The 55959-nt window shown below is 72.3% G+C and carries 54 protein-coding genes, 1 other RNA gene and 1 pseudogene (2 of these 56 cut by a window edge); 30 read left to right on the forward strand and 26 right to left on the reverse strand.

Annotation, left to right across the window (positions count from 1 at the left end):
• On the reverse strand, positions 1 to 1363 hold the 5' portion of the coding sequence (gene proP / locus ABZ079_RS04405) for a glycine betaine/L-proline transporter ProP (RefSeq protein ID WP_356937882.1). 11 nt of this gene lie to the left of the window's left edge; the window shows 1363 of its 1374 coding nt (coding positions 1-1363); its start codon is at positions 1361 to 1363; its stop codon lies beyond the left edge, outside the window.
• 387 nt (positions 1364 to 1750) lie between these two features.
• Here proP and ABZ079_RS04410 point away from each other — a divergent pair.
• Both ABZ079_RS04410 and ABZ079_RS04415 read left to right on the forward strand, forming a co-directional pair.
• Positions 1751 to 2000 (forward strand): annotated as a pseudogene (locus tag ABZ079_RS04410) (Scr1 family TA system antitoxin-like transcriptional regulator); the annotation flags it as partial.
• A complete protein-coding gene (locus ABZ079_RS04415) occupies positions 1981 to 2166 on the forward strand; it encodes a DUF397 domain-containing protein (RefSeq protein WP_356937883.1) in 186 nt (61 codons plus the stop codon). The pseudogene ABZ079_RS04410 and the gene ABZ079_RS04415, both read left to right, overlap by 20 nt.
• Here ABZ079_RS04415 and ABZ079_RS04420 read toward each other — a convergent pair.
• Positions 2150 to 3319 carry a steroid 3-ketoacyl-CoA thiolase gene (locus ABZ079_RS04420; RefSeq protein ID WP_356937884.1) on the reverse strand — a complete coding sequence of 390 codons (1170 nt, stop codon included), beginning with the start codon at positions 3317 to 3319 and terminating at the stop codon, positions 2150 to 2152. The genes ABZ079_RS04415 and ABZ079_RS04420 overlap by 17 nt on opposite strands.
• 232 nt (positions 3320 to 3551) lie before the next feature.
• On the opposite strand from ABZ079_RS04420, the gene ABZ079_RS04425 reads away from it, so the two are divergent.
• Positions 3552 to 4787, forward strand: coding sequence for a cytochrome P450 (locus tag ABZ079_RS04425; protein ID WP_356937885.1), 1236 nt, complete (start codon positions 3552 to 3554; stop codon positions 4785 to 4787).
• Positions 4788 to 4820: 33 nt separating this feature from the next.
• On the opposite strand, the gene ABZ079_RS04430 is transcribed toward ABZ079_RS04425, so the two are convergent.
• The 7 genes from ABZ079_RS04430 to ABZ079_RS04460 form a co-directional block, all read right to left on the reverse strand.
• Positions 4821 to 5501 (reverse strand): YoaK family protein, encoded by a 681-nt coding sequence (locus ABZ079_RS04430; RefSeq protein ID WP_356937886.1) that lies wholly within the window; start codon positions 5499 to 5501, stop codon positions 4821 to 4823.
• Between the two features lie 240 nt (positions 5502 to 5741).
• On the reverse strand, positions 5742 to 6155 hold the full coding sequence (locus ABZ079_RS04435) for a transglycosylase SLT domain-containing protein (RefSeq protein ID WP_356937887.1): 414 nt from the start codon (positions 6153 to 6155) through the stop codon (positions 5742 to 5744).
• Between the two features lie 365 nt (positions 6156 to 6520).
• Positions 6521 to 7384, reverse strand: a complete 864-nt coding sequence (locus ABZ079_RS04440) for an ECF transporter S component (protein ID WP_356937888.1) — start codon at positions 7382 to 7384, stop codon at positions 6521 to 6523.
• On the reverse strand, positions 7381 to 9180 hold the full coding sequence (locus ABZ079_RS04445; RefSeq protein WP_356937889.1) for an ATP-binding cassette domain-containing protein: 1800 nt from the start codon (positions 9178 to 9180) through the stop codon (positions 7381 to 7383). Before ABZ079_RS04445 ends, ABZ079_RS04440 begins: the two co-directional genes overlap by 4 nt.
• Positions 9177 to 10487: an energy-coupling factor transporter transmembrane component T gene (locus ABZ079_RS04450; RefSeq protein WP_356937890.1), complete on the reverse strand. Its 1311-nt coding sequence runs from the start codon at positions 10485 to 10487 to the stop codon at positions 9177 to 9179. The genes ABZ079_RS04445 and ABZ079_RS04450 overlap by 4 nt, the downstream gene beginning before the upstream one ends.
• Before the next feature lie 25 nt (positions 10488 to 10512).
• Entirely contained in the window at positions 10513 to 11184 is a 672-nt protein-coding gene (locus ABZ079_RS04455) for an SCO2322 family protein (RefSeq protein ID WP_356937891.1), read from the reverse strand.
• The gene (locus ABZ079_RS04460; RefSeq protein ID WP_356937892.1) at positions 11181 to 12398 is read right to left on the reverse strand and encodes a prenyltransferase/squalene oxidase repeat-containing protein; all 1218 of its coding nucleotides are present in this window, start codon (positions 12396 to 12398) and stop codon (positions 11181 to 11183) included. The genes ABZ079_RS04455 and ABZ079_RS04460 overlap by 4 nt, the downstream gene beginning before the upstream one ends.
• 623 nt (positions 12399 to 13021) lie before the next feature.
• On the opposite strand from ABZ079_RS04460, the gene ABZ079_RS04465 reads away from it, so the two are divergent.
• Genes ABZ079_RS04465 through ABZ079_RS04480 form a run of 4 tightly spaced genes read left to right on the forward strand, consistent with a single transcriptional unit; the run spans position 13022 to position 17380 of the window.
• Positions 13022 to 13570, forward strand: coding sequence for a toxin (locus ABZ079_RS04465; RefSeq protein WP_356938121.1), 549 nt, complete (start codon positions 13022 to 13024; stop codon positions 13568 to 13570).
• Positions 13567 to 14718 (forward strand): DUF6545 domain-containing protein, encoded by a 1152-nt coding sequence (locus ABZ079_RS04470; RefSeq protein ID WP_356937893.1) that lies wholly within the window; start codon positions 13567 to 13569, stop codon positions 14716 to 14718. The genes ABZ079_RS04465 and ABZ079_RS04470 overlap by 4 nt, the downstream gene beginning before the upstream one ends.
• A 16-nt stretch (positions 14719 to 14734) precedes the next feature.
• Positions 14735 to 15916, forward strand: coding sequence for an MAB_1171c family putative transporter (locus ABZ079_RS04475; protein ID WP_356937894.1), 1182 nt, complete (start codon positions 14735 to 14737; stop codon positions 15914 to 15916).
• A 15-nt stretch (positions 15917 to 15931) separates the two neighbouring features.
• A complete protein-coding gene (locus ABZ079_RS04480; protein ID WP_356937895.1) occupies positions 15932 to 17380 on the forward strand; it encodes an FAD-dependent monooxygenase in 1449 nt (482 codons plus the stop codon).
• 383 nt (positions 17381 to 17763) lie between these two features.
• On the opposite strand, the gene ABZ079_RS04485 is transcribed toward ABZ079_RS04480, so the two are convergent.
• The gene (locus ABZ079_RS04485; protein ID WP_356937896.1) at positions 17764 to 18792 is read right to left on the reverse strand and encodes an MBL fold metallo-hydrolase; all 1029 of its coding nucleotides are present in this window, start codon (positions 18790 to 18792) and stop codon (positions 17764 to 17766) included.
• A gap of 251 nt (positions 18793 to 19043) precedes the next feature.
• Here ABZ079_RS04485 and ABZ079_RS04490 point away from each other — a divergent pair, with 251 nt between their 5' ends.
• The 3 genes from ABZ079_RS04490 to ABZ079_RS04500 all read left to right on the forward strand — a co-directional run bounded on the left by ABZ079_RS04490 (position 19044) and on the right by ABZ079_RS04500 (position 21496).
• Positions 19044 to 20495, forward strand: coding sequence for an aldehyde dehydrogenase (locus tag ABZ079_RS04490; protein ID WP_356937897.1), 1452 nt, complete (start codon positions 19044 to 19046; stop codon positions 20493 to 20495).
• A 2-nt stretch (positions 20496 to 20497) separates the two neighbouring features.
• Entirely contained in the window at positions 20498 to 20731 is a 234-nt protein-coding gene (locus ABZ079_RS04495) for a ferredoxin (RefSeq protein ID WP_356937898.1), read from the forward strand.
• 576 nt (positions 20732 to 21307) lie between these two features.
• Complete coding sequence (locus ABZ079_RS04500; protein ID WP_356937899.1) at positions 21308 to 21496, forward strand: hypothetical protein; 189 nt, start codon at positions 21308 to 21310, stop codon at positions 21494 to 21496.
• A gap of 85 nt (positions 21497 to 21581) precedes the next feature.
• Here ABZ079_RS04500 and ABZ079_RS04505 read toward each other — a convergent pair whose 3' ends face one another.
• Positions 21582 to 22214: a TetR family transcriptional regulator gene (locus tag ABZ079_RS04505; RefSeq protein ID WP_356937900.1), complete on the reverse strand. Its 633-nt coding sequence runs from the start codon at positions 22212 to 22214 to the stop codon at positions 21582 to 21584.
• Positions 22215 to 22434: 220 nt separating this feature from the next.
• Between ABZ079_RS04505 and ABZ079_RS04510 the strand changes: the two genes are divergently transcribed.
• The 3 genes from ABZ079_RS04510 to ABZ079_RS04520 are packed head-to-tail and all read left to right on the forward strand — an operon-like array spanning position 22435 to position 25606.
• Entirely contained in the window at positions 22435 to 23811 is a 1377-nt protein-coding gene (locus ABZ079_RS04510; RefSeq protein ID WP_356937901.1) for a glycosyltransferase family 4 protein, read from the forward strand.
• Positions 23805 to 24539: a class I SAM-dependent methyltransferase gene (locus tag ABZ079_RS04515; RefSeq protein ID WP_356937902.1), complete on the forward strand. Its 735-nt coding sequence runs from the start codon at positions 23805 to 23807 to the stop codon at positions 24537 to 24539. Before ABZ079_RS04510 ends, ABZ079_RS04515 begins: the two co-directional genes overlap by 7 nt.
• Positions 24536 to 25606 carry a prenyltransferase gene (locus ABZ079_RS04520; RefSeq protein WP_356937903.1) on the forward strand — a complete coding sequence of 357 codons (1071 nt, stop codon included), beginning with the start codon at positions 24536 to 24538 and terminating at the stop codon, positions 25604 to 25606. Before ABZ079_RS04515 ends, ABZ079_RS04520 begins: the two co-directional genes overlap by 4 nt.
• Positions 25607 to 25838: 232 nt before the next feature.
• Here the strand turns inward: ABZ079_RS04520 and ABZ079_RS04525 are convergent, their stop codons facing one another.
• Positions 25839 to 26132 carry a hypothetical protein gene (locus ABZ079_RS04525; RefSeq protein WP_356937904.1) on the reverse strand — a complete coding sequence of 98 codons (294 nt, stop codon included), beginning with the start codon at positions 26130 to 26132 and terminating at the stop codon, positions 25839 to 25841.
• Between the two features lie 128 nt (positions 26133 to 26260).
• On the opposite strand from ABZ079_RS04525, the gene ABZ079_RS04530 reads away from it, so the two are divergent.
• The gene (locus ABZ079_RS04530) at positions 26261 to 26830 is read left to right on the forward strand and encodes a hypothetical protein (protein WP_356937905.1); all 570 of its coding nucleotides are present in this window, start codon (positions 26261 to 26263) and stop codon (positions 26828 to 26830) included.
• Here the strand turns inward: ABZ079_RS04530 and ABZ079_RS04535 are convergent.
• The 5 genes from ABZ079_RS04535 to ABZ079_RS04555 all read right to left on the reverse strand — a co-directional run bounded on the left by ABZ079_RS04535 (position 26827) and on the right by ABZ079_RS04555 (position 32470).
• The gene (locus ABZ079_RS04535; RefSeq protein WP_356937906.1) at positions 26827 to 27837 is read right to left on the reverse strand and encodes an LLM class F420-dependent oxidoreductase; all 1011 of its coding nucleotides are present in this window, start codon (positions 27835 to 27837) and stop codon (positions 26827 to 26829) included. The genes ABZ079_RS04530 and ABZ079_RS04535 overlap by 4 nt on opposite strands.
• A gap of 107 nt (positions 27838 to 27944) precedes the next feature.
• The gene (locus tag ABZ079_RS04540) at positions 27945 to 28763 is read right to left on the reverse strand and encodes a DUF5336 domain-containing protein (RefSeq protein WP_356937907.1); all 819 of its coding nucleotides are present in this window, start codon (positions 28761 to 28763) and stop codon (positions 27945 to 27947) included.
• Positions 28764 to 28846: 83 nt separating this feature from the next.
• Positions 28847 to 29803, reverse strand: coding sequence for an N-acetylmuramoyl-L-alanine amidase (locus ABZ079_RS04545; RefSeq protein ID WP_356937908.1), 957 nt, complete (start codon positions 29801 to 29803; stop codon positions 28847 to 28849).
• Positions 29804 to 29843: 40 nt separating this feature from the next.
• Positions 29844 to 30494 carry a class I SAM-dependent methyltransferase gene (locus ABZ079_RS04550; RefSeq protein ID WP_356937909.1) on the reverse strand — a complete coding sequence of 217 codons (651 nt, stop codon included), beginning with the start codon at positions 30492 to 30494 and terminating at the stop codon, positions 29844 to 29846.
• A 233-nt stretch (positions 30495 to 30727) separates the two neighbouring features.
• Positions 30728 to 32470, reverse strand: coding sequence for an MFS transporter (locus ABZ079_RS04555; RefSeq protein WP_356937910.1), 1743 nt, complete (start codon positions 32468 to 32470; stop codon positions 30728 to 30730).
• 164 nt (positions 32471 to 32634) lie between these two features.
• On the opposite strand from ABZ079_RS04555, the gene ABZ079_RS04560 reads away from it, so the two are divergent.
• From ABZ079_RS04560 to ABZ079_RS04570, 3 genes are all read left to right on the forward strand, one after another.
• Positions 32635 to 33822, forward strand: coding sequence for a beta-ketoacyl synthase N-terminal-like domain-containing protein (locus tag ABZ079_RS04560; RefSeq protein WP_356937911.1), 1188 nt, complete (start codon positions 32635 to 32637; stop codon positions 33820 to 33822).
• Positions 33823 to 33943: 121 nt separating this feature from the next.
• Positions 33944 to 34483 (forward strand): SigE family RNA polymerase sigma factor, encoded by a 540-nt coding sequence (locus ABZ079_RS04565; protein ID WP_356937912.1) that lies wholly within the window; start codon positions 33944 to 33946, stop codon positions 34481 to 34483.
• Positions 34483 to 35331 (forward strand): hypothetical protein, encoded by an 849-nt coding sequence (locus ABZ079_RS04570; RefSeq protein ID WP_356937913.1) that lies wholly within the window; start codon positions 34483 to 34485, stop codon positions 35329 to 35331. Before ABZ079_RS04565 ends, ABZ079_RS04570 begins: the two co-directional genes overlap by 1 nt.
• 21 nt (positions 35332 to 35352) lie before the next feature.
• On the opposite strand, the gene ABZ079_RS04575 is transcribed toward ABZ079_RS04570, so the two are convergent.
• Complete coding sequence (locus ABZ079_RS04575) at positions 35353 to 35994, reverse strand: response regulator transcription factor (RefSeq protein ID WP_356937914.1); 642 nt, start codon at positions 35992 to 35994, stop codon at positions 35353 to 35355.
• 123 nt (positions 35995 to 36117) lie between these two features.
• Here ABZ079_RS04575 and ABZ079_RS04580 point away from each other — a divergent pair, with 123 nt between their 5' ends.
• Complete coding sequence (locus ABZ079_RS04580; protein WP_356937915.1) at positions 36118 to 37002, forward strand: alpha/beta hydrolase; 885 nt, start codon at positions 36118 to 36120, stop codon at positions 37000 to 37002.
• An 18-nt stretch (positions 37003 to 37020) separates the two neighbouring features.
• On the opposite strand, the gene ABZ079_RS04585 is transcribed toward ABZ079_RS04580, so the two are convergent.
• Together ABZ079_RS04585 and ABZ079_RS04590 are read right to left on the reverse strand one after the other, a co-directional pair.
• Positions 37021 to 37554: a putative immunity protein gene (locus tag ABZ079_RS04585; protein WP_356937916.1), complete on the reverse strand. Its 534-nt coding sequence runs from the start codon at positions 37552 to 37554 to the stop codon at positions 37021 to 37023.
• Positions 37555 to 37688: 134 nt separating this feature from the next.
• A complete protein-coding gene (locus ABZ079_RS04590; RefSeq protein ID WP_356937917.1) occupies positions 37689 to 38945 on the reverse strand; it encodes a sensor histidine kinase in 1257 nt (418 codons plus the stop codon).
• Positions 38946 to 39303: 358 nt separating this feature from the next.
• Here ABZ079_RS04590 and ABZ079_RS04595 point away from each other — a divergent pair, with 358 nt between their 5' ends.
• From ABZ079_RS04595 to ABZ079_RS04605, 3 genes are read left to right on the forward strand one after another with little or no spacing between them, the layout of a single operon-like run.
• Complete coding sequence (locus tag ABZ079_RS04595; RefSeq protein WP_356937918.1) at positions 39304 to 40167, forward strand: MaoC/PaaZ C-terminal domain-containing protein; 864 nt, start codon at positions 39304 to 39306, stop codon at positions 40165 to 40167.
• Between the two features lie 29 nt (positions 40168 to 40196).
• Complete coding sequence (locus ABZ079_RS04600; RefSeq protein ID WP_356937919.1) at positions 40197 to 41273, forward strand: Zn-dependent alcohol dehydrogenase; 1077 nt, start codon at positions 40197 to 40199, stop codon at positions 41271 to 41273.
• An 11-nt stretch (positions 41274 to 41284) separates the two neighbouring features.
• Entirely contained in the window at positions 41285 to 42223 is a 939-nt protein-coding gene (locus ABZ079_RS04605) for a 3-oxoacyl-ACP reductase (protein WP_356937920.1), read from the forward strand.
• 42 nt (positions 42224 to 42265) lie between these two features.
• On the opposite strand, the gene ABZ079_RS04610 is transcribed toward ABZ079_RS04605, so the two are convergent.
• Positions 42266 to 42433, reverse strand: coding sequence for a hypothetical protein (locus ABZ079_RS04610; RefSeq protein ID WP_356937921.1), 168 nt, complete (start codon positions 42431 to 42433; stop codon positions 42266 to 42268).
• A 96-nt stretch (positions 42434 to 42529) separates the two neighbouring features.
• Entirely contained in the window at positions 42530 to 43792 is a 1263-nt protein-coding gene (locus tag ABZ079_RS04615) for a hypothetical protein (protein WP_356937922.1), read from the reverse strand.
• Between the two features lie 221 nt (positions 43793 to 44013).
• On the opposite strand from ABZ079_RS04615, the gene ABZ079_RS04620 reads away from it, so the two are divergent.
• Genes ABZ079_RS04620 through ABZ079_RS04630 form a run of 3 tightly spaced genes read left to right on the forward strand, consistent with a single transcriptional unit; the run spans position 44014 to position 46983 of the window.
• Positions 44014 to 44853 carry a Nif3-like dinuclear metal center hexameric protein gene (locus tag ABZ079_RS04620; RefSeq protein ID WP_356937923.1) on the forward strand — a complete coding sequence of 280 codons (840 nt, stop codon included), beginning with the start codon at positions 44014 to 44016 and terminating at the stop codon, positions 44851 to 44853.
• Positions 44850 to 45593 (forward strand): C4-type zinc ribbon domain-containing protein, encoded by a 744-nt coding sequence (locus tag ABZ079_RS04625; protein ID WP_356938122.1) that lies wholly within the window; start codon positions 44850 to 44852, stop codon positions 45591 to 45593. The genes ABZ079_RS04620 and ABZ079_RS04625 overlap by 4 nt, the downstream gene beginning before the upstream one ends.
• A gap of 19 nt (positions 45594 to 45612) precedes the next feature.
• Positions 45613 to 46983, forward strand: a complete 1371-nt coding sequence (locus ABZ079_RS04630; RefSeq protein WP_356937924.1) for a bifunctional RNase H/acid phosphatase — start codon at positions 45613 to 45615, stop codon at positions 46981 to 46983.
• Here the strand turns inward: ABZ079_RS04630 and eda are convergent.
• Together eda and yaaA are read right to left on the reverse strand one after the other, a co-directional pair.
• Positions 46955 to 47617, reverse strand: coding sequence for a bifunctional 4-hydroxy-2-oxoglutarate aldolase/2-dehydro-3-deoxy-phosphogluconate aldolase (eda, locus tag ABZ079_RS04635; RefSeq protein ID WP_356937925.1), 663 nt, complete (start codon positions 47615 to 47617; stop codon positions 46955 to 46957). The genes ABZ079_RS04630 and eda overlap by 29 nt on opposite strands.
• 82 nt (positions 47618 to 47699) lie before the next feature.
• A complete protein-coding gene (gene yaaA / locus ABZ079_RS04640; protein ID WP_356937926.1) occupies positions 47700 to 48494 on the reverse strand; it encodes a peroxide stress protein YaaA in 795 nt (264 codons plus the stop codon).
• Positions 48495 to 48568: 74 nt separating this feature from the next.
• On the opposite strand from yaaA, the gene ABZ079_RS04645 reads away from it, so the two are divergent.
• Positions 48569 to 50002: an RNB domain-containing ribonuclease gene (locus tag ABZ079_RS04645; RefSeq protein WP_356937927.1), complete on the forward strand. Its 1434-nt coding sequence runs from the start codon at positions 48569 to 48571 to the stop codon at positions 50000 to 50002.
• A 157-nt stretch (positions 50003 to 50159) separates the two neighbouring features.
• Positions 50160 to 50564: RNase P RNA component class A (gene rnpB / locus ABZ079_RS04650), an RNA gene on the forward strand.
• A 275-nt stretch (positions 50565 to 50839) separates the two neighbouring features.
• Here the strand turns inward: rnpB and ABZ079_RS04655 are convergent.
• Complete coding sequence (locus ABZ079_RS04655; RefSeq protein WP_356937928.1) at positions 50840 to 51361, reverse strand: NUDIX hydrolase; 522 nt, start codon at positions 51359 to 51361, stop codon at positions 50840 to 50842.
• Positions 51358 to 52623, reverse strand: a complete 1266-nt coding sequence (locus ABZ079_RS04660; RefSeq protein WP_356937929.1) for a tetratricopeptide repeat protein — start codon at positions 52621 to 52623, stop codon at positions 51358 to 51360. The genes ABZ079_RS04655 and ABZ079_RS04660 overlap by 4 nt, the downstream gene beginning before the upstream one ends.
• Positions 52624 to 52858: 235 nt before the next feature.
• On the opposite strand from ABZ079_RS04660, the gene ABZ079_RS04665 reads away from it, so the two are divergent.
• The 4 genes from ABZ079_RS04665 to ABZ079_RS04680 form a co-directional block, all read left to right on the forward strand.
• Positions 52859 to 53287, forward strand: coding sequence for an ATP-binding protein (locus ABZ079_RS04665; protein WP_356937930.1), 429 nt, complete (start codon positions 52859 to 52861; stop codon positions 53285 to 53287).
• 519 nt (positions 53288 to 53806) lie between these two features.
• Entirely contained in the window at positions 53807 to 54073 is a 267-nt protein-coding gene (tgmA, locus tag ABZ079_RS04670) for a putative ATP-grasp-modified RiPP (RefSeq protein WP_356937931.1), read from the forward strand.
• On the forward strand, positions 54073 to 55038 hold the full coding sequence (gene tgmB / locus ABZ079_RS04675) for an ATP-grasp ribosomal peptide maturase (RefSeq protein WP_356937932.1): 966 nt from the start codon (positions 54073 to 54075) through the stop codon (positions 55036 to 55038). The genes tgmA and tgmB overlap by 1 nt, the downstream gene beginning before the upstream one ends.
• 289 nt (positions 55039 to 55327) lie before the next feature.
• A protein-coding gene (locus ABZ079_RS04680) for a methyltransferase domain-containing protein (RefSeq protein ID WP_356938123.1) crosses the window boundary here: on the forward strand, positions 55328 to 55959 show its 5' portion. 199 nt of this gene lie beyond the right edge of the window; the window shows 632 of its 831 coding nt (coding positions 1-632); it begins with the start codon at positions 55328 to 55330; its stop codon lies beyond the right edge, outside the window.

Consider the following 55959-nt stretch of genomic DNA (forward strand, 5'->3'; position numbering starts at 1 on the left):
CCACTGCCGGGGCGGAACCCGGCAACGGCCGTCCCGCGGACTCGGTCATCCGCCACACCGCGAACCCGCCCACGACGGCCGCGGCCATCATGTAGTACGCGGGCATCATCATGTTCCCGGTCGCCCCGATCAGCGCGGTCACGACCAGCGGAGTCGTACCGCCGAACAGCGACACGGACACGTTGAAGCCGATGGACAGGGAGCCGTGGCGCACCCGGGTCGGGAAGAGCGCCGGAAGAGCGGCCGGCATGGCCGCGGTGAAGCAGACCAGGAGCAGACCCAGCGCACCCATGCCCAGCGCGACAGCGACCAGGCTGCCCTGCCGGATCAGCAGCAGAGCGGGGACGGAGAGGAGGAGGAAACCCGCGCAGCCCGCCGCGATCACCGGGCGGCGGCCGACCCGGTCGGTCAGGGCGCCCGCGAACGGCTGGACGATCATCATCAGGGCCATCACGCCGAGCACGACCAGCAGACCGTGCGTCTCGTCGTACTCCAGCTCGCTGGTGAGGTAGCTCGGCATGTACGACGGCAGCATGTAGTCGGTGACGTTGAAGACGAGGACCAGGGCCATGCAGAGGAACAGGGCCCTCCACTGGCCCGCGATCATCTCGCGCAGCGGTACCTTCGGCCGGGCCGACTCCGCCTTCTCGACCTCCGCCGCGAACGCCGGGGTCTCCTCCAGCCGCATCCGCAGATACAGGCCGATGACGCCCATCGGGCCCGCGATCAGGAACGGGACGCGCCAGCCCCACGAGAGCAGGTCGTCCGAGGAGAGCAGGGCCGTCATCAGGGTGACCAGGCCCGCACCGCCGATGTAACCGGCGAGCGTGCCGAACTCCAGCCAGCTGCCGAAGAAGCCGCGCTTCTTGTCCGGCGCGTACTCGGCTATGAACGTCGACGCGCCCGCGTACTCACCACCGGTCGAGAACCCCTGCACCAGCCGGGCGGCCAGCAGGAGCAGCGGCGCACCCACGCCGATCGTGGCGTACGACGGGATCAGGCCGATCGCGAACGTACCCACCGCCATCATGATCATCGTGACGGCGAGGACCTTCTGCCGGCCCACGCGGTCGCCCAGCGGACCGAAGACCATGCCGCCCAGGGGGCGGACCAGGAAGGCCGCGGCGAAGGCGCCGAACGTCGACAGCAGCTGCGCGGTCGGGTCGCCGGACGGGAAGAAGACCTTGCCCAGGGTGACGGCGATGTAGCTGTAGACACCGAAGTCGAACCACTCCATCGCGTTGCCGAGCGCCGCCGCCTTCACGGCGCGCTTGACGTGCGCGGGGTCGATGACGGTGACGCCGCGGGCCTTGGTGGCGTGGTGCGTCTTCAGGTGCGGGGTGACGGCTGTGGCGGTCGCCAAAACGAGGCTCGCCTACCTTTCGACGGGGACGGGTACGCGGCCCGGACGGCGGCGCTGCCGGGAAACGGGCCGAAAAACGACCATAGGGGGACGTCGGCCCCTTACGTCCCGTAGGCGAGTCGATGCATGGTGCAGCTAAACGGTGTGTACGCAGGTACGTCTGTCCGCTCACGTAGCGCCGTTCCTGCTGCCCACTGTGATCCTTCTCGCGCCTGGGCTCCGGAACCGGGCCCTCCCGGGACCGTGGTCTTTCGGACAAAGGCGGGCGGACGTCAGGGGAAACAGGGCTTTTCCGCGTCCTCCTCCGGGGGGACCGCGAGCCCCAGAGTGTTGCGCAAGGGAACCCGGCGCGCGTCGCGCCCGGAAGGGACGGGGCGGGGGGTGCCTCAAATCCTGCAGTTCTCGGCGGGGGCGCATGCCGGTATGCAAGGCCCGTACGACGTCTACCCCTTCGCCGCTGATCCGAGCATTGTCTCCACAGAGGGGTACGGCAGCGGGCATCCAACTGCCCATCCGGACACCGTCAAGGACTGTTCGCCGTTACGAACACCTACGGGCCGCCGCACTCTCCCTCAAGGCCTCGGCGGATTTGATCCGGCGTGTGATGGAGGACCGCTATGGAGAGCAAGTGGCGTAAGTCCGGTTACAGCAGCGACCAGGGCGGCCAATGCGTTGAGATGGCCGAACTGCCCGGCGCTACCGTGGGGGTACGCGACTGCAAGACCCCGGCGGGACCGATCCTCACCATCGACCCCGCCGCGTTCACCATGTTCCTGTCCTGGGCGTCTACAGCCGCTGAATGATCGTCCCGGTGGCCAGGCCGCCGCCCGCGCACATGGTGATGAGCGCGAACTCCTTCTCCGTTCGCTCCAGTTCGTGCAGGGCGGTGGTGATCAGGCGGGCCCCCGTCGCCCCGACCGGGTGCCCCAGGGCGATCGCACCGCCGTTCACGTTGACCTTGTCCAGGTCCTGCCCGAAGACCTGGGCCCAGCTCAACACCACCGACGCGAACGCCTCGTTGATCTCCACGAGGTCGATGTCCCGCAGAGTCATCCCCGCCTTGCCCAGCACCGCGTGTGTGGCGTCGATGGGCCCGTCCAGGTGGAAGTGCGGATCCGCGCCGACCAGGGCCTGGGCCACGATCCGCGCCCTCGGCTTCAGCTTCAGGGCGCGCGCCATCCGCTTCGACGCCCACATGATCGCCGCCGCGCCGTCCGAGATCTGGGAGGAGTTGCCGGCCGTGTGAACCGCCGTGGGCATCACCGGCTTCAGCCCCGCCAGCGCGTCCATCGAGGTGTCGCGCAGCCCCTCGTCCCTGTCGACCAGTCGCCACATGCCCTGCCCGGCGTGCTGCTCCTCCTCGGTGGTGGGCACCTGCACGGCGAAGGTCTCCCGCTTGAAACGTTCCTCCGCCCAGGCGTGGGCCGCCCGTTCCTGGGAGCGCAGGCCGAGGGAGTCGACGTTCTCGCGGGTCAGGCCCCGGTGCCGGGCGATCCGCTCGGCCGCCTCGAACTGGTTGGGCAGGTCGACGTTCCACTCGTCGGGGAACGGCTTGCCGGGGCCGTGCTTCGAGCCCGAGCCCAGCGGTACGCGCGACATGGCCTCGACGCCGCAGCTGACCCCTACGTCGATGGCACCCGAGGCGATCATGTTGGCCACCATGTGCGAGGCCTGCTGCGAGGAACCGCACTGGCAGTCGACCGTCGTCGCCGCCGTCTCGTACGGCAGCCCCATGGCCAGCCAGGCCGTGCGCGCGGGGTTCATGGACTGCTCGCCGGCGTGCGTCACCGTGCCGCCGACGATCTGCTCGACCGCGTCGGCGGGAATGCCGGTGCGGCCGAGGAGTTCACGGTAGGTCTCGCCCAGGAGATAGGCGGGATGCAGGTTGGCGAGCGCGCCGCCGCGCTTGCCGATCGGGGTGCGTACGGCTTCGACGATCACGGGTTCGGCGGCCATGGGTGCGGGTCCTCTCTGAGAGGGCTCTCCTCCAGAACTAGTACGTGTTCTAGTTCTATGGGTGCAGTCTGCTGACGTGACGTCCATCACCGCAAGGGTCTTGCAGGCGCCGAAGCCGTGATCTGCACGTACTGGGCGCGGATTGGGGATGCCGTACCTCTTGCCAGTTCTAGAACTCGTTACTACGTTCACGGCACTTGCTGATGGACCGTCAGATGGCTGGGAGTCGCCCATGCACTGCCCCGCGCTGCCCGACGGGTTCGACTTCACCGACCCCGACCTGCTGCACCACCGTGTGCCCTTCCCGGAGTTCGCCGAGCTGCGCCGCACCGAGCCGGTCCGCTGGATCCCGCAGCCGCACGGCGTCGCGGGCTTCGCCGACACCGGCTACTGGGCCGTGACCCGGCACGCCGACGTCAAGTACGTCTCCACGCACCCGGAACTCTTCTCCTCCACCCTCAACACCGCGATCATCCGCTTCAACGAGCACATCGAACGCGACGCGATCGACGCGCAACGGCTGATCCTGCTCAACATGGACCCACCGGAACATACGCGCGTGCGCCAGATCGTGCAGCGGGGCTTCACGCCACGCTCCATCCGCGCCCTGGAGGACCGCCTGCGCGCCCGCGCCGAGGCGATCGTCGCCGGTGCCCGCACCCGCTCCGGGCCGTTCGACTTCGTCACCGAGGTCGCCTGCGAACTGCCCCTCCAGGCCATCGCCGAACTGATCGGCGTCCCCCAGGGGGACCGCTCCAAGATCTTCGACTGGTCCAACCGGATGATCGCCTACGACGACCCCGAGTACGCCATCACGGAGGAGGTCGGCAGGCAGTCGGCCGCCGAGATCATCGCCTACGCGATGAACATGGCCGCCGAGCGCAAGCGGTGCCCCGCGCACGACATCGTGACGGCGCTGGTGGCGGCGGAGGACGAGGGCAACCTCACCTCCGACGAGTTCGGCTTCTTCGTGCTGATGCTGGCGGTGGCCGGCAACGAGACCACCCGCAACGCCATCACCCACGGCATGCACGCCTTCCTCACCCACCCCGACCAGTGGGACCTCTTCACACGCGAGCGCCCGTCCACCGCGGCCGAGGAGATCGTCCGCTGGGCGACCCCGGTCAACTCCTTCCAGCGCACGGCGACCCAGGACACGGAGCTGGGCGGCGTGCCGATCAGGAAGGGCGACCGGGTCGGCCTCTTCTACGCCTCCGCCAACCACGACCCCGAGGTCTTCACCGACCCCGACGCCTTCGACATCACCCGCGACCCCAACCCCCATCTCGGCTTCGGTGGCGGCGGCCCCCACTACTGCCTCGGCAAGTCCCTCGCGATCCTGGAGATCGACCTGATCTTCAACGCGATCGCCGACGCGATGCCGGACCTCCGCCTGGCCGGCGCCCCCCGCCGGCTGCGCTCGGCCTGGATCAACGGCGTCAAGGAACTCCGGGTCATGGCCGGCTGAGCCGCCCCCGAGGCGGCCGGGCCCGCCGGCGCCTCACTCCCGCCCCGAAGCCACCACCGCCAGCACCCCCGACGCCAGGGCCGCGAACAGCAGCGGGATACCCAGACCGTGGTGGAGGACCAGCCAGGCCCCCAGGCAGGCGCCGCCGAACATCGCGATCACGGAGGCCGTGCGGCGTGGGGAGCGGTGGCCGGTGGCGTCGCCGAGCCGGGATTCGGCGGCCAGGCCGGTCAGGGTCATCGTCAGGACGGTGGTCGTCAGGTCGGGGACGCCGAGTTTGCGGACCGTCGCGTTGCGCAGACCCATGCCGAAGGCCGTGAGCGCGATGAGCGCGTACCGGGTGCCCGGGGCGTCCGGCCAGGCGAAGGCCAGCGCCGCCGACACGCCTACCAGGACCGCCTCGGCCGCCAGTGTCAGCCGGGCCCACCGGCGCCGGGAGCGGCCTTGCCAGCGTGCCGCCACCCGGCCGCCCGCCACCGCACCCAGCAGGAAGAAGGTCAGGGAGGCGGCCGTGTGCGGGACGGAGAAGCCCGGGGCGCCGGCCGCCGCGAAGCCCAGGACGACCACGTTGCCGGTCATGTTGGCGGTGAAGACCCGGCCCAGGCCCAGATAGCTGACGGCGTCGATCAGGCCGCTCACCACGGTCAGGATCAGGAGCACGGCCACCAGCCGGACCCCGCGTTCCTCGGCGTCCGGTGTCGTCGGGGTCGTCATCGTTCCTCCGGTCGGCCGGACGGGCAACGTGGTGACAACTCCACCATGGGTACCGCCCGGCTGCCCGGACATGCGCGCGCACCCTCGCCGGACGGGGGGCGAGGGTGCGGTGCTGGATATGAGGGCCGTCGACCATGGTGGGTCGTACCGGGCGGTCCGGGCCCGGATCGCGCGCTGGTTCAGCGGCGGGGCGGTCCGGCGCCGAGCGGCTCTGGGGGAGCGGCTCAGGGGGGGAGCGGCTCAGTACCAGCCGTTGGCCTGCCAGAAGCTCCAGGCCTTGGCCGGGCTGCCGTAGCGGGAGTTCATGTAGTCCAGACCCCACTTGATCTGGGTGGCCGGATTGGTCTTCCAGTCGGCACCGGCCGAGGCCATCTTCGAAGCCGGCAGGGCCTGGACCAGGCCGTAGGCGCCGGAGGAGCTGTTGGTGGCGGTCGGGTTCCAGCCACTCTCGTGCTCGACGATCTTGCTGAACGCGTTGTACTGCGCGGCGTCCGGGATCATCTTGTGCGCGATCGCCTGGGCGGAGGAGGCCGAGGTGGGGGCGGCCTGGGCGGGCGCCGCGGTCAGTGCCATACCCGCGGTGGCGGCGGCCAGGGCGGCGGCGGTGAGGGCCTTCTTCGGGGAAGCGATGCGGCGGATGAACGAGACGGACACGGAGAACCTCTTACGTCGGGGACGGGGAATCGCCCACATGGGATGGGCCACGCGCTGTGGCCGCATGTGTCGGCGCCGCGACCCCTGGGGGTTCGTGGCGCCTGGCGACGTCGTCCAGATAAGCAGGCCCGAAATCTGCCCGCAATGACCCCTTTTACTAGTTGTGGCCGGATGGAGGGGAAACGTGGGTGCTGTGGCGTGGGTCTCAAACCGCAGGTCAGTGGGGGTGTCGGAAGGGATGTATCGGACAAACGGGACTACGGCCCCTGATCGTAGGTGACCTGCGTCATGTGGGGTGCTTCACCGTCTCGCTCACGGCACGCGTGCGGCACGTCACCCGGCGGGACGGCCGCGTGTGCCGCCCGTCACGCGGCGGGACCGTCGAATGTGACCGCGGTCTCGAACGCCGCCCGCCGTGTGGCCCGGCGCAGCGCCCGCAGCACCGCCGGGCCGAGCGCCAGGGTCAGCAGCACCGTGCAGACGGCCCGGCCCAGATCCCAGCCGAGGGAAGTGGCCAGGCAGTACGCGACGAAGCGGGCCAGGTTCGCGGGGACCGGCGCATGCGGGTCGAAGGAGATGTTCGAGGCCGCGGCACCCAGGAAGGGCCAGCCGGCCAGATTCATGAGCGTGCCGTAGGCGAAGGCCGCCAGGAAGCCGTACCCGGCGAGCATCAGCAGCTCGCCCCGGCCGCGCAGCCTCCCGCGAGCCCCGGGCCTTCTCCGGGCAGGGGAGACCCCCCTCGGGCCCGGAAGCAGACCGGCGCCCATCGTGAACCAGCCCATCGACAGCATCTGGAACGGCAGCCACGGGCCCACCCCGCCCGTGAGCAGCGCGGACGCGAACATCGTCACCGAGCCCAGCGCGAAGCCGAAGCCGGGGCCGAGCACCCGCCCGCTGAGCACCATCAGGAAGAACATCGGCTCGATCCCGGCCGTGCCCGCGCCGATCGGGCGCAGCGCCGCCCCGGTCGCGGCCAGCACGCCCAGCATGGCCACCGCCTTCGGCCCGAGATCCGACTCGGAGATCGTCGCCGCCACGACCGCGACCAACAGCACCAGCAGGCCCGCGAAGAGCCACGGCGCGTCCTGGGCGTGGGCGCTCAGCTGCGCGGTGGGCGGAGCGAGGAAGGGCCAGCCGAAGGCGACCACGCCGACCGCGCTGGCCAGCACGAGGGCGGCGAGGGAGCGGGGGCCGAGGCGGATGGCCCGGACCCGTGGTGCGGGAGTCACCTCAGCGCCTCCCGCACCTCGGCCACCGTCAGCCACTGCTGCGGGGCCAGGATCTTCGTCACCTGCGGCGCGAACGAGGGAGAGGACACCACGATCTCGGCCGTCGGGCCGTCGGCGATCACCTCGCCCTCGGCCAGCAGCACCACCCGGTGGGCGATCTCGGCGGCCAGCTCCACGTCGTGCGTGGCCAGCACGATCGCGTGCCCCTCGGCGGCCAGCCGGCGCAGTACGGCCGCCAGGCGGGCCTTGGCGGCGTAGTCGAGGCCGCGCGTCGGCTCGTCCAGCAGGAGCAGAGGAGGGCGGGCGGTCAGCACGACGGCGAGGGCCAGCGCCAGGCACTGGCCCTCGGACAGATCGCGGGGATGCGTGTCGTCCGTGATGCCCGGCAGCAGCTCGGACACCAGCGCCCGGCAGGTGCCGGGCTCGGCGTCCGCGTCCCGGTCGGCCGCCGCGCACTCGGCGGCCACCGTGTCCGCGTACAGCAGATCCCGCGGGTCCTGCGGGACGAGACCGACGCGGCGCACGAGCTCGCCCGCCGGGGTGCGGTGCGGGACGGCTCCGCCGACGTGGACCGTGCCGGAGCTGGGCTCCACCAGCCCGACGAACGAGCCGAGCAGGGTCGACTTCCCGGCTCCGTTGCGCCCCATGAGCGCGACCGTCTCGCCCGGGGCCACGGTCAGGTCCACGTGGTGCAGGGCCTCGATCCGGCCGCGGCGCACGGCGAGGGCGTGGACCTCGGCGATGTGCGTCCGCGGGGGTTCCGGGGCGGCGGAGGGCCGGCGACGGAAGAGGGCGCGGAGGCGGGCGGCTTTCGGGGGCGCGGGTGCGGGCTCGGGGATGGGTGGGGTCGCTTGTGCGGGCTCGGGGATGGGCGGGGTCGCCTGCCCGGGCCGGCGGGGTGCCGTTCTCGTCGGGACGGGCGCCGCCCCAGCCGCGCGGGCGCCCGCTGCCGCGGTGGTGTCGCTGCCTGCGGCTGTCGAAGTGGCGAGGCGGTCGCGCAGGTCGGCGGCGCGGCGGCGGGCGTCCCGGACGGTCAGCGGCAGGGGGGACCATCCCGCGAGTCGGCCGAGGTCCACGACCGGCGGGAACACCGGGGACACGGCCATCACCTCGGCCGGGGAGCCGACGACCGGGGCGGCGCCGGGGGCGGGCAGCAGCACGACCCGGTCCGCGTACTGGATCACGCGTTCCAGCCGGTGCTCGGCCAGCAGAACCGTCGTCCCCAGGTCGTGCACCAGCCGCTGCAGCACGGCCAGCACCTCCTCCGCCGCGGCCGGGTCCAGCGCCGAGGTCGGCTCGTCCAGCACGAGCACCCGGGGGTGCGGGGTGAGGACCGAGCCGATCGCGACCCGCTGCCGCTGCCCGCCCGACAGCGTGGCGATCGGGCGGTCCCGCAGTCCCGCCAGGCCCAGCAGGTCCAGGGTCTCCTCCACCCGGCGCCGCATCACCTCGGGAGCGATCCCCAACGACTCCATGCCGTAGGCCAGTTCGTCCTCCACGGTGTCCGTCACGAAATGGGCGAGCGTATCCTGGCCCACCGTGCCGACCACGTCGGCGAGTTCACGTGGCTTGTGTGTACGGGTGTCCCGGCCGGCCACCGTGACCCGTCCGCTCAGGGTGCCGCCCGTGAAGTGCGGGACCAGCCCGCTGACCGCCCCGAGCACGGTCGACTTGCCGACCCCGGACGGGCCGACGAGCAGCACCAGTTCGCCCTCCGGCACCTCGAAGTCGACGCCCCGGACAGTGGGTCCGGCGGCACCGTCGTACGTCACGCCGACCTCCTCGAAGCGGATCACGACGGCTCCTCGGAGCGTTCGGGCGCCTTGGTGGTCCGGGGCGGCTCAGGTGGCCGGGGGACGACGAAGGCGGGCAGCAGGGCGAGCAGGACGGCGGCGGCGGGCCACAGGGGGAGCGTGGGCGCGACCAGGGGTACGACACCCGGGTGCAGCGCGTCCGGATCGCGGGCGGAGGCGAGCGCGAGGAGCGCGGCGACCGCGGCACCCGAGCCCGCCACCAGCCAGGCCCGCGCGCCCCACGGATCGGGGCGGTACCGGGTACGAAGGGAACGGCGGCCGCCCAGCCGCAGGCCCGCGAGCGCGGCGGCCACCCCGGCGAGCAGCACCGGCAGCCCGTACGTGCCGCCCTCCGCGGTGAGCAGCCCGTACGTGCCCGCGCACACGCCGAGCAGGCCGCCGAGGGTGAGCGCGGCCGTTGTACGGCGGACGCGGGCGGGGACGTCGGCGGTACGGCCGTAGCCGCGGGACTCCATTGCGGCGGCGAGCGCGACCGAGCGTTCCAACGCGCCCTCCAGGACCGGCAGTCCGACCTGGAGCAGACCCCGCACGCCCCGGTCGGGGCGGCCGCGCAGCCGGCGGGCGGCACGCAGTCGCTGCACGTCGGCGATGAGGTGGGGCGCGAAGGTGAGGGCGACGACGACGGCCACACCCGTCTCGTACAGCGCGCCGGGCAGGGACTTCAGGAGGCGGGAGGGGCTGGCGAGGGCGTTCGCGGCGCCTACGCAGATCAGGAGGGTGGCCAGTTTCAGGCCGTCGTAGGCGGCGAAGACGAGCGCCTCGGCGGTGACCTTGCCGCCCAGGCGGATGCCCTGCGCCCAGTGGGGGAGCGGGACTTCGGGGAGCGTGAGGAGGGTGTGGGTGCCGGGGATGGGGGAGCCGAGGGCCACCGCGAAGAGGAGGCGGATGAGGAGGACGGCGAGCGCGAGTTTCGCGAAGGCGGTGGAGGAACGCGACCAGGGGGCGGGGGAGCGGTGTGTTGCCACGACGTAGGCGGAGGCGGCGATGAGGAGGGCGAGGAGGAGGGGGTTGGTGGTGCGGGTGGCCGCGGTACCGACGCTCAGGGACCAGAGCCACCAGGCACCGGAGTGCAGGGTGGCCCGGCGCCGGTCCGGTCCACTTGCCGGTGCCTGCGGGGTGGGCGGTGCTGTGGCCGGGCGGGGGTGCGTCTCGCTCGTCCCCGCTTGCCGGGTGCCGCTCTCCTGGGGACGGGTGCCGCCCCAGCCGCACGACCGCCCGCAGCTACGGTGCCTCCGCGAGGGCGGCGACTGCGGTTTCCCAGGGGCGCGGGGCACTGCGCGATCGGCCATGGCGCACCCGCACGACTGCCGGCACTCACACGGTGTCATCGCGCCGCCGTCGCGCCTGCCACACCGCAGCGCCCGCCAGCACGGCCACCACTCCCGCCCCGATCGGCAGACCGAGCGAGGGGCCGTCGCCGGACTCCTCGCTCTCCTTGTTCCCCTTGCCGGCGCCGCCCCCCGCCGCTACCTGCTCCCCGCACCCCTTCTCCGGATACCCGGAGATCGCGCACAACAGGGCGTTCGTGTCGTAGCGGAGGGGTTTGGCGACCGTGGCGAGGGCCTCGGCCGTCGTCGCGTCGGCGGGCACGCGGGCGCAGACCGTGCGGCGGGCGGGCGGGGTCTCACCCGAGGGGGCGTCGGCCGGGGTGCCGAAGTCGAGGACCAGCGCCACCCGCTTCGTGTCCGGCTTCGCCGCCGTGTCCGCGCAGATCGTGGTGAAGTCCGCCGTGCCGCGTGGCCGGCGCGCGTCCGCGGAGTCCGCGCTCACCGCGAAGCGGAAACCCTGGACCGCGCCGTCGTCCGGACGGACGGTCGACGGGCCCTGGGTGGCGTACGTCCAGTGCCCGCCGGTGTGCTCCCAGAACGACCAGTAGCGGTAGCCGGTGGCGTGCGCCCGGGTGGCGGCGTGCAGAAGGAGGAACGCGGTGAGCAGGAGGGCGAACGCTGCCGGCAGCAGGGGCGCGGCACGGCGGACGGCGGTCACGGCTGCCGCTTCTTCCGGCCGCTGAGCAGGAAACCGATGCCGATGCCCGCGACGAGGAAGACGCCGACGATCCACCACACGCCGGTGTTCGAGTCGTCGTCGGACTCCTCGGACCTGTGCTCGGCGGACTTCTCCAGCCGCGGGGCCGGGCCCTGGGCGTTGAGGGAGCGGACCAGACTGGTGCCGCCGAAGTCGCCCGGCTGCTCGCCGACCGCGTGCGCGGCGAGGATCAACTGGGCGCTGGCGGCCGGGCCGTTCTGCGCCGCCCACTGGGTGGCGTTCTTCTCCAGCCAGGCGTACACCTTGCCGGCCTGCTCGGTCCGGCCGTCCGCGGCGAGGGCGACGACCGCGTCCGCCGTGTTGCCGAAGTCCGGCTGGGCCGTCGCCCCGGGCAGAGTGGACTGCAGGTGGCCGGTCTTGGCGACGGCCGCCGCCAGGTAGGCGCCGGCGTTGTCCGCCACCTGGGCCGGGGTGAGGTGGCCGGCCTTGGTGCAGGCATCCTTCGCGGGAGCCTTGCCGGCCTCCGCCACAAAGCCCTTGCCGAGCGCGCCCAGTACGCCCGCGGCCGTCGCGTCCGCGTTGGCGAGCAGCTTGCCCTTCTTGTCCGGCTGGTAGGCGAGGGCGCCACCGCCGTCCTGGTCGCAGGGGATTGACCAGCCAGGCAGCGCGTCGTAGGGGGACCTGCCCGCCTTGCGGACGTCCGCCGGGTCCGTCCCGACCGCGGACAGCGCGCCGATGACGACGGAGGTGGAGTTGGTGTCGCTGGGGCTGCCCGGGTAGTAGCCCCAGCCGCCGTCCTTGTTCTGCACGGACTTCAGCCAGTCCACCGCCTTGCCGACCGCGCCGCCGCGCCCGCCGACCGCCTGCAGGGCCTGGACGGCGGCGGCCGTGCTGTTGGTGTCCGGCTTGACCGTGCTGTCGCAGGCCTTGGCGGGGGTGGCGCGGAAGGCGGTGAAGGCACCGTTCGCGCACTGCTGCCCGGTGAGCCAGTCCACGGCCTCGGTGGCCGGGCGGTAGCCGAGCGTGCGCTGGGCGAGCAGTGTCAGCGACTGGCGCCACACGCCGTCGTAGGTCGGGTCGCCCTTGCCGTACAGGCCGGAGGGGATCGTCACCTTCGGGGACGCCGACGGGGATGGATCGGCGGCCGTGGCGGGCGCTGCGGCGGCCAGCACGCCTACGGCGGCGAGCGCCGCGGCGCTGCGGCGTACGTTCATGGTCGGCGACTGCCTCTCCTGCGGGGAACCGGCGGCGCACGGGAGACACCCCCGGGCGGCTCGGCTCCGTGAACCTCGACGGTGCCGTGCGCGGCGGGTCGCCGGCGCACGTGAGCCGGTCAACGTCCCGTCCGGGGCGATCCGGCTCACCGTGCGGGACGGCTTACGGCGGGGGTCCCCCCGCTCGAGCGAAGCCGACAGCCTCGGGGAGGGGCAGCGCCGCGATGACACCGGCTTCCCCCCGTACGGGTGTGATGACGACCCCGCCACTTTACCGGCAGCCTTCCGCGGTCTGACGGGTGGCCGTGGGCACACCGGGCCGGTGACCAGGGGCACGGCCGTGACCGGCGGCCCGCGCACGGATCCGGTGCCGGAGCGGCCTTCGGCACGGGCGGCCGGGGCCGCCGCCCCGCGGGCGTGGGTTTCGGTCACCCACCGGACCGTGCCGCACCCCGTTTCCGTTGAACGTCCCTTTCCTCCCGCGCACGGGCCACGGGGGAAGCTGGCCGAAGCGGCGGCGAGTTGGCATATTGGCGATCAGACGTGACCTTCTGGTCGTGTCGAGCAGCGGCACGCCGACCCGACCGCCGCTCCCATGTCAGCCGAAGGCCCTCGGGGGAATGGTGCGCACAACCAGGAAGATGCGCCGGTTCGCCAACGCGCTCATCGACCCCCTCAGGGTTCCGATCCCCGCGGACCCCGGTGATCTTCTCGCGGCCCTGGTCGAATCCGCCTCTCGCTGGCGAGGACGCCCCATCGTCCTCCACCTGGCCAATTTTCCGCCGCACACCTCCGCCACCGGACTCTGGATCGAGCGCAGTACGTGCGACGACATCGTCATCGAGGCGGACGCACCGCCCTGGATGAAACTGGTCATCCTGGGGCACGAGTTGTGGCACATGGCGGATGACGACCCGTCCCACCCGGCCGGGCACGCCGAGCACGCGTTTCCGTCGGCGGCCGGTGACGCCTCCCAACCGACCGCCGCGCGCACCCGGTTCCTGGCAGCCGCGGAGCAGCGAGCCGATCTGTTCGGCATGCTGATCGGCGACAGACTGCGCCCCTGGCTGAAAGCGGCCCCCGACTCCGTCTACGCGGCACAGACCGCCTACAACGACGACCTCGCCGGACGCATAGGGGCGGCCCTGAACTACCGCGGGGCCCAAAGGTGAGTGACTTGATCAACTATGTGAGCTGCGGGCTGCTGTGGCTGGGCCTGCTGGCCAAGGCGCCCGACCTCGTCCGCAGATGGCGTGACCCGTTCCTGCTGGCCATCAGCTGCGTTCTGGCCTTCGCCTCGCTGTGTTTCCTGTTCGGCGCCCCGCACACGGTGGGGTTCATCAACGACGTCAGCGGCGTGCCCAATCTCGCCGCTCCGTTGACCTACGGGGCCATCACCGCCTACGGCGCCGCGTCCCTGGTTCTCGTCGTGAGCTGGCGCGGCGGTCCGGGCACGACCCGCGCCATCCGGCGCTGGGTACTCGGCTACTGGGGCGTCCTCGCCTGTATCGGGGGCCTGTTCGTCCTGGGTGACGCGTCGGTGGAACGCCGGACGGACTTCGACACCTATTACGCCACGACGCCGTACATCGCCGAGATGATCGTCCTGTACCTCGTCGGGCACTTCACCGCCGTGGTCGTCACCGCGCACCGCTCGCTCACCTGGGCCCGGCAGCTGCGCGGCGCCCTGCGGGCGGGGCTGGTGACCATGGGGGCGGGGACCGTCGTCGGCGCGGGTTACAGCGCTTCGAAGCTCGTGGCCGTGGTCGCCCGCTGGTGCGGACGCGACTGGTCCGTTCTCGGTACGACGCTCTCGCCGGCCTGCGCCGGGCTGGGGGCGGCGCTGACCGTCGTGGGCACCGTGATCCCTCTGGTCGGCCCCTTCGTGGCGACGCGTGCGCGATGCTGGCGGGCGTACGCGCGGCTGGGCCCACTGGAGCAGGAGCTGATGGAGCTTCTGCGGCGCGAGTACCTGAGTGTCCCGCGTCCCTTCTGGCCCTCGCCCACCCGCTGGCTGACCTGGCGCCAGAGCACCATCTACAACGGACTGCACTACCTCGAGCGGTACTTCGACCAAGGGCTGTACCGGCAGGCGTATGCCGATCGTCTGCGCGTGACCGGCGACCGGCACCAGGCGGAGGCCGCCGCCTGGGCCACGGCCATCACCGCCGCGACCCGGACCGTGAGCGACAGCGGGCCCAGGCCGGCGGTGGCGGGCGAAGCGGCACCGCTACCGCAACGCCCCGACCTTTCGGCTCTCCTCCGCATCGCCGACGCACTCGCCGAGAGCCATGGCGAGCGCGCCCTGGCCATGTGCTGAACGGAGCACTCGACCCATGAGCCTTGTCGTGTACTCGGCGGCGTGTCTGTTCGCCATGACCGCCCTGCTCCTCTTCCGCAGGCCGCGTGTCGCCCTGAGGGATCCCCTGACCGCTTCCACCTGCGTCTCGATCTTTCTCGGCGGACTCTGCTTCTTCTGCTCGGCCCCCGTCACCCTGGCCGCGGTGAACGGGCTCACCGGCACTCCCAACTTCGGCGCCCCGATGACCTACAGCGTGATCTCGGCGTACAGCGCCTCCCTGCTGATCCTGCTGATCAACTGGCGCGGTGGCCCCGCCGACCAGGTCAGGCGCTGGGTCGTGCGGGTGGCCACGGTGTACAGCCTGCTGATCGCCGCCATCATCACGCTGTTCGCCCTGTCGAGCGCGCAGGTCGAGCGACTCCGGGACCTGGACACCTACTACGCGAACACGCCGTACATGCGCGAGATGATCGTGCTCTATCTCTTCGGGCACGGTGCCTGCGTGCTGATCACGTGCTACGTGTGCCTGAGATGGTCACGTGAGGTGACCGGCATGCTCCGCGTGGGCCTGCGGCTCATCATGGCGGGACTGGCCGTCGACGTGATCGGCTTCGAAAGCGCGAAGATCACCGCGGTCATCGCCAGATGGACGGCACACGACCTGGACCGGCTGTCCACCGACGTCGCTCCGCCGGCCTCCGCCCTGGGCGCTCTGATCTGCAGCGCGGGCTTCGCGCTCCCCCGGCTCCTGCCCGCGGCCCTGGCCCAGTGGCACAGCATCTGGGACTACCGGGCGCTGGCTCCCCTCTGGGCCGAACTCCAGGAGGTGCCGACCGCCCCCAAGCCCGCGCCACCGCGCTGGCAACTGCCCCGCGGCCGGCTGTACTACCGCGAGGTACGGATCCTCGACGCCCTGCTCGCCCTGCAGTCCCACTGTGACGGCCGGGTCCGGGAGATGGCATACCGGCAGGCCCGCACCCAGGGAAGCACACCTGGCGAGGCCCATTTCATCGCAGCCGCCGCCATGGTCGTCGATGCCGCGCACCAGGCCCGGCAACCGCAGCCACCCGTGAGCCACGAGTCGGCCGGAACGTCCCGCCTGCACACCGCTGTGTTCTCGGATACGGGCGAACTGGTCCAGCTCTCACGGGCCTTGGCCAAGTCACCCGTCGTCAGAGCAGCTCGCGAAGGTGCGGCGAGAGCCGCTCGCAGCTGAAGGAAGAGAGCCGTGATGTCACCCAGAGCCGTTGTCATAGGTGCCGGACCGGCCGGCATGCTCGCCGCCGCGGCGTTGTCGCGGGCCGTGGATCACGTGGTCGTGCTCGACCGCGACGAACTGCCCGATACACCGGAGCACCGCCGAGGCGTACCCCAAGGCCACCATGCTCACCTGCTCATGCCCGGCGGCCTGGAGGCGATGGAGCAGCTTCTTCCCGAGGCGGAGCTGCGCAAGCACCTGCTGGCCGCCGGGGCCAGGGAGCTGGCGCTGAGTTCCGGCATGCTGGCCCACACGCCCGCGGGCTGGTTCAGGCGCTGGCGGCACCACACCTACGTCACGATCACCTGCAGCAGGCCCCTGCTGGACTGGATCGTGCGCAGGGTGGTGCTGAGCAGCCACGCCAACGTCGAAGTCCACCGGGCCCAGGTCACGGGGCTGCGCGGCAGCGCACGCCGGGTTCTCGGCGTACGCCTCGAGGCCGGCACCGCTGCCGGGTTCGACCCCGGCTTCCTGGCCGCCCACGACATCCGTCCTGCCGCCGACGGCCGTTCCGGTGAACTCGACGCCGACTGGGTGGTGGACGCCAGCGGCCGGGGGACACGTGTCGTGCCCTGGCTCGAAGCCCTCGGCATCCGCGACATCCGCGAGAAGGCCGTCGACTGCGGTCTGGCCAACGCCACCCGCGTCTATCGCACGCCGACCGGCGCACGGGACTGGCCGCTGACCCTGATCCAGGCCGACCCCTACGGCGGCAGGCCCGGACGCAGCGGCATGATCGTGCCCATCGAGAACGATCAGTGGATGGTCAGCCTCGGCGGGATGCGCGGCAGTGAACCCCCGAGGGACCCCGACGCCTTCCTCGAGTACGCCCTCGGCCTGCCCAGCCCCCTGGTGGGGCGGCTCATCGCCGACGCCGAGCCGCTCACCCAGGTCTTCACCAGCCGCAGCACCAGCAACTCCCGCCGGTATCTGGAAAGGGCCCGCGTCTGGCCCGATGGTTTCGTCGCCCTCGGCGACGCCGCGGCCACGTTCAACCCGCTCTACGGCCAAGGCATGTCGGTCGCCGCACTCGGGGCCCGGTCCCTGGCCGAGGCGCTCGGCAAGGACGACATCCACACGCCCGGTCTGGCCCGCGGCGTCCAGCGCGCGATGGCCCGTTCCGTCGAGGCGGCCTGGGCCATGGCCGTCGGTACGGACGTGCTGTATCCCGGCGTGCAGGGCGGCAGGCCGTCCATCGCCGACCGCCTCGCCGCGGGGTACTCGCGGCGGCTGACGATGGCGGCGACCGGCTCCTACACGGCGGCAGCCGCCCTGTGGGACGTCACCTGCCTCCGCGCGGGCCCGGCACGGCTGATGCGGCCGGACGCGATCCTGGCCGCGGTCGCCGGTCCGCCGCTTCCCCCGCTCCCGGGCCCGCCGCTGACCGGGACCGAACGGGCCTTCCTGTCGACCCTCGATTGACGGAGGCCTTCGGGTGGGCCCGCCGAAGGGCAGGCGCAGAACCCGGCGCCGCAGCGGCCCACGCCCGTCGACGTGGGGAAGGTGTTCCGGCAGTGGCCGATCTGGACCGGGGGCCGGTGGGGACGAGGCCGCCCGCGCACCCGCCGACGCGGTACGTCGTGAAGTGAAGTCGAGACCGCCGTCGCCGTGTCCGCGGAGGCCCCGCTCCTCGCGCTCGGCGATCCAGCGCGAGCGGGACGTCGGTCATCAGGCGCCGGGAGAGCCGGCCGGGAGCCGAAGTACCTTCCCCGCGCCTCCCGGCCCCCCACCCGGCGTCCGCCCCGCGGCGGAGGCCACTCCCCGCTGCCGTTCTCGGTGAACAGATCGGCCACGGCGACCGGTTCTCACACCGCCGCGTACGTCACCGGAACGCTCCCGGCGACCGGTTCGGCCCGCCCCTGCTCCACCAGCCGGCGCAGATGGGACTCGGCCTCGGAGACGGCGATGTTCCGGGAGCCGTAGGGGATGTCGGCCCAGGGGCGGTTCCACTCCATGCGCTCGGCGAGCTGCCAGGGGGTGAGGGGCTCGGACAGCAGGGCGAGCAGCCCGGCCAGGCGTGCCTCGTGGTGGCCGAGCAAGTCCCGTACGCGGGCGGGCGCGTCGGTGAAGGCGTGCTGGTGGGCGGGGAGCACCTCGGCGGGGGTGAGCCGGCCCACCCGTTCCAGGGAGTCGAGGTAGTCACCGAGGGGATCGGTCACGGTCGCGTCGTCGGGATCCTCGTACAGGCCGATGTGCGGGGTGATCTCCGGTAGCAGATGGTCACCGCTGAACAGCCGTCCATGACCCGGCAGCTGAGCCGGATGCGCCTCCTCCAGGTGCAGGCAGACATGGCCGGGGGTGTGGCCCGGCGTCCAGATCGCGCGCAGCCGGCGGCCGGGCAGGTCGAGGAGTTCGCCGGGGACGATCTCCCGGTCCGGGAGGGCGGGGGACAGGCCGGGCAGGGTGCGGCGGCCCCGGGCGGCACGCAGGGGAGCGATGTGCTCCTCGGGTGCCCCCGCCGCCGTGAGCTTGGCCGCCATGTAGGCGTACCAGCGCTCCGGACGGGCCTCCCGCGTCCGCCGCACGATCGCCGCGTCGGCCGCGTGCATCGCCACCCAGGCGCCGGACGTCTCGCGGACCCGCGCCGACAGCCCGTGGTGGTCCGGGTGGTGGTGTGTGATGACGACTCCGTACACCTCCGGCACCGCCGTACCGCAGGCCGCCAGACCGGCTTCGAGCGTGTCCCAGGAGGCGGGATCGTCCCAGCCGGTGTCGACCAGCACCGGCCCCCGGCCGGTGTCCACGACGTACACCAGCGTGTGGCCCAGGGGGTTGTCCGGGATGGGGACCTGCACGGACCGTACGCCCCCGCCGTGATCGAACGTCTTCGTCATCGGTCCTCCGCCCCGCCACCCGGGCCCCACGGCCATCGCCCACTATAACGAAAACTGATGGTGCGTCAGATGCCCGCGCGGAGTCGTCCGCCACCTTCACCGGTACGCGCCACCTCACCTCCCTCGCGCCTGACCCGAGCCGACTCGCGCAGCGAGGCCGGAACCCGGCCGTCTGGCCTAGTCCGACTGGAACTGGTATCAGTTCTGAAACACCGTCAGATAAAGGCGGTGGCGGCGGAAGGCAGTCGGCCATGACCGAGCTCGTGGAACACGGACAGCTGTTCATCGGCGGGGCGTTGACCGACCCGCTGGGCAAGGACGTCATCGAGGTGGTCTCCCCGCACACCGAGGAGGTCATCGGCCGGGTGCCGCACGCGTCCCGGGAGGACGTGGACCGGGCCGTGGCGGTCGCGCGCCGCGCCTTCGACGAGGGCCCCTGGCCGCGCACCTCGCTCGGGGAGCGGATCGAGGTCGTCACCCGCATCAAGGACGGCATCGCCGCCCGGCACGAGGAGATCGCCCGCATGATCTCCTGCGAGAACGGTTCCCCGTACTCCTGGAGCGTCCTCGCCCAGGCGCTCGGTGCGATGATGGTGTGGGACGCGGCGATCAGGGTCGCGCGGGACTTCACCCACGAGGAACGGCGGGACGGGGTCCTGGGCCCGATCCTCGTCCGCCGCGAACCGGTCGGCGTCGTCGCCGCCGTCGTCCCCTGGAACGTCCCGCAGTTCGTCGCCGCCGCCAAGCTCGCCCCCGCGCTGCTGACCGGCTGCACGGTCGTCCTCAAGCCGTCCCCGGAGGCTCCGCTGGACGCCTACCTCCTCGGCGAGATCGCGCGCGAGGCCGGTCTGCCCGAGGGCGTGCTCTCGATCCTGCCCGCCGACCGCGAGGTCGGCGAACACCTGGTCGGCCACCCCGGCATCGACAAGGTCTCCTTCACCGGCTCGGTCGCGGCCGGCAGGCGCGTGATGGAGGTCGCCGCCCGCAACCTCACCCGGGTGACGCTGGAGCTGGGCGGCAAGTCGGCGGCGGTGGTGCTGCCGGACGCGGACGTGCGGACGGCGGTGTCGGGCATCGTCCCGGCGGCCTGGATGAACAACGGCCAGGCGTGTGTGGCGCAGACCCGTATCCTCCTCCCGCGCGCCCGTTACGACGAGTTCGCGGACGCCTTCACGCAGGCCGCGAGCGCGCTCAGGGTCGGCGACCCGCTCGACCCGGCCACCCAGGTCGGCCCGCTCGTCGCCCGGCGTCAGCAGCAGCGCAACCTCGACTACATCCGCGTCGGCCAGGAGGAGGGCGCCAAGATCCTCACCGGCGGCGGCCGTCCCACGGGCCTGGAGAGGGGCTGGTACGTCGAGCCGACCCTCTTCGGCGACGTCGACAACTCCATGCGGATCGCCCGCGAGGAGATCTTCGGCCCGGTCATCTGCCTGCTGCCGTACGGCGACGAGGAGGAGGCCGTGAAGATCGCCAACGACTCCGACTACGGCCTGTCCGGCAGCGTGTGGACGGCCGACGTCGAGCACGGCGTCGAGGTCGCCCGGCAGGTCCGTACCGGCACCTACTCCGTCAACACCTTCAGCCTGGACATGCTCGGCCCGTTCGGCGGCTACAAGGACTCCGGCCTGGGGCGGGAGTTCGGCCCCGAGGGGTACGGCGAGTACCTCGAGCACAAGATGATCCACCTGCCGGCGGGGGCGTAGGGATGGGCGACCGCTGGCACGTGGAGGTGGACCGCTCCGTCTGCGTCGGCTCCGCCCAGTGCCTCCACCACGCCCCGGACGGCTTCCGTCTCGACTCCGCCCGCCAGTCCCACCCCGCCGCGCCGGACACCGACGCGAGCGAACAGGTCCTGGAAGCGGCCGAGAGCTGCCCGGTGGAGGCCATCGTGATCACACTGCTGAGCAGCGGCGAGCCGGTGTACCCGCCCGAGGAGTAGGAGCGCCGGAGCCGCGGGGTGAGGCGGCGACCAGGGTGGGAGAGAGTGGACGAGTCCGAGGCCGAGCACCTGGTCAAGCAGGCGTACGAGGCGTGGGACGCCGAGAAGTGGCCGACCGCGGCCGGCCTGCTGGAGGGGTCCTCGCCCACTTCCCGGACGCGCCGGAGAGCGCGGTGTGGCGGTACGACGCCGTGCTCGCCCACAAGTTCCGGCGCAACTGGGCGAAGGCCTACGAGCTGGGCCGCGAGGCCGCCGCCCGAGCCCCGCGCGGCGAGGGCGAACCGGCCTACTGGAACCTGGGCATCGCCGCCACCATCCAGCGCGACCGGGCCACCGCCCGGGACGCCTGGACCGGCTTCGGTATCCAGCTCCCCGTCGGGGACGGCGAGATCAACGCCCGCTCCGGCCCCGCCTGCGTGCGCCTCGACACCGGCGGCGAACGGGAGGTCGTCTGGATCGACCGTCTCTGCCCGACCCGCGGCCGGGTCGTGAACGCGCCCGTGACCGGCGGCCGGCGCTTCGGCGAGATCGTCGTCCACGACGGCGAGCCCAAGGGCCGCAGGATCGTGGAGGGCCGTGAACACCCCGTCTTCGACGAGCTGCTCCTCTTCGAGGCCTCCGCACGAACAGGAGCGGAAGACCCACGCGGGCGCCCAGCAGGTGTCCCTGGCGGCTCCGGAGGAGGAGGCCCGCAGGCTGCTGGAGCAGTGGGCGGGGCAGACCGTGGTCGGTCGGAACTGGAGCGGTCTCGAGCCGGTCGGCTAGCGCACCCTTCGGGTGCCCGGGGCGCCCTCCCGGCGACGGCCCTTCCGGGCCGCGCCAGGTCTGAGCGTCCCGGCGGCGGCGGTGATCACGGGTGCCCGGCCGGCTCCGTCAGGTCGATCAGCCGGCACACCGTCTCGATGTCTATCTTCACCTGGGCGATGGAGGCGCGGCCGGAGAGCCAGGTGATGAGGGCCGAGTGCCAGGTGTGCTCGATGACCCGGACCGCCGAGAGCTGCTCGGGGGTCGGGTGCTCCAAGCCCATCGCGTCCAGGATGATCGCGGTCGTCTGCCGGGACACCTGGTCGACCTCGGGCGAGACGCTGCGGTCGGCGAAGGTGAGGGCGCGGACCATCGCGTCGGCCAGGTGCGGCTCGCGCTGCAGCGCCCGGAAGGCCCGCATCAGCGTCTCCGCGACCCGCTCGGCGGCCGTGTCGCCCGCCGGCGGCTTCTTCCGCAGGGTGCCGTGCATGTGCTCCAACTGATCCTGCATGGTGGCGACCAGCAGATGCACCTTGGACGGGAAATACCGGTACAGCGTGCCGAGGGCCACCTGGGAGGACTCGGCGACCTCGCGCATCTGTACGGCGTCGAAACCGCCCCGGCTGGCCAGCTGGGCGCTCGCGTGCAGGATCCTGCGGCGGCGGGCCTCCTGCCGCTCGGTGAGCGGGGACGAGGAGGGCCGGACCGTACTGGCTTCCACCTTGGATTCCGCAGGCATGGGTCCCGTTCCGTGACAGTCGGTGAGGGCGTCTGTAGGGCACGTGATCAGACAGCGTGGCAGGGCGGCGCGCCGTGGCGTGAATCACCTGATCCACTGCTCACAGCGCCCCTACCTGCCGGTAGATTCAGAGCCTCTTGAATGATCAAGTCTGAAACTTGTTCTAGATTAGCGTCCCGTCGTAGTCTCGCGGGACAGCGCAGGCAGAAGGGGGCACAGAGTGACCGCTGAGGCCCGGGGAGCGGGTGCCCAGGAGGACCCCGCATCCGACGGCGAGCGACCGCTCGACATCGCGCTCCTCACCTACAAAGGGAACCCGTTCTGCGGCGGCCAGGGTGTCTACGTACGCCACCTGTCCCGCGAGCTGGCCCGCCTCGGCCACCGGGTGGAGGTCATCGGCTCCCAGCCGTACCCCGTCCTCGACGAGGGCTACCCCAACCTCACCCTGACCGAGCTGCCCAGCCTCGACCTCTACCGCCAGCCCGACCCCTTCCGCACCCCCGGACGGGACGAGTACCGGGACTGGATCGACGCCCTCGAGGTCGGCACGATGTGGACCGGCGGCTTCCCCGAGCCGCTGACCTTCTCGCTGCGCGCCCGCCGCCATCTGCGCGCCCGCCGCGGCGAGTTCGACGTCGTCCACGACAACCAGACCCTCGGCTACGGGCTGTTGGGCGACGTCGGCGCGCCCCTGATCACCACGATCCACCACCCCATCACCGTCGACCGGCAGCTGGAGCTGGACGCGGCCGACACCTGGCAGCGCCGCTTCTCGGTACGCCGCTGGTACGCCTTCACCCGGATGCAGAAGCGCGTCGCCCGCCGTCTGCCTTCCGTCCTCACCGTCTCCGGCACTAGCCGGCAGGAGATCGTGGACCACCTCGGCGTCCGTGACGACCGGATCCACGTGGTCCACATCGGCGCCGACACCGACCTGTTCGCGCCGAATCCGGCCGTCCCCGAGGTCCCCGGCCGGATCGTCACCACCTCCAGCGCCGATGTGCCCCTCAAGGGCCTGGTCTTCCTCGTGGAGGCGCTGGCGAAGGTGCGCACCGAGCATCCGGCCGCTCATCTCGTCGTCGTCGGCAAACGCCCGGCCGAGGGCCCGGTCGCCCAGGCGATCGAGCGCTACGGTCTCGACGCCGCCGTCGAGTTCGTCAAGGGCATCTCCGACGCCGAGCTGGTCGACCTGATCCGCTCGGCCGAGGTCGCCTGCGTGCCCTCCCTGTACGAGGGTTTCTCGCTGCCCGCCGCCGAGGCCATGGCCACCGGCACCCCGCTCGTCGCCACCACCGGCGGCGCCATCCCCGAGGTCGCCGGCCGCGACGGCGAGACCTGCCTGGCCGTGCCGCCCGGCGAGGCCGGGGCGCTGGCCGCCGGGCTCGGCCGACTGCTGGGGGACCCCGAGCTGCGGGCGCGGCTTGGTGCGGCGGGCCGTGAGCGGGTGCTGCGCCACTTCACCTGGGCCCGCGCCGCGGAGGGGACGGTGGCCCGCTACCGCGAGGCGATCGGCTGCTCCGCAGCCCAGAATCCCGGCCGCTCCGCGGCCTCGGCAAGTGTTGCAGGCATCTCTTCCGAAAGCAGGGCCACGTGCTGACCGTCGACTTCTCCCGGTTCCCGCTCGCCCCCGGCGACCGTGTCCTGGACCTCGGCTGCGGGGCCGGCCGGCACGCCTTCGAGTGTTACCGGCGCGGCGCCCAGGTCGTGGCCCTCGACCAGAACGCCGAGGAGATCCGCGAGGTCGCCAAGTGGTTCGCGGCGATGAAGGAGGCCGGCGAGGCTCCCGAGGGTGCCACCGCCACCGCCATGGAGGGCGATGCCCTCGCGCTGCCCTTCCCGGACGAGTCCTTCGACGTCGTCATCATCTCCGAGGTGATGGAGCACATCCCCGACGACAAGGGTGTCCTCGCCGAGATGGTGCGGGTGCTCAGGCCGGGCGGCCGCATCGCCGTCACCGTGCCGCGCTACGGCCCCGAGAAGGTCTGCTGGGCGCTGTCCGACGCCTACCACGAGGTCGAGGGCGGCCACATCCGCATCTACAAGGCCGACGAACTGGTCGCGAAGATCCGCGAAGCGGGCCTCAAGCCCTACGGCAGTCACCATGCACACGCCCTGCACTCACCGTACTGGTGGCTGAAGTGCGCCTTCGGCGTCGACAACGACAAGGCGCTGCCCGTGCGGGCGTACCACAAGCTGCTGGTCTGGGACATCATGAAGAAGCCGCTCGCCACCCGGGTCGCCGAGCAGGCGCTGAACCCGCTGATCGGCAAGAGCTTCGTGGTCTACGCGACCAAGCCGCATCTGCCCCGGGTGGACGCCAAGTGACCACTCCCCGGACAGAACACCTCGTCCTGCCCGGGGTCCTCACCGCCGAGCAGGCCGCCGCGACCGTCCGCGGCATTCTCGCCGTGCAGCGGGAGGACGGCGCGATCCCGTGGTTCCGCGGGCACCACCTCGACCCGTGGGACCACACCGAGGCCGCCATGGCCCTGGACGCGGCCGGCGAGCATGAGGCCGCCGAGCGGGCGTACACCTGGCTCGCCGCCCACCAGAACGAGGACGGCTCCTGGTACGCCGCCTATGCCGACGGCGCCCACGACGACGTCACCGACCGCGCCCGTGAGTCGAACTTCGTCGCCTACATAGCCGTCGGCGTCTGGCACCACTACCTCTCCACCGGCGACGACACGTTCCTGGACCGCATGTGGCCGTGTGTCTACGCGGCCACGGAGTGGGTGCTGCGGCTGCAGCAGCCGGGCGGGCAGATCGGCTGGCGCCGCGAGGACGACGGCACGGCGGCGACGGACGCGCTGCTGACGGGCAGCTCCTCCATCCACCACGCCCTGCGGTGCGCGCTCGCCATCGCCGAGGAACGCGAAGAGCCGCAGCCGGACTGGGAGTTGGCGGTCGGGGCGCTGCGGCACGCGATCCGCCGGCACCCCGAGCGCTTCCTGGACAAGGACCGCTACTCGATGGACTGGTACTACCCGGTCCTCGGCGGCGCGCTGACCGGCGTGGAGGCCAAGGCACGCATCGAGGAGTCCTGGGACCGGTTCGTCGTCCCCGGCCTCGGCGTGCGCTGCGTGATCCCCAACCCCTGGGTGACCGGTGGCGAGTCCAGCGAGCTGGCTCTGGCCCTGTGGGCGGTCGGCGAGTCCGACCGCGCCCTGGAGATCCTGCAGTCCATCCAGCACCTGCGCGATCCCGAGTCCGGCCTGTACTGGACGGGTTACGTCTTCGAGGACGGCGCGATCTGGCCCCGCGAGCTGACCACCTGGACGGCAGGCTCCCTCCTCCTCGCCGTGGCCGCGCTGGGCGGCCACGACGCCACGTGCGCGGTCTTCGGAGGAGGCCACCTGCCGACCGGCCTGGACCCCGACTGCTGCCGCTAGGCGGGAGCGGGCCGGGGTCCCGGCTTCAGCACCGGTGCACGCGGTGGCTGTGCCGTGGCCGACGAAGCGGCGGTGAGGCCGTATCCGGCGACCACCCCCGGGGGTGCCCCCCGGACCCCCGGGTCGCGGGGGTGGCCTGTCGCGTGGCCGGACCGCCGGGGGAGGGGTGGTGTGTCTGGTCGTGCCCCGCGGGGCGTGGTGCCGGTGTGTGCGGTCGTGCCGCCGGCGGGGGCTAGTGCCGGTGCATGCGGTTGGCGATGGCGTGGCCGATGAACAGGTAGACCACGGCGGCGAGGCCGTATCCGGCGACCACCCGGGCCCAGGCCTCGTCGAAGGTGAAGAGGTCGCGGGACCAGCCCGCCAGCACGGCGGCGGTGTCGTGCACGAACTGGACCAGGCTGTTGGCCCGGTTCGCCTCCAGTAGGTACATCAGTATCCACAGGCCGAGGATGAGGGCCATGACGTCGGCGACGACCGCGATGACCCTGCCGGCCTGATTCGCACCGTTGCGATATCGAGGGGACATACCTTCCGGATTGCCGGGCGGCGGGCGGTGAAACCCGAACGGCATCCGCCAAGTGGCGCACACGGCCGCCCAGGGCGAAGCTGCCCGAGGAAGCAGACCGCTCGGGGAGGAAACGTCCGGAGGACCCCGTGCCCGTACCGATACGGCGCCTCGTGGTGGCGCTCACCCTGTGCTGCGCTCTGGTGGCCGGTGCCACCGCCTGTGGAGGCGGCGAGAAGACCACCAGTACGAAGCAAACAACCTCGGCGGCCGCCGTCGACCAGGCCGCGCCCAGCCCGACCACATCCGCCGAACGCCAGAAGTTCGCCAAGACCCGGTTCATCGCGAACGCGGGGCTCGCCGCCGGCGCCACCTACCAGTGGATCGTGAAGCCCTGGAAGGCGGGCAAGTTCAAGAAGGGCGCCAAGGGCCGCAAGCTGGCCCTGGTGAAGGCCGGTCTCGCCGGTGCCTTCGCCTACAACCGGCTCAAGGCGGCGCAGAAGAACGCCCAGGGCGACCCGACGCTCTCCAAGGCCCTCGCGCCGCTCACCTCCGGTATCGAGGCCCTGAAGAAGCTGCCGTCCAAGCTCCGTAAGGGTGACGAGAAAGCGGCGAACTCCTTCGACGACGTCATCAACGACGTGAAGGACGCGGGCAAGAGTGCCGGCGCCCCGGTCAAGGACCAGGTGCCCTCGACCTCCCAGCTCTCCAAGGGCTAGGAGTTCAGCTCCGCCAGCACCCTGAGGGTGTGCGGGTCCGGTGACAGGGCCAGCAGGTCCGTCACCGGGCCCCTGCGCCACAACTCCAGCCGCTCGGCGATGCGTGCGCGCGGGCCGACCAGGGAGATCTCGTCGGCGAAGGCGTCCGGCACGGCCAGCACGGCCTCCTCCCGGCGTCCGGCGAGGAACAGCTCCTGGATCCGCCGGGCCTCCTCCTCGTACCCCATGCGGGCCATGAGGCCGGCGTGGAAGTTGCGGGCCGCGTGACCCATCCCGCCGATGTAGAAGCCGAGCATGGCCTTCACGGGCAGCAGCCCCTCGGCCACGTCGTCACAGACCCGCACCCGGGCCATCGGAGCCACCAGGAACCCCTCGGGCAACTCCCGCACCACGTCCCCGTACACCTCGGGCCGGCCGGGCGCCCAGTACAGCGGCAGCCAGCCGTCGGCGATCCGGGCCGTCTGGGCGACGTTCCGCGGGCCTTCCGCGCCGAGGAGGACGGGGAGGTCGCGGCGCAGGGGATGGGTGATCGACTTGAGCGGCCTGCCGAGGCCGGTGCCGTCCGGCCCGCGGTAGGGAAGGGGGTGGAACCGTCCCTCGGCCTCCACCGGTGCCTCCCGGCGCAGCACCTGCCGTACGACGTCCACGTACTCCCGGGTCGCGGTCAGCGGCGACTTCGGGAACGGGCGGCCGTACCAGCCCTCCACCACCTGCGGCCCGGACAGCCCGAGCCCGAGCAGCACGCGTCCGCCGGAGAGGTGGTCCAGGGTGAGTGCGTGCATCGCGGTGGCGGCCGGCGAGCGGGCGGCCATCTGGGCAACGGCCGTACCCAGCCTGATCGTCGAGGTCTGCGCGGCGATCCAGGTCAGCGGGGTGAAGGCGTCCGAGCCCCAGGACTCCGCCGTCCACACCGAGTGGTACCCGAGCCGCTCCGCCTCCCTGGCGAGCGGCACATGCCCGGCGTCCGGGCCGCGTCCCCAGTAACCGAGCGCGAGACCGAGCCGCATGTGCCTGCCTCCTGACGGTACGTCAGTTTCCCGACCGGAAGGCGACTGTACGACAACGGCCCCCCGCCCGGAAGGGCGAGGGGCCGTCGTGCGGTGCGGCGTGGGGCTCAGCCGCGCTGGATACCGGAGGTGTCCTGGAGGACGCCGCGGCGGCCGTCCTGGGTCTGCGCGACCAGCGCGGCACCGCGCTGCTCGACGGCCAGGTACCAGGTGCCGGGCGCCAGTTCGGCGATCGGGTTCGGCGAGCCGTCCTCCGCGAACAGCGGGCGGGTCACCGGCACGGCGAACCAGAACGGCGAGAAGTCCCCGGCGGCCGGCTGCGGCGCCGGAGCGCCCTGAGGGGCCGGAGCACCCTGCGGAGCCGGAGCACCCTGCGGGGCCGGCTGCCCGAACGGCTGGCCCGGCTGCGGCTGGGCACCGTACGGCTGCTGCGGCTGGGCGCCCGGGTAGCCGTAACCACCCTGCGGCTGGGCGCCGTAGGGCAGCGGGGCGACCGGCTTGGGAGCCGGGACCAGGGCGGCCTGGAGCGCGGGCACCAAGGGCGTGGCGATGGCGAAGCCCGACAGGACGAGACCGGCGATGAACCCGAGGATCAGGCCGGCGCCGGCGTCCGCGTTCTCCATGTCGAGCATCGTCCACAGCAGCGTCCAGGTCGCCATGATCGCGAACGCGGTGCCGACCGCGCCGAGGTCGAGCCCGGCCACCTTGCGCGGCTGCGGCAGGCAGCGGTTGACGACGATGAGAACGGCACCGATCACCGCGCCCATGTAGGTGCCCAGGCCCACGCCCAGGGATTCCCACGCGTTCCGGCTGTACTCGGAGCCGTAGCCGGAGATGCTGTAGAAGTCGAGGAACGACGCGATGAACAGCACCACCGCTGCTCCGATCACCACGCCGTCGCCTCTAGTGAGGGAGCGGATATTCACTTCAGGTCCTTCGTAGGTCGTCTCGTCGTCGGTAGACACTATCGTCCGCAAGATCCGGCTGTCCGGCCGGTTCCGCCCGTCGGTCAGGACCGACGCAGGAAACTCACGATTCCCTCAGAGATCCCTTGCGCCGCCTTCTGCCGCCAGGCGCCACTGGTCAGCAGTGCCGCGTCCTTGCTATCCCGCATGTTGCCGCACTCGATGAACACCTTGGGAACCGTTGACAGATTGAGACCACCCAGGTCCGTGCGCGTGACAAGACCGGTACCTCCGCCGAGGTAGTTGGAGGCCGGCTCACCGGTTTCGCGGACGAAGTGGCCCGCGACGCGCACCCCGAGGTCGTGGGAGGGGCCGACGATCCCACGGGTGTCGGCGGCACCGGAGTGCACGGACCCCGGCAGGATGACGTGGAAGCCGCGGTTGCCGGGCGCCGAGCCGTCGGCGTGCAGGGAGATGGCCGCGTCGGCGTGCGCCTCGTTCCCGGTCCGGGCCCGCTCGTCCACGCACGGCCCCCAGGCGGGGCTGTCCCCGTCGTACGTCAACTTCACCGTGGCGCCCTGCCGTTGAAGCAGTGCGCGCAGCCGGTGCGCCAGATCCAGGGTGAACCGGGCTTCCGTGTAACCGGCGTTGGTGGACGTTCCGGTGGTGTCGCACTCCTTCCAGTTCGTCCCGATGTCCACCTTGCGGTTGATCTCGGCCGCGTGCTGGAAGTTGCCCGGGTTGTGCCCGGGGTCGATGACGACGACCTTGCCCTTGAGCGGCCCGGAGCCGGTGGGCGGCGCCGTCGCGGACGGCGAGGGGGAGCGCTTGCCGTCGTCGGTGGGCGAGGCGGACAGGGCCGACGGGGAGGAGGACGCCGGGGCCGTGCGTGAGGCCGGGGCGGGGGAGGCCGCACGGTCCGAGCCGCCGCCACCCACCGCCTCGTACACCACCCAGCCGAGCAGGGCACCGGGCACCAGCGCGGCCAGCGCCACGGTCAGCGGGCCACGCCTGGGCCGGCGCGGCTGCGGGGGATCGAAGTCGGGGCCTACGTACGACACGCTGCCACCTTACGGGCCGACGGCACCCGGTCGCAGGGACTCAGATCCCCGCCCCCGTCCGCCGCAGCACGCGCAGCGAGCCCGTCGCCGAGATCTCCGTGAACGCCCCCGACTCCAGGGCTCGCAGATAGACCCGGTACGGCGCCTGGCCGGTGAACTCGTCCTCGGGGTGCGGGAAGACGTCGTGGATGACCAGCAGCCCACCCTCGGCGACATGGGGCGCCCAGCCCTCGTAGTCGGCGGTGGCGTGCTCGTCGGTGTGGCCGCCGTCGACGAAGACGAAACCGAGCGGGGAGTTCCAGATCGCCGCGATCTGCGGGGAACGGCCGACCAGGGCGACCACATGGTCCTCGAGCCCGGCCCTGAACAGCGTGCGGCGGAAGGCCGGCAGTGTGTCCATCAGGCCGATCTCGGGGTCCACCGTCTCCGGGTCGTGGTAGTCCCAGCCCGGTTGCTGCTCCTCGCTGCCCCGGTGGTGGTCGACCGTCAGCGCGGTGACCCCGGCCGCGCGGGCCGCGTCGGCGAGCAGGACGGTGGAGCGGCCGCAGTACGTGCCGACCTCCAGCAACGGCAGCCCCAGCCGTCCGGCCCCTACCGCCGCCGCGTACAGGGCCAGCCCCTCGTCCACGGGCATGAACCCCTTCGCCGCCTCGAACGCGGCCAGGATCTCGGGCTTGGGTGCGGCGGGCATGGGGGGCCTTTCGGTCGTACGGTTCGCGGGTAGGAGGTTGTCGGCACCCCATGCTGCCGCACCCCCGCCGGCCGGGCGACGGGGGGTGCGGGTGGCGGGCCCCCGAAGTGGCGCGGGGCCGTAGTGATGTGCGGCTCGCCGAGGGGGTGCGACCAGCCACACGACGGCGCAGCCGCCGGACGGCACCTCGTGGCACTCCCGGCGGAGCGAGGCGCGGCCGTCCCGCCGGAGCGCTACGCGCTGACCGGCTCGCCCGGCAGGGAGAGGTCCAGGTCGACGGTGTGGTCGTGGCCGGAGTGGGTCGCGGACGAGGCGAGCGGGCCGTGCCCGGCGGCCTTCGCGGCCACGACGTACGCGCCCTGCGCGGGGACGGCGAGGGCGTAGGAGCCGTCCTCCGCGGAGACGGCGGCGCCCGCCTGGCGGCCCCGGCGGTCGATCAGGGTGACCTTGGCCCGCGCCACCGGAGAGCCGTCGGCGCCCAGGACCCGGCCGCGGAAGCCCCGCAGCACCTCCTCGGCGCGCTCCAGACCGGCGTCCTCCTCGCTGCTCGCGCGGAGCTGGGTGTGCTGGGCCGGGCGGGCCGCCTTCGGCAGGAAGAAGGCCAGCAGCAGGCCCACCGCGACGGCGGCCGCGGCGATCAGGAAGGAGACACGGAAGCCGTGCATGGTCGGGATCGCGACGCCGCCCACGTCGTTCGCCGTGTTGGCCAGCACCATGCCGATGACGGCACTGGAGACGGACGTACCGATGGACCGCATCAGGGTGTTCAGACCGTTGGCCGCGCCGGTCTCCGAGGCCGGGACCGCGCCGACGATCAGCGCGGGAAGCGAGGAGTAGGCGAGGCCGATGCCGGCGCCGAGGACGACCGAGGTGACGATCGTCTGCCAGGCCGCGTCCATCAGGCCGAGGCCGCCGCCGTAACCGATCGCGATGATCAGCAGACCGATGATGAGGGTGGTCTTCGGGCCGTAGCGGGCCGACAGACGGGCGTACACCGGCGCCGTGAACATCATCGTCAGACCCAGCGGGGCCACGCACAGACCCGCGACCACCATGGACTGGCCGAGACCGTAACCGGTCGCGGCGGGCAGCTGGAGCAGTTGGGGCAGGACGAGGGAGACGACGTAGAAGCTGACGCCGACCATGATCGAGGCGAGGTTGGTGAGCAGCACCTCGCGGCGGGCGGTGGTGCGCAGGTCGACCAGGGGCGCCTGGACGCGCAGCTCGTACACGCCCCACAGGAGGAGCACGACCACGGCCGCGGCGAACAGGCCGAGGGTCGTACCGGAGGACCAGCCCCAGTCGCTGCCCTTGGTGATCGGCAGCAGGAGCAGCACCAGGCCGGTCGACAGGCCTGTCGCGCCGAGCAGGTCGAAGGAGCCCTCGGCCCGCATCGGGGACTCGGGCACGACGAGGAGGGTGAGGGCGATCGCGAGCGCGCCGAGGCCGGCGGCGCCGTAGAACAGGGCGTGCCAGTCCGTGTGCTGTGCCACCAGGGCCGCGGCGGGGAGGGCCAGGCCGCCGCCGACGCCGATCGAGGAGCTCATCAGGGCCATGGCCGAGCCGAGTTTCTCGCGCGGCAGCATGTCCCGCATCAGGCCGATGCCGAGCGGGATCGCGCCCATGGCGAAGCCCTGCAGGGTACGGCCCACGATCATGGTGAGCAGCTGGCTGGTGAGCGCGCTGACCAGGGCGCCGGCCACCATCACGGCGAGGCTGAGGATCAGCATCCGCCGCTTGCCGTACAGGTCGCCGAGCCGGCCCATGATCGGGGTGGCGACGGCGCCGGAGAGGAGGGTCGAGGTGAGGACCCAGGTGGCGTTGCTGGGGGTGGTCTCCAGCAGCTGTGGCAGGTCCTTGATGACCGGCACGAGCAGGGTCTGCATCACCGCGACCACGATGCCCGCGAAGGCGAGCACCGGGACCACGGCCCCGCCGGCCCGCCGGGTGGGTTGATCGGTCGTCGTGTGGGTCATTGAGTGAGGCCTCCCGCGTGACATGAGTGGTGGGTCAACCTCGTATGCGCAGGCAACTATTCCGTTGCTTCGGGCCCCTAATGAATCCTTGACCATCCCATGGGATTCTGATCTTCCGTCAGGGGTCTGGTCTGTTAATGGAACGCGTTCTAGTCTGGCGCGCCATGAAGGCCTATGTCGCCGGGATCGGGATGACCCGCTTCGAGAAGCCCGAGGCCCGCGAATGGCAGTACTGGGACATGGTCCGGGAGGCGGGCGGTGCGGCACTCGCGGACGCCGGAGTCGTCTACACCGATGTGGAACAGGTTTCCGTCGGCTACTGCTTCCAGCCGTCGACCGCCGGCCAGCGCGCCGCCTACGAACTCGGCCTCACCGGCATCCCCGTCTACAACGTCAACAACAACTGCGCGACCGGCGCCACCACGCTCATGCTCGCCCGCCAGCTCGTCGAGGGCGGGGTCTGCGACTGCGTCCTGGCGCTGGGGTTCGAGAAGATGAAGAAGGGGGCGCTCGGCTCCGGCGCACCGGGAGGTGACTTCTCCACGTCCCCGGTCGCCCGGCACTACGGCGTCATGGCCGCCCGCCACGGCTTCGAGGCGGCCCCGCCCACCGCGCAGATCTTCGGCGACGCGGCCCGCGAACACATGGAGAAGTACGGCACGACGGAGGCGCAGCTCGCCGCGGTCGCCGCCAAGAACCACCGGCACTCCGCGCACAACCCCCGCGCCCAGTTCCGGGACGTGTACGAGGTGGCCGACGTCCTCGCCGCCCGCATGGTGCACCGGCCGCTCACCAAGCTCCAGTGCTCGCCGACCTCGGACGGCGCGGCGGCGGCCGTGGTGGTCTCGCAACGGTTCGCGCGGGAGCGCTCCCTGACCGGTCTGGTCGAGATCGCCGGGCAGGCCATGACCACGGACACCGAGGAGTCCTTCGCGTCCGGCTCCTGCATCGACGTCGTCGGGCAGCCCATGTCCCGCGCCGCTGCCCGGCAGGCCTGCGAACGTGCCGGGCTCGGCATCGAGGACGTGCACGTGATCGAGCTGCACGACTGCTTCTCCGTCAACGAACTGCTGACCTATGAGGCGCTCGGCATGTGCGCGGCCGGTGAGTCCGGCAGGCTCGTGGAGTCCGGGGCGACGACGTACGGCGGCCGCTGGGTGGTGAACCCGTCCGGCGGGCTCATCTCCAAGGGCCATCCGCTGGGCGCCACCGGCCTCGCGCAGACCGCCGAGCTGGTGTGGCAGCTGCGCGGCGAGGCGGGCGAGCGGCAGGTACCCGGCGCACGGGTCGCACTCGCGCACAACATCGGGCTGGGCGGCGCGGCGGTGGTGACGGTGCTGCGGGCGGTGTAGGCCATGGGCCGGGCGCGGCTGCCGCCGAAGCGCTTGGCTGAGACAGAGGGTCTCCGAATTCTCCGAGCGAGGCAACGGTCCGGGCGGCTCAGGGACTCCTTCTGACATCAAGGAGGTGCCCATGGGGGACGGGAAGAAGGCTCGGAGCGAGGAGTTCCAGAGCTTCATGGTCGGCCGCTGGCCGCGGCTGATGCGTACGGCATTTCTCCTCACGGGGGAACAGCACGCCGCCGAGGACCTGGTCCAGTCGACGCTCGAACAGGTCTACGTGGCCTGGCGCAGGGTCGGTGGCGCCGACGACCCGGAGGCGTATGTACGGCGCGTGATGATCAACGCGCATGCCCGCAAACACCGGAGAAGGCTGAAGGAGTTCCTGGCTCCGAAGGACGACTCGGGCCTGGTGCACGAGGTGGCCGACACGGGGGACCGGATCGCGCAGGCCGACGACCGCAGCGCCCTGCTCAAGGCGCTCGCCCAACTGCCCGTGCGGCAGCGGGAGGCGGTGGTCCTGCGCTACTGGGAGGACCTGACGGAGACCCAGGCGGCGGAGGCGATGGGCTGCTCGGTCGGCACGGTGAAGAGCAACGCCGCCAAGGGGATCGCGAAACTCCGGGCCATACCGGGACTGGCCGAGACGGTGACGCACGGAGGGCGGAAGTGATGAGCGCGGACCGGGAGAACCACGACATGACACAGACGGACATCACCTTCCTCCTCGCGGAGGCCGCGGACGAGGTCGAGGTCGGCATAGCCCCGGTCCAGGCGGTCATCCGCGGCGGCCGGCGGCGCAGGGCGCGCCGCTGGGCGGTGACCGCGGCGACGGCGCTGGTGGTGGCGGGGTCGATGGGGTCGACGCTGGCGGTGACGGGGTTGCCGGGGGACGGCCGCGGGGACCGGGGGGCCGGCGTGGCCGACGGGCCGGTTGCTCCGGACGCACGGCATGTGTACGCGCCGCAGGTCACCCGCATGGGCTGGGGCACCTATCGGGGCAGGGAGTGGGCCGTCAGTCTTCAGGTCTGGGATGCGCCGCGTGACGAGGTCGAGGCCGAACGGCAGTTGGAGGCGATGACCGCGTGGGGCGTCGAGCCCGTGAAGCCGACTGCGTGGGGCGCCGTGGATGTGGGGGGACCCGCCGATCTGATCGGCAGGACCTCGTACTTCGCCATGCACAGCTACGGCGGCTCCATCGGGATTCCGGAGCTGGTCAACACCGTCGGCAAGCCTCAGCGCCTGTCGGGCGCGGACCTGGAGGCCCGTGCGACCCGGCTGGGGGACCAACCCGAAAGTGCCGGCCGCCTCGTGATAGGGCTCGTCGCCAAGACCGCCAAGGAGGTCACCTGCACCTGGAAGGACGGCCGCACCACCGTGGCCGTGCCGGAACCCGGGAACTCCGCGCTGCGCCCCGAGGACGGGGTGATCCGGCCGGTCCACGGCTACCCCGGCGCGAACTGGTTCGTCTGCGTGGCGCCGGACGGCACGACGTACAAGTCGGCGAAGGTGACCGGATGACCCGGAACGGAAGCGCCCTGGTCACAGCCACCCCTGCTGCCGGGCCTCCCGTACCGCCTCCGCCCGGTTCCGGGTACCCGTCTTGCCGATCGCCGAGGACAGGTAGTTGCGCACGGTCGACTCGGACAGGTGGAGCCGCCCGGCGATGTCGGCGACGGTCGCCCCGTCCACCGACGCCTTCAGCACCTCGCACTCGCGAGCCGTCAGCGGATTCGGCCCGGCGCTGAGCGCGGCGGCGGCCAGCGCCGGATCGACCACGGTCTCTCCGGCGAGTACGCGCCGGATCGCCGTGGCCAGCTCCTCCACCGGCCCGTCCTTGACGAGGAACCCGGCCGACCCGGCCTCCATGGCCCGGCGCAGATAACCGGGCCGGCCGAAGGTGGTGAGGATCAGCACCCGGCAGTCGGGCGCCTGCTCCCGCAGCTCGGCCGCCGCGTCCAGCCCGCTGGTGCCCGGCAGCTCGATGTCCAGCAGGGCCACGTCCGGACGGTGGGTGAGTACGGCGTCCACGATGGCGTCGCCCGAGGACAGCTGAGCCACGACCTCGATGTCCTCCTCCATGCCGAGCAGCAGGGCGAGCGCGCCGCGCATCATGCCCTGATCCTCCGCGAGCAGAACCCGGATGGACTTGGCGGGCCGGCGCTCCCGGGGCGATTCGTTCATGCGCTCAGATTACGGCCGACGCGCGAACCCACCGCCGGGCCGAGGACTCAAGGCACTTGCGCGCGCCTCCCGGTGTGGCGATACGATACGTCTCGTCTTGTTCATCGAGGAGAGGAGCCCGACGTGGAAAGGTTCGTGGATGCAGCGCCCGGCGTGCGTCTGTGGGTGGAGGACCGTGGCGCCGCCGACCTGCCACCGCTGTTGATGATCATGGGTGCTCAGGCATCGGGCCTGGGCTGGCCGGACGAACTGGTGGACAGGCTCGCAACCCGCCACCGCGTCATCCGCTACGACCACCGTGACACCGGCCGCTCCACCTGGTCGTTCGACCAGCAGCCCTATCCGCTCACCGAACTGGCACAGGACGCCGTCACGGTGCTGGACCGCCTCGGGATAGAGCGTGCCCACATCGTCGGCATGTCCTTAGGGGGCATGCTCGCTCAGCTGCTCATCGCAGACCATGCGGACCGAGTGCTCAGCGCCACCCTCATCGGCACCAGCGCCCTGAGTACCGTCTCCTACGTGCACCCCGACGGAACCCGGACCGCGCCCGAAGACCTCCCCGGGGTCGCACCGCGGCTGCTGGACATGTGGGCCCGTCCCGTGGTGGACCGGGGACCGGACGCCGAGTTGGAGCGGCGGGTCGAACACTGGCGGGCGTTGAGCGGCGACCAGCTTCCCTTCGACGCCGAGTACGCCCGCGCCCTCGAAACGAAGATCATCGAGCACACCGGGCACTACGCCACCAGCACCGCACACGCCCGGGCCGACACCTCCGGCATGGAGCGCACCGAGCGGCTCGCCCGGACGAGCGTGCCCACCCTCGTCATCTCGGCCCCCGCCGAACCCGTCGTCCCACCGCCCCACGCCCATCACCTCGCCCAGGCCATCCGCGGCGCACGCGTCGTCGACATCCCCGGCATGGGCCACGCCCTTCCGCGCGAGGTGCACACCCCGCTCGCCGACGCCCTCCTGGCCCACACCGCGGCGGCCGCGCACGGCGGCTGACGCGCTGAGGTGGAGCCCTCAGACGCGGAGTGCGGTGTCGAGATGACGGATGAGCTCCCCCACGCGTCCGCCGCCGGGAGGGGCGGTGGGGAGCCGGCCGAGCACCGCGGTGACCGCCGGCGGCGCGTGATGGAGCGCCCATTCAAGGGTCCCCGCGGCGACGGGCTGGTCCTCATCGGATGTCAGCTCTTCCGCCCGTGCCGCGTGCGCCGCCGCACCGAGAATGTGTTTCACCTGGTGAGCGCTTGCCAGGGGATGAAGGTACGCGGCGGCGGCCGCATGGCTCGCCGCTCGCGCCGCGTCGGCCGCGGCGGGCGAAGCGGCTTCCTGTGCCGCTTTGTACGCCGCCCACGCGCTCTGCCGCAGAGCCCCGTCGCGCCGGCCGCCCCCGGCGAAAACGCATGCGGCATCGATGGCGTCGCGAGGGCGTGTGTCGGCAGGGAGGGTCTGTTCGAAGATCGACAGCACCCTGCGCGCACAATCAGCCGCGTAGCCCGCGATCTCACGAAGCTCGTGTTCGTTCAGCTCGATCTGGTCCGATTCGGTTGGCACGGCTCCATCCTGCCGCAAGCCGCCCCGCGTCGGATGCCGTCCCCGGAGGTCGGCCTTCCCCCTGTCCGGGGCACCCGGCGGCTCCAAGGCCCGCGCCGGCAGCGCCTCTTGGACGGACCACGTCAGCCGGGCGGTCAGCTCACCCCGGGCGCCGCAGCCACCGCTGTAGCCGCGGCTGCCGTCAACTCCTCAGGATCCGCCGGGAGCTCCGCGGTGACCGTGAAACCGCCGCGTGGCGACGGGCCGGCCGTCAGGGAGCCGCCCGCCGCCGCGAGGCGCTCGGTCAGCCCCGTCAGACCCGTGCCGCCGATGCCCTCCCGGGGCCGGCTGACGGCCTTGCCGGTCCCGTTGTCGGTGACCGTGAGCCGGACCCGCTCGGCGGCGCCCTCGACGGTGATCTCGCAGCGGCCGGCATCGCTGTGCCGGACCACGTTGGTGACCGCCTCGCGCACCACCCAGCCGAGCAGCATCTCGGCCTGCGGGGCGAGCGGTGTCCCGGTCTGGCGGACCACCGGCTCCACGCTCGCCGCGGACAGCGCCGACCGGGCCCGGGTCAGTTCGGTGGCCAGACTGCCCTCGCGGTAGCCGGTCACCGCCTCGCGGATCTCGGTGAGTGCCTGCCGGCCCACCGACTCGATGTCGGTGATCTGCGCCAGCGCCGCGTCCATGTCGCGCGGGGCCAGCCGCCGGGCCGCCTCCGACTTCACCACGATCACCGACAGGGTGTGCCCGAGCAGGTCGTGCAGATCCCGGGAGAAGCGCAGCCGCTCCTTCTCCACCGCCCGCCGGGCCAGTTCCTCGCGAGCGGCGCGCAGTTCCCGTACCGCCTCGGACAGGCTGAGGATCGCGGCGGTCACCATGCTGGAGAGGAAGGTGGCGTAGCCGATGTTCGTCGCGTCTCCCCAGCCGCCCCGCACACCGGAGACGACGCCCGCGTACACCGACAGCAGCAGACCGATGCGGCCCAGCCGCGGGCCGCGCAGAGTGGCGCCCGTGGCGAGACCCAGCAGCGGGAAGAAGAGCAGCCAGCTGCCGCCGTAGCCGAGGGCCAGGCCCGTGGTGAGCAGCCCCATCAGGCCGAGCGCCACCCGCGTGGACACCGACTCGCGCTTGTCCCGGTCGAAGGAGCGGAAGGTGACATGGATGTAGAGGGAGTTGAAGGCCAGCAGACCCAGGCCGCCGATCCAGGGGCTGGGGGTCCTGCCCTGGAGCAGGTTGGAAAAGGACCCGAGGCCCATCAGCAGCCAGGGCAGCAGGGTGAAGCCGGTGGGCGGCGGTCCCGGATGGTCGACGCGCGGAGCCCCGCCGTTCTTCCGGACGGCCCGTCGCGCGGCCTTGAAGCGTTCGTGCTCCGCCCGCCACAGCAGCCGTTCCGTCCGCCAGGCCGCCATCTGGCACCGCAGTCTCCGCCACCATGTCATCTCTGTGTCCCCCGGTCGGATGGTCCGCGCACCACGGCGGTGCGGCAGCACAGCGTACGAATCGGACGGTACGCAACCGCACCCCGGCTCCGGCAGATGCACTTGTACGGAGCCGCGCGGTACACATGTCACAGCTCACCGCCCGGTCGGCTGACGTAGCGTCAGGAGCCTTCACAAGTGCGGAACGCTGGGCTATACAGGGGGGCGCCGGACTGGAACGTGTTCTAGGTCGGCCCGTAGCGACCTCGGTGCGGCCGACGGTGCGGACGGCCGTGCCGGGGTCTTCGGCGATCCGGAAGACCTCCCCTGCCGCCACGTCAGGAGCCTCATGCCCATCGACGCAGCCTTGGCCCTCGCCGCCGAGCCCCGCTCCGGCGAGATCAGCTGGACCCCCAAGGACGTGCAGCTCTACCACCTCGGTATCGGCGCCGGAATCCCCGCCACCGATCCGGACGAGCTGCGCTACACCCTGGAGTCCCGGCTGCACGTCCTGCCGAGCTTCGCCACCGTCGCGGGCGCCGGCTCACCCGGAGTGATCAGCGGGCTGTCCATGCCCGGCGTCGATGTCGACCTGACCAAGGTCCTGCACGGGGGCCAGAGCCTGACGATCCACCGTCCGATCCCCGCGGCGGGCACCGCCACCGCCACCGGCCGCATCGCCGCCGTCCACGACAAGGGCACCGCCGCCGTCCTCGTCATGCGCACCGAAGTCGCCGACGCCGGCGGCCCGTTGTGGACCAACGACGCCCAGATCTTCGTACGCGGCGAGGGCGGCTGGGGCGGTGACCGCGGCCCCTCCACTCGGCTGGATCCGCCCACCGGCGAGCCCGACCGGACCGTCGACCGGCCGATCCGCGAGGACCAGGCCCTCCTCTACCGTCTCTCCGGCGACTACAACCCCTTGCACGCCGACCCGGAGTTCGCCAAGCTCGCGGGTTTCGACCGGCCGATCCTGCACGGGCTGTGCACCTACGGCATCACCCTCAAGGCGGTCGTCGACACGCTGCTCGGCGGCGATGTGACCCGGGTCCGCTCCTACACCACGCGCTTCGCGGGGGTCGTCCACCCGGGCGAAACCCTGCGCGTCCGGATGTGGCGCGAAGGCGGGGCGGGCCGGGTGCGGGTCGCGGTGGGCGCGGTGGAGCGGGACGACGCGCCGGTCCTCGCCGACACCATCGTCGAACACTCCTGAGCAGCCCACCGCCAGAGGGGAGCCGCACCATGCGCGCAGCCGTACTGCACGAGATCGGCCAGGAAAAGCTGGAGATCCTCGACGACGTCGAGGCGGTGGGCTTCGGGCCCGGCAAGGTACGGGTCCGGGTCCGGGCCACCGGCCTGTGCCACTCGGACCTGTCCGCGATGAACGGGGTGCTGCCGCAACCCGCGCCGTTCGTCCCCGGCCACGAGGGTGCGGGTGAGATTCTCCACGTCGGGGAGGGCGTGCGGCACCTGAAGCCGGGCGACCGGGTGGTGATCTGCTGGCTGCCCGCCTGCGGCGCCTGTCCCGCGTGCAGGCGCGGCCAGACCGAGCTGTGCCTGGCCGGGTTCATGAACGCGGGCACCCCGAACTTCCGGCGCTCCGGGGGGGACGTGTTCGGCTTCGCGGGCACCGGCACCTTCGCCGAGGAGGTCGTCGTGGACGCCGGCTGCGCCGTCCCCATCCCGGACGACGTGCCCTTCGACATCGCCGCGCTGATCGGCTGCGGGGTGACCACCGGGCTCGGCGCCGCCCTCAACACCGCGGACGTGGCGGCCGGTTCGTCGGTCGCCGTCATCGGCTGCGGAGGCGTCGGCATCTGCGCCGTCCAGGGTGCGCGGCTGAAGGGCGCCGCCGAGATCGTCGCCGTCGACCCGGTCGCCTCACGCCGGGAATCCGCCCTCAAGTTCGGTGCCACCAGGGCCGTTGCGCCGGACGAGCTGCCCGACGCCAGGCAGCGGGTCACCGGCGGTGAGGGTTTCGACTACGTCTTCGAGGTCGTCGGCAGGTCCACCACCGCCCGCACCGCCTACGAGAACACCCGGCGCGGCGGCACCCTAGTCGTGGTCGGCGCGGGCGCCATGGACGACTTCCTCCAGCTCAACATGTTCGAGCTGTTCTTCGACGAGAAGCGCATCCTGCCGTCCCTGTACGGCGGCGGGGACGTGCTGCGCTCCTACGAGCGCACCATCGCCCTGTGGCGGGCCGGCCGCCTTGACCTGGCGGGCCTGATCACCCACCGGGTGCACCTGGCGGAGATCAACGAGGCACTGGACCAGATGCGTACCGGGACCGCCCTGCGTACGTGCATCGAGATCTGAGGACGCGGCGCATGTCACTGCCACTCGAGGGACTGTCGGCGATCGTCACCGGCGCCGGGCGCGGGCTGGGCCGGGCCGAGGCCCTGGAACTCGCCCGGCTCGGCGCGGCCGTCGTCGTCAACGACTACGGACAGCCCGGCCGCGACGGCACCGGCGACGCCTCGGCGGGACCCGCCGAGCAGGTCGCCGCCGAGATCCGTGACCGAGGCGGCCGGGCCGCCGCGCACACCGGGGACGTCGCCGACTTCCAGCAGGCGCGGGAACTGGTCGAGTCGGCGATCGGCGCGTTCGGCACGCTCGACATCCTCGTCAACAACGCGGGCATCCTGCGCGACCGCATGGTCTTCTCCATGACCGAGGACGAGTGGGACTCGGTGATCCGCGTCCACCTCAAGGGCCACTTCAACACCATCCACTTCGCCGCCGCGCACTGGCGGGAGCGGTCGAAGGCGGCCGGGGGGCCGGTGTACGGGCGGATCGTGAACACCTCCTCGGAGGCGTTCCTCGCCGGTTCCGCCGGGCAGCCCAACTACGCGGCGGCGAAAGGCGGAATCGTCGGCCTCACCACCTCCACCGCCCTCGCCCTCGCCAAGTACGGCGTCACGGCCAACGCGATCTGCCCGCGCGCCCGGACCCGGATGACCGAGGACGTCTTCGCGGATCTCCAGCGACCGGAGGAGGGCCTCGACCCGCTCGCCCCCGAGCATGTGGCCCCGCTCGTCGGCTACCTGGCCTCACCTGCCGCCGCCCGGGTCAACGGCCAGTTGCTCGTCGTCCACGGCGGCATGGTCGCCGTCGTGGAACGGCCGCGGGTGCGGGTGAGGTTCGACAGCAAGCAGGAGACGTTCACGTACGACGAACTCGACGCGCTGCTCACCCCGCACTACACGGACCGGCCACCGGGGGAGAGCTTCGCGGCGGCGGAGGTGCTGGGGCTCAGGCGGGGCTGAGACACACGAAGAGGGGGCGCCCATCGGGCGCCCCCTCTTCCGCTACGACCGCCAGGCAACCGCCTCGGCCGACTCCTCGGCCGGCTTGCGGTGCCGGCCGTGGGGAGGCGTCTCGCTCTCCTGAGCCGCGACCGGACCCCGGTGCCGGCCGTGGCCGGCAACCTTCTGCGAGTCGGCAGACAGCTGCTCCATCGTGCTGGTGTCGCTCATCGGAAGAATTCACCCCGTCAACATGATCTTTCGTACAGCCGGGCGAGTCTAACCGGCAGTCCACGGGCCGAATCCAGGAGCACACGCCAACCGGCACTACTTCGTTACAAGACGCCCCAGGGGCGCCTGTTGCAGCGGTACCGGACGGGCCGGCACGGGTTCCGAAGGGTCCGGTTCCGTCGCCTCCCGGGACGCTTCGGGGGTCCCGGCGGACGTGCCGTCCCGGACCGGTCCCTCCGGACCGACGTCCCCTGATCCCGCCGCATCCACGTCCGCCGGACACCCGGTACCGGCCGCGGTCCCCTTGCCCCCTGTCGCCTGCCCGCCCCCCGTTTCCCCCCGGGGCACCGTCAGCTCCGCCACGCCGCACGGAGTGTCCTGCGTGGCGTACGGCAGCCGCAGCACCCCGCCCCGCGTCCACAGCCCGGTCCCCGCCAACCACCCACCGGGCGCCGGGACATGCGTCAGCTGCCGCTCGGCCGGCCGCCAGATGCCCACCCAGGTGCCGAACGCGCCGTCGATGCGCAGCGCCACCGCGCAGCTCTCCGGCACCAGCACCTGCCCCGGCTGGATCGCGAACGGCGTGACCACGCACTCCGGCACGCGCAGGCAGTCCGGGAAGCGCACCGGCAGCATGCTGCCGAGCACCCCCCAGCCCAATCGTTCCTGCCCCGGAGAGGGCGCGTCGGAGGAGATCAGCAGCAGCCCGCTGTCCGGGTCGGCGAGCAGCAGCCGGTCCTCGCTGCCCTCCGCGATCTGCAGCAGGGGTGAGATCTCGCCGCGCTCCAGGTCCACCACGACGGTCTTGGTGTGCCCGCCCAGCTCCCGGTCCAGCGCCAGCATCCGGCCGGTACCGTCCAGCCAGACCCCGCCCGCGCAACGCCCCGGCACCTCGGCGAGCCGCTCCGGCCCGAAGGCCCCGCCCGCCACCAGCCACACCGTGCTGGAACGCGGGCCGACGGCGAGGGCGTACGCCCGGGCGCCCCCCGGTGCCGGCGGCAGCAAGGTGAGCCGGGCGCCGGGCTCGGGGCATTCCACCGCGCCCAGCGGCAGCTCGCCGGTGGCGGGACCGGTCGGGTAGAGCAGCGCGAAGACGTGCCGCCGCTCCACCAGCCGGTGGATCAGCACCCGGCCGTCGCCCATGGGCTGCACCTCGGTGCCGGGCTCCTCCGGCTGGTTGCCGGGCAGCGGCACCGCGTACGGTTCCGGGCCGTCCAGCGTCCAGCGCTCGGGGAACCAGGACTCGCCGTTCAGCGTGAGCCGGGCGGCGTACGCGCCGTCCGCCGTGAGGGTGCACCCCGCCGTCGGCACACCGTCGGACTCACCCGCCGACGGGGGTTCGATCGCACAGGCCGTCATGATTCGGTCACCTCCGGTGACGAAGCTAGTTTTCGCATGCACGGGCGTGGAACCGGCCTTCGTCCGCTTCACACGTACGGGTGGCGCAGAAGCGATTCCTCTGAGGAAACCGGGCGTGTGTGCTGAGCGTGGCCATGGAGTCCCCCCGCCCGAGCGCCGCCGGGAGCCGGGGGAAGGCGCATGCGGTACGGCCCTGTCGAACAGCCAGGTAGCCTTTCCCCGTGCCCCGTCTGTCTGAAGTCATCGCCGCGCTGGAGAACCTGTGGCCCGCCGAGCGGGCCGAGTCCTGGGACGCGGTCGGCACGGTGGTGGGAGACCCCGGCCAGGAGGTCACCCGGGTCCTGTTCGCCGTCGACCCCGTGCGGGAGATCGTCGACGAGGCGGTGCGGCTCGGCGCCGACCTGCTGGTCACCCACCATCCGCTCTATCTGCGCGGGACGACCACGGTCGCGGCGACGCATTTCAAGGGCCGGGTCGTGCACACGCTGATCAAGAACGACATCGCCCTGCACGTCGCCCACACCAACGCCGACACCGCCGACCCGGGTGTCTCGGACGCCCTCGCCGGCGCCCTCGACCTCCGCGTCGTACGCCCCCTCGTGCCGGACCCCACCGACCCCGAGGGCCGCCGCGGCCTGGGCCGTGTCTGCGAACTGGACCACCCACTCACCGTGCGCGAGCTGGCCGCCCGCGTCGCCGAGCGGCTGCCCGCCACCGCGCAGGGCATCCGGGTGGCCGGCGACCCCGAGGCCGTCGTCCACACGATCGCCGTCAGCGGCGGCTCCGGCGACAGCCTCTTCGACCAGGTCCGCGCGGCCGGTGTCGACGCCTTCCTCACCGCCGACCTGCGCCACCACCCGGCGAGCGAGGCCGTCGCCCACAGTCCCCTCGCGCTGCTCGACGCGGCGCACTGGGCCACCGAGTGGCCCTGGTGCGAGCTGGCCGCAGCCCAGCTCGACGAGATCTCCGACCGCCACGGCTGGGACCTGCGCGTCCACGTCTCGAAGACGGTCACCGACCCATGGACCAGCCATTCCCCTTCCCTTGGAGCCCCCAACTGAACGCCGCGCCCGCCGACCAGATCCGACTCCTCGACGTCCAGGCCCTCGACGTCCGTCTGCAGCAGCTCGCGCACAAGCGAAGGTCCCTGCCGGAGCACGCCGAGATCGAGTCGCTGAACAAGGACCTCACGCAGCTGCGCGACCTGCTGGTGGCCGCGCAGACCGAGGAGAGCGACTGCGCCCGCGAGCAGACCAAGGCCGAGCAGGACGTGGACCAGGTGCGCCAGCGTGCCACCCGCGACCAGCAGCGCCTGGACTCCGGCGCGGTCACCTCGCCGAAGGACCTGTCCAACCTCCAGCACGAGATCGTCTCCCTCGCCAAGCGCCAGGGCGACCTGGAGGACGTGGTCCTGGAGGTCATGGAGCGCCGCGAGGCCGCGCAGGAGCGGGTGACCGAGCTGACCGAGCGGGTCGGCTCCGTCCAGACGAGGATCGACGACGCGACCGGCCGCCGGGACGCCGCGCTCGAGCGGATCGACGGCGAGGCCGCCTCGGTGACCAAGGAGCGCGAGGTCATCGCCGGCTCCGTCCCCGCGGACCTGCTCAAGCTCTACGAAAAGCTGCGCGAGCAGCAGGGCGGCGTCGGCGCGGCCAAGCTGTACGCCCGCACCTGCCAGGGCTGCCGCCAGGAGCTGGCCATCACCGAGCTGAACGAGATCCGCGCGGCGGCCCCGGACACGGTGATCCGCTGCGAGAACTGCCGCCGCATCCTGGTGCGTACGGCAGAGTCGGGCCTGTAAGAGGCAGGGGGCTTCAGGGGTGAGGGAGTTCATCGTCGAGGCCGACGGCGGCTCGCGGGGCAACCCGGGGCCGGCCGGCTACGGCGCCGTGGTGAGCGACGGGGCGACGGGGGAGACCCTGGCGGAGGCGGCCGAGTACATCGGCATCGCCACGAACAACGTGGCCGAGTACCGCGGCCTCGTCGCCGGCCTGCGCGCCGCGCACGCCCTGGACGCGACCGCGACGGTCCACGTCCGGATGGACTCCAAGCTGGTCGTCGAGCAGATGTCGGGCCGCTGGAAGATCAAGCATCCCGACATGAAGCCGCTGGCCACCGAGGCGAGGGCCGTCTTCCCGCCCGGCCAGGTCACCTACGAGTGGATCCCGCGCGAGCGCAACAAACACGCCGACCGCCTGGCCAACGAGGCGATGGACGCGGGCGCGAAGGGCGAACAGTGGTCCCCGGCCCAGTCCCGGGCCGCCCTGGACACCCCGCCGGCCGTCCCCGAGCCGTCGGGCCCACCCGGCGACGCGGCGGCGGGCGCGGCGAAGGCCCGGGCGGCACTGGCGGAGGGCCGAGCCGCCGTTCCAGCCGCAGCCGACGCGGCTGCGGGCAGTCGTGCCGCCGAGGCGGCGCCCGTTCCGCAGAAGGCGGCACCTCTCGGCGAGCAGCGCCCCGGCACCCCCGGTGAGGGGCACCCTTCCAGCTCCCGTGGGGCATCCCTGTCCACCCCCGACGAGCCGCGCCTCTCGACGCCGGGCTGGAGCGCCGCCCCCGACCTCGGGGCCCCCGCCACCTTCGTGCTCCTCCGGCACGGCGAAACCGCTCTCACCCCCCAGAAGCGCTTCTCCGGCAGCGGCGGCACCGACCCCTCCCTCTCCGACGTCGGCCGCGAACAGGCCCGGCGAGTCGCGGAGGCGCTGGCGAAGCGCGGCACGATCCAGGCCGTCGTCGCCTCCCCGCTCGCCCGTACCCGGCAGACCGCCGGCATCGTCGCCGCCCGCCTCGGCCTGGACGTGGTGATCGACGACGGCCTGCGCGAGACGGACTTCGGTGCCTGGGAGGGCCTGACCTTCGCCGAGGTCCGCGAGCGCCACCCGGAGGACCTGAACGCCTGGCTCGCCGACCCGGAGGCCCACCCCACCGGCGGCGGCGAGAGTTTCGCCGAGACGGCCACCCGGATCGCCGCGACCCGGGACAAGCTGGCCGCGGCCTACGCGGGGCGCACGGTCCTCCTGGTCACCCACGTCACCCCGATCAAGACCTTCGTGCGGCTCGCGCTGGGCGCTCCGCCCAAGTCCCTGTTCCGCATGGAGCTTTCGGCGGCCTCCCTGTCGGTGGTGGCGTACTACGCGGACGGCAACGCGAGCGTCCGGCTGTTCAACGACACGTCCCACCTGCGTCCCTGAGCCCGGCGGCGGCCCGCGCCAGCTCCTCGATCCGGGCCCAGTCCCCGGCGGCCACCGCGTCCGCCGGGACCATCCAACTGCCGCCCACACAGCCGACGTTGGGCAGAGCCAGATACTCGGGAGCGGTCGCCGGGCCGATCCCGCCCGTGGGGCAGAAGCGGGCCTGCGGCAGCGGACCGGCCAGGGACTCCAGATAGGCCGTGCCGCCCGCCGCCTGCGCCGGGAAGAACTTCATCTCCCGCACCCCGTGCTCCAGCAGCGCGACGACCTCCGAGGTGGTCGACACGCCGGGCAGGAACGGCACCCCGGACCCGTGCATCGCCTCCAGCAGCGCGGCGGTCCACCCCGGGCTGACCAGGAACCGCGCCCCGGCCGCCACGCACCCGCCCACCTGTTCCGGCGCGATCACCGTCCCCGCCCCTACCACCGCCTCCGGCACCTCACCGGCGATCGCGCGGATCGCCTCCAGCGCCGACGGGGTCCGCAGTGTCACCTCGATCGCGGGCAGCCCGCCCGCCACGAGCGCCCGTGCCAGTGGTACGGCGTCGTCGGCGTCGGAGAGCACCACCACGGGCACGACGGGCGCGAGTTCCAGCACGGAGGCAGCGGGGGAGGGGGCCGGCGGCGAGGTCATGACCTCATCGTGCCCACGGAGTGCGTTATATGCAATGAGTGTTGCGTATGCTGCAATGCAAGGGTGTGTGCCCGTCGCGACCTCAGTGAATCTCCTCCACCAGCACGTCCAGCGACCACGCCTTGCCCGCCTTGCCCGGAGCCTCCGCCTCCACGACGTATCCCAGCTCCCGCAGCACCTCCACCAGCTCGGCGGGACCCTCCGGCGCGGTCCCGGCCGACAGCAGGCTCCGTACCATCCGCCCCTTGGTCGCCTTGTTGAAGTGGCTGACGACCTTCCTGGTGGGAGCGTGCAGTACCCGTACGGTCGCCGTCCGCCCCGCGACCTCGCCCTTGGGCCTCCAGGCCGCCGCGTACGCGGAGGAGCGCAGATCCAGCACCAGGCCGTCCCCGGCCGCCTCGGGCACAACCTCGGCCATCGGCGCCCGCCAGTGCCCGGCCAGCGCGCCGAGTCCCGGCAGCTTCACACTCATCGAGCAGCGGTAGGAGGGGATCCGGTCCGTCACCCGCACCGCACCCCACAGCCCCGAGAAGACCAGCAGCGAGTCCGCCGCGCGCCGTTTCGCCGCCGCGTCCAGCGTGGCCAGGCCGAGGGCGTCGTAGAGGACACCGGTGTAGATCTCCCCGGCCGGGCGGGCGCCGGCCGTCGGCAGCCCCGCGTTCTTCGCGACCTCGCCGCGCAGCCCCTCGCTCAGCCCGAGCACCTCGCGCGCCGCCTTCTCGTTCTGGCCGGGGTCCCCCGCGCACAGCTCGACCAGCTCGGTGAGCACGGCCTCCCGCGCGGCGGTGAGCCCCGGCAGCGACAGCGACTCCAGCGCCAGCGGGGCGCCCCCGCCCGAGTTCGCCTTGCCTTCCGAGGGCGGCAGCAGGACCAGCAACACGTACTCCTCACGTAGACCTCCGCGACAGGGTACGGCGTGCCCCCGGCCCGGCCTCGGCCTACGCTCGCTGTATGCCCCGCCGCAAGATCCGTCTGACCGGCGCCCCCGAGGCCCCCCTCCGGGCCGCGCTCGCCACCCTGCGCAGCGCACTCGGCATCCCCGACGGCTTCCCGCCGGAGGTCCGGGAGGAGGCGGAGCGTGCGGCGAAGGCGCCCACGCTGCCCTCGTACGACGCCACGGACCTCCCCTTCTTCACCCTGGACCCACCCACCTCCACCGACCTCGACCAGGCGACCCATCTGTCCCGGCGGGGCACCGGCTACCGGGTCCGGTACGCCATCGCCGACGTCGCCGCCTTCGTCGCCCCCGGTGGCGCGCTGGACGCGGAGGCGCACCGGCGGGTGAACACCCTCTACTTCCCGGACGGGAAGGTGCCGCTGCACCCCACCGTGCTCAGCGAGGGCGCCGCGAGCCTGCTGCCGGGCCGGACCCGGCCGGCCGTGCTGTGGACGATCGACCTGGACGCGGACGGCCGGACCGCCGCCGTCGACGTGCGCCGGGCCCTGGTGCGCAGCCGTGCCAAGCTCGACTACGCGGGTGTGCAGAAGGACATCGACGCCGGGACGGCCGAGGAACCCGTCGCGCTGCTCAAAGAGATCGGCGAGGCACGCGAGCGGCTGGAGGCCGAGCGCGGCGGCATCTCCCTCGGCGTCCCCGAGCAGGAGATCACCGAGCACGACCACACCTACGAGCTGAGCTATCGCGCCCCGCTGCCCGCCGACGGCTGGAACGCCCAGCTCTCCCTGCTCACCGGCATGGCCGCCGCCGATCTGATGCTCGCCCACGGCACCGGCGTCCTGCGCACCCTCCCGGCCGCCCCGGACGGCGCCGTCGCCCGGCTTCGCCGCACCGCGACCGCCCTGCGCATCGACTGGCCGCACCATGTGTCCTACGCGGCCCTGATCCGCGGCCTCGACCCGCACGCCCCGCGCCACGCGGCCTTCCTCCAGGAATGCACGACACTCCTGCGCGGAGCCCGCTACACCCCCTTCCGTGACGGCGTACTGCCCGCGATCACCACACACGCCGCCGTCGCCGCCCCCTACGCCCACTGCACCGCGCCGCTGCGCCGCCTGGCCGACCGGTACGCCTCCGAGATCTGTCTCGCGGCCGTCGCCGGCCAGGCCCCGCCCGACTGGGTGGTCGCCGCCCTCGACGCGCTGCCCCGTCAGATGGCCGAGGGCTCCCGGCGCGCGGGCATGATCGAGCGGGGGTGCGTCGACATCGTCGAGGCCGCCCTGCTGAAGGACCGGGTCGGGGACGTCTTCGACGGCTGTGTGGTGGACGTCGACGAGCACCGGCCGACCGTGGGGACCGTACAGGTGGAGTCCCCGGCGGTCATCGGCCCCGTAGAGGGCGAGCGGCTGCCGCTCGGCGAACGCCTGCGGGTACGGCTCACCCGGGCCGACCCGGGGACGGCGAAGATCCTCTTCACCGCGGCCTGAGGGCCTTGGCGAGCGTGCCTGCGTCGTCGGCGTGCAGCGGCACCAAACGCAGACCCGCCGTGGTGGGGAAGCGGAACCGTCCTGGCCGGTTCGGTGCCGGCGCCCGCCGCCGGTCCACGGCGCGGCACCCGCCCGGTACCATGGTCGACACGGCAGACGAGCCGGGCGGACGGCCGCGTGGAGTTCCCTTCGGGGGCTTCCCGAGGAACGTCCGGGCTCCACAGGGCAGGGTGGTGGCTAACGGCCACCCGGGGTGACCCGCGGGACAGTGCCACAGAAAGCAGACCGCCGGGGATCTCGGTCCTCGGTAAGGGTGAAACGGTGGTGTAAGAGACCACCAGTGCCCAGGGTGACCTGGGCAGCTAGGTAAACCCCACCCGGAGCAAGGTCAAAAGGAGCGCCGTGAAAAGCGCTCTGCGCGGACGATCGAGGGCTGCCCGCCCGAGTCCGCGGGTAGACCGCACGAGGCCGACGGCAACGTCGGTCCTAGATGGATGGCCGTCGCCCCGGCGCCCGCGAGGACACCGGGGAACAGAACCCGGCGTACAGCCCGACTCGTCTGCCACCCAGGGCTTCTGACCAGTAAGAACGCAGGTCAGAGGCTCTTTTTTCGCGCATGGGCGGGCCTCGCTGGACTCCGGTCCACACCGGTTCGAACGGGACCACGCGGCTACGTAGGCAGCCTGAAGGCAGCCATGCCTCGGGGGGGCCAGAACTGGGCGACACGCACGTGCCGCGCGGAGGAGCCCTCAGCGGCCCGCTGGCGCCCGCGTCGTCGTCGACCTCCGGCTCTGTGGACAACCCGCTCTGTCCGCATGACGGGTGGGGCACTGTTGATCACATGACGGATGCGCCGTCGCGGAGGTACAGCGGTCGTCCCGTGTCCAGTGCCTTCCAGGCGTGCTCGAACCGGCGCCGGATGCGGTCCCGGAGGCGACCGGCGGCTTCGGCGGCCGTGACGAAGGCGGCTTCGGACAGCTCGTCGTCTCGTGGCCGTAGCTGGTCGGCCTGGTCCTCTTCCAGGGTGCCGCCGTCGAAGATGAACGCGAGCTGATCATCCCAGGGGCCGTGCGGGGCCACCCAGTCCACCACCAGCAGCCCGAGCAACGTGACGCGTACGCCGAGTTCCTCCATCAGCTCACGGCATACCGTCTCCTCCGGCGGCTCGTTGGCCTCCGCCATGCCGCCGGGCAGGTCCCATCCCGGTTTGTAGGTGGGGTTCACCAGGAGCACACGGCCGGACGGGTCCCGCAGCAGCACATCGGCCGCCACGCGCTTGCGGGCCTGCTTGGCGTTGCCCTCCGCGAGGTACGCATTCCACGCGTCGGTGTCGGAGGGATCGGGTGCTGTGGGCCTCATGCGGTGGTGCCTCCCGGGGACGGCGGGATCAGATCAGCCAGCAGGAGCATTCTGGCGCGGCGTGCATCATCGAACCGCGCCAGGTACTCCCGGACCGGCCGGTAGCCCCGGTGCGGCTCCAGCAGCCGCCGTAGCCCGTCAAGCTGCCGCACCACCCGGACCGAACCGAGAGTCGGGCTCGTACTGAGCAGGTCGTGGCCGACGCTCACCGCGGCCTCCAGGTCACCCCGGCGCACGTGGATGTCCACCAGGCAGATCCGGCTGAGGGCCAGGGACCGCGCCCGCCCCGTCTCGCGCAGCGCAACAGCCTGTTCGGCGTGCGACAGCGCCTCGTCGTACTGCTCGAGGTCACGCAGGATCAGAGCTGACTCGCTGGCCAGCGCGGCGGTGTCGAACGGGCTCAGCCACGGGTGATCAGCAGCGGGCGACGCCCCCAGGTCACGGTGCGCGGCCTCCAGCGCGTGGGCGGCCGCGGCGCGCTGAGACGCGACCGCCAGCGCACGCGCCTGCATGGTGTGCAGCCGCGCCGTCAGCGCGGGAATCCGAGGCCCCTCCGCGGCCAGGTCGAGCCCGGTCCGCGCCCAACCGACAGCCCCGGCCGCATCCCCGGTCTCAAGGGCGAGATGGCTGCTGCTCGCAGCGACGTGCGCGGCCAACGGGAGGTCGCCAGAGGTGCGGGCCAGGGGGAGAGCGCGGGTAAAGTGCTGGGCCGCGCGGTCATCATGACCGGAGTCGTGAGCCATCCAGCCCGCCATCTCGGTCAGCGCGGCTGCGGCGGCGAACACCTGCGGACCGCTGCCGATGTCGACCAGCCGGGGCGCCACCCGGTCCGACAGGTGCCGGACGACAGCCCCGTACAACCGGCCGCCGCCGGTCTGCCGGTCAGCGCTGCGGAAATGATCCATCGCCACCAGGTCGTCACCGTCCGGCGGCGGCCGGTCCGCTTGCTCGTGCTCGGCGGCCGCCGGCGCGGGCTCCCACGAGCGCCGAGCCAGCCCCAGCAGATGGCCGGGGATGTGGAAGGCGTCGGCGATTTGCTCGAACAGGGTCAGCTTCTCCACCCGGCTCTTGCCATTCATGTAGTCGTACAGCCGCCCTTGAGTGATGTCGACGGCGGCAGCAATGCGCCGTGTACTGACACCGCGCGCATTGAGCATCCGGAACACCGTGCCCATGTCCCGCTCGGCGCACGCATGGAGCAGGCGTTCATCCCCGAGCAGACCGGCGACGACCTCACGCGGGTCCGGTGACAGACGGTACATCTGCAACTCCCCCGAGTAGCGAATGGAACCGATGCTAAGGCCAACGCCGCTGACCTGACTCCGTGTTGGAGTCACCTTCTGGAGTCTCCCCATCCCCTTCTCTACGCGTTGACTGACTGTCAGCCGCCGGGAAGCGCACCCGTGAACGCACCTCGGCGCCGCCCCGCCCGCAGGCTTCTTCCCCGAGGTACACGGGCGGGGCTTTCCCCCCAGCCGCCCAGACCAAGGCGTGACGATGACTGTGACCAACGAGCGAGTGAGACCAGGGCGATACCCGCGCCAGAGCGCCACCCTCGCGAGCGAGGCCGCCGCCGTTGCGGTGGCGCGTCAGATAGTCCGCGAGGCGTGCGCGGAGTGGGGCATGGACCAGGACGCCGCAGAGACCGGCGCGCTCCTGATCTCCGAAATCGTCACCAACGCAGTCCGCCACGGTCACTCTCACAGCGTCCGGGTGATCGCCGAGCAGCCGCGCCGTGACAGGCTTCGCGTCGCCGTGGTCGACAAGTCCCGCCGCATGCCCGAGCTGCACATCGTTGGACCGGACGCCATCGGCGGCCGTGGCCTCCTCCTGGTCGAGGCCCTCTCCGACCGCTGGGGAACCGATCTCCTTCCCTGGGGCAAGCGCGTCTGGGCTGAGATCGCGATCAAGGTCGGCGACCAGTGACCGGCCGCCGTCGCATGCTGGAAGCCGACGGGGTGACTGCTGGTACCGGGCTCCTGGGAGCCGTCGCCGTCGGGCTCGGGCTGGTGGTGTGCATGGTCTCCAACGAGGTCCGCACGGAGTCTGCCTCGGCTGCGTACTCCGTTCCCGACAAGGAGCCGCACGCGGCGGCTCTCGCCGCACCAGACCGCCCCCACAGCCACCCCTGCCGGTGTGCGCGGCGCCACAACCCCTGAACCAGTCCCGGGACCGGACGACCGGCCGCCACGCCCCCCGGCCACCGGGACGCACCACCCCCGCGCGCATCCATCCGTCGACCGTCGGCAGCGCGCGGGATGGTCCCTCACATCCGAGGGGGACCGCAACGGCCGCCTGCCCAATCCCCAGGGGCGGGTGGCCCGACTACCCCCGGCCGGGGCGCAACGCTTGTTCACACGACTGCTCCGGCCGAGCTCCTCTCGCCGTCCGGAAGCCCCGGGCGGCGACTGCCACTGTTGGATCACCCGAGAGACGAGGAGACTCATGCAGCAGCCCTTGACGTCACTGGACCAGGTCAAGCCCTGGGGGCTCGGACGCATGCGGCCCTACCCGGTTGCGGCCGTCTTCCCAGCCGCCCGGCCCGTCCTCGACCCGCACATGCAGGTGCCCGCGTGGGTCGGCCCCGACGGCGCACCGCTGACGGTGGAGGCCAAACACAAGCGGTCGGAGACGTCGCAGGAGACGAGCACGAAGACCAGCCTGGACGGCACCCCGGACCAGGGGAGCGACCAGAACGGGGACTCTGACTGATGGCTGTGGGTGGGCCGCCCGTCCTCGTCGTCACGCGCCTGGATGACGCAACTGCGGATGAAGTGATCACCGAACTGAACCGGCGTCGCGTGCCAGTGGTCCGCCTGGACCCCGGCGACTTCCCCCGCGAGGTGACCCTGGCCGGCACCTTCGACAGCATCGGGACTGGCGGCACTCTCGTCACCGCAACCAGGAGCGTTGACCTGGGGAACGTCCGCTCGGTGTACTGGCGGCGGCCCACCCCCTACACCGCCGACCTCGCCATGGACGAGCAGACCGGCCGATGGGCCGTCGAAGAAGCCCGCTACGGGCTCGGCGGCATACTCGCCGCTCTCCCCGGCGCGCGCTACCTGAACCACCCATGGCGCAACAGGGACGCCGAGTACAAGCCGGCGCAACTGGCCACGGCTGCCGCCTGCGGCTTCACCGTGCCACCCACGCTCATCAGCAACGACCCCGACCGCGTCCGTAGCTTCGCCGCCGAACATGGGCCGGTCATCTACAAGCCGCTCAGGGAAACCGGGTACACCGACGACACCGGCCGCGCGCTGACCGTGTGGATCGAGGACGTCACCCCGAGCCAGATCGACCACCACTTACGCCACACTGCGCACCTGTTTCAGCAGCGCGTCAGCAAGTCCGCTGACATCCGCCTCACCGCCGTCGGCGACTACCTCACCGCCGTCCGCATCGACGGCTCACCTGGCGTGGACTGGCGCCGCCATTACGACCGGCTCACCTACACTCCCGTGCCCGTCCCCCCGGCCATCCTCAAAGGCGTGCACGCCTACCTCGATGCTTTCGGACTCACCTTCGGCGCTTTCGACTTCGGTCTGGACCGTGAGGGCGTCTGGCACTGGTATGAGTGCAACCCCAACGGTCAATGGGCCTGGTTCCCCGACCACATCACCGCTCCCCTCACGCGCGCCATCGCCGACCGCCTACAGCACGGAGCCCCCGCATGACCGACCCCGCAGACCTGCGCCACCAACTCGCCGCCGCTGTCCCTGTGGACGACCCGGCATGGCGCACAGCCCTCGAAGCGGTGCCCCGCGAACCCTTCCTCGGTAACGGCCTGTTCCAGTTCGACGGCCGCCAGTGGACCCCAGTGCACCGCGACCGGACCGATCCCGGAAAGTGGCTGGGGCTCGTCTACCAGGACACCACCTGGGTCACCCAGGTTGAGGCACCGCCGCCGCCGACGCCACGGGACCCGTCACCGGCCGCCCCACCTCGTCCAGTACGCTGCCCTCCCTGGTCTTGCGCATGCTCGACGTCGCCGGGATCAGCGAGGGTCAGAAGGTGCTGGAGATCGGCACCGGCACCGGCTATTCCACCGCCATCCTGTGCAGCCGCCTCGACGCCAAGAACGTGTACTCCATCGAGTACGATCCGGGCTTGGCCGCCGCGGCGGCCGACCACATCCACGCCGCGGGGTATCACCCCACCCTGATCACCGGCGACGGCCTCGCCGGACACAAGGACGACGCCGCATACGACCACATCGTGGCCACCTGCGCCGTCCGCCACATCCCCCCGGCCTGGCTCTACCAGGTACGCGCCGGCGGAACCATCACCACCACCATCAGCGGATGGATGCTCGCCTCCGGACTCGTCCGCCTCACCGTCCACGACGACGGCACCGCCACGGGCCGCTTCCACACCGACGAGATCGGCTACATGCTCGCCCGCCCCCACGAACGCCCGCCCCGGCCCACCTTCCACCTGCATCCCGGCCACACCCGCGCCACCCGCGTGAACCCCGCGCTCCTGGACGACTGGACCGGCCAGTTCCTCGCTCAGCTCGCCGCACCGTCCGCCGAACTCATGACCACCGGCACGGGCGTGATCCTCGTGGACGTCGCCACCGGGTCACAGGCGTGGAC

Source organism: Streptomyces sp. NPDC006314 (assembly GCF_040613075.1).
Lineage (GTDB): Bacteria > Actinomycetota > Actinomycetes > Streptomycetales > Streptomycetaceae > Streptomyces.

Bases quoted from the DNA above. Each gene is read 5' to 3' on its own strand.
- ABZ079_RS04415 (WP_356937883.1), top strand. From the start codon at position 1,981: ATGGAGAGCAAGTGGCGTAAGTCCGGTTACAGCAGCGACCAGGGCGGC.
- ABZ079_RS04420 (WP_356937884.1), bottom strand. From the start codon at position 3,319: ATGGCCGCCGAACCCGTGATCGTCGAAGCCGTACGCACCCCGATCGGC.
- ABZ079_RS04425 (WP_356937885.1), top strand. From the start codon at position 3,552: ATGCACTGCCCCGCGCTGCCCGACGGGTTCGACTTCACCGACCCCGAC.
- ABZ079_RS04430 (WP_356937886.1), bottom strand. From the start codon at position 5,501: ATGACGACCCCGACGACACCGGACGCCGAGGAACGCGGGGTCCGGCTG.
- ABZ079_RS04450 (WP_356937890.1), bottom strand. From the start codon at position 10,487: ATGGCCGATCGCGCAGTGCCCCGCGCCCCTGGGAAACCGCAGTCGCCG.
- ABZ079_RS04460 (WP_356937892.1), bottom strand. From the start codon at position 12,398: ATGAACGTACGCCGCAGCGCCGCGGCGCTCGCCGCCGTAGGCGTGCTG.
- ABZ079_RS04475 (WP_356937894.1), top strand. From the start codon at position 14,735: ATGAGCCTTGTCGTGTACTCGGCGGCGTGTCTGTTCGCCATGACCGCC.
- ABZ079_RS04480 (WP_356937895.1), top strand. From the start codon at position 15,932: ATGTCACCCAGAGCCGTTGTCATAGGTGCCGGACCGGCCGGCATGCTC.
- ABZ079_RS04485 (WP_356937896.1), bottom strand. From the start codon at position 18,792: ATGACGAAGACGTTCGATCACGGCGGGGGCGTACGGTCCGTGCAGGTC.
- ABZ079_RS04490 (WP_356937897.1), top strand. From the start codon at position 19,044: ATGACCGAGCTCGTGGAACACGGACAGCTGTTCATCGGCGGGGCGTTG.
- ABZ079_RS04495 (WP_356937898.1), top strand. From the start codon at position 20,498: ATGGGCGACCGCTGGCACGTGGAGGTGGACCGCTCCGTCTGCGTCGGC.
- ABZ079_RS04505 (WP_356937900.1), bottom strand. From the start codon at position 22,214: ATGCCTGCGGAATCCAAGGTGGAAGCCAGTACGGTCCGGCCCTCCTCG.
- ABZ079_RS04525 (WP_356937904.1), bottom strand. From the start codon at position 26,132: ATGTCCCCTCGATATCGCAACGGTGCGAATCAGGCCGGCAGGGTCATC.
- ABZ079_RS04535 (WP_356937906.1), bottom strand. From the start codon at position 27,837: ATGCGGCTCGGTCTCGCGCTCGGTTACTGGGGACGCGGCCCGGACGCC.
- ABZ079_RS04550 (WP_356937909.1), bottom strand. From the start codon at position 30,494: ATGCCCGCCGCACCCAAGCCCGAGATCCTGGCCGCGTTCGAGGCGGCG.
- ABZ079_RS04555 (WP_356937910.1), bottom strand. From the start codon at position 32,470: ATGACCCACACGACGACCGATCAACCCACCCGGCGGGCCGGCGGGGCC.
- ABZ079_RS04560 (WP_356937911.1), top strand. From the start codon at position 32,635: ATGAAGGCCTATGTCGCCGGGATCGGGATGACCCGCTTCGAGAAGCCC.
- ABZ079_RS04565 (WP_356937912.1), top strand. From the start codon at position 33,944: ATGGGGGACGGGAAGAAGGCTCGGAGCGAGGAGTTCCAGAGCTTCATG.
- ABZ079_RS04570 (WP_356937913.1), top strand. From the start codon at position 34,483: ATGAGCGCGGACCGGGAGAACCACGACATGACACAGACGGACATCACC.
- ABZ079_RS04575 (WP_356937914.1), bottom strand. From the start codon at position 35,994: ATGAACGAATCGCCCCGGGAGCGCCGGCCCGCCAAGTCCATCCGGGTT.
- ABZ079_RS04590 (WP_356937917.1), bottom strand. From the start codon at position 38,945: ATGGCGGCCTGGCGGACGGAACGGCTGCTGTGGCGGGCGGAGCACGAA.
- ABZ079_RS04595 (WP_356937918.1), top strand. From the start codon at position 39,304: ATGCCCATCGACGCAGCCTTGGCCCTCGCCGCCGAGCCCCGCTCCGGC.
- ABZ079_RS04600 (WP_356937919.1), top strand. From the start codon at position 40,197: ATGCGCGCAGCCGTACTGCACGAGATCGGCCAGGAAAAGCTGGAGATC.
- ABZ079_RS04605 (WP_356937920.1), top strand. From the start codon at position 41,285: ATGTCACTGCCACTCGAGGGACTGTCGGCGATCGTCACCGGCGCCGGG.
- ABZ079_RS04610 (WP_356937921.1), bottom strand. From the start codon at position 42,433: ATGAGCGACACCAGCACGATGGAGCAGCTGTCTGCCGACTCGCAGAAG.
- ABZ079_RS04615 (WP_356937922.1), bottom strand. From the start codon at position 43,792: ATGACGGCCTGTGCGATCGAACCCCCGTCGGCGGGTGAGTCCGACGGT.
- eda (WP_356937925.1), bottom strand. From the start codon at position 47,617: ATGACCTCGCCGCCGGCCCCCTCCCCCGCTGCCTCCGTGCTGGAACTC.
- ABZ079_RS04645 (WP_356937927.1), top strand. From the start codon at position 48,569: ATGCCCCGCCGCAAGATCCGTCTGACCGGCGCCCCCGAGGCCCCCCTC.
- ABZ079_RS04655 (WP_356937928.1), bottom strand. From the start codon at position 51,361: ATGAGGCCCACAGCACCCGATCCCTCCGACACCGACGCGTGGAATGCG.
- ABZ079_RS04660 (WP_356937929.1), bottom strand. From the start codon at position 52,623: ATGTACCGTCTGTCACCGGACCCGCGTGAGGTCGTCGCCGGTCTGCTC.
- ABZ079_RS04665 (WP_356937930.1), top strand. From the start codon at position 52,859: ATGACTGTGACCAACGAGCGAGTGAGACCAGGGCGATACCCGCGCCAG.
- tgmA (WP_356937931.1), top strand. From the start codon at position 53,807: ATGCAGCAGCCCTTGACGTCACTGGACCAGGTCAAGCCCTGGGGGCTC.
- tgmB (WP_356937932.1), top strand. From the start codon at position 54,073: ATGGCTGTGGGTGGGCCGCCCGTCCTCGTCGTCACGCGCCTGGATGAC.